General features: G+C 63.4%; 53 protein-coding genes (2 of these 53 running past the window's edge). 30 read left to right on the forward strand and 23 right to left on the reverse strand.

Annotation, left to right across the window (positions count from 1 at the left end; translation table 11 throughout):
• The 7 genes from JWJ88_RS11185 to JWJ88_RS11215 all read right to left on the reverse strand — a co-directional run.
• Positions 1–131, reverse strand: the 5' end (the start) of a protein-coding gene (locus tag JWJ88_RS11185; protein ID WP_205295429.1) for a DUF6484 domain-containing protein. The gene continues 286 nt to the left of window position 1, outside the view; the window shows 131 of its 417 coding nt (coding positions 1–131); it begins with the start codon at positions 129–131; its stop codon lies beyond the left edge, outside the window.
• 123 nt (positions 132–254) lie between these two features.
• Positions 255–629 carry a sel1 repeat family protein gene (locus tag JWJ88_RS11190; RefSeq protein ID WP_205295430.1) on the reverse strand — a complete coding sequence of 125 codons (375 nt, stop codon included), beginning with the start codon at positions 627–629 and terminating at the stop codon, positions 255–257.
• 64 nt (positions 630–693) lie between these two features.
• Positions 694–1,851, reverse strand: coding sequence for an NnrS family protein (locus JWJ88_RS11195; RefSeq protein WP_205295431.1), 1,158 nt, complete (start codon positions 1,849–1,851; stop codon positions 694–696).
• A 48-nt stretch (positions 1,852–1,899) separates the two neighbouring features.
• Positions 1,900–2,475: a biotin transporter BioY gene (locus JWJ88_RS11200; RefSeq protein ID WP_205295432.1), complete on the reverse strand. Its 576-nt coding sequence runs from the start codon at positions 2,473–2,475 to the stop codon at positions 1,900–1,902.
• Positions 2,476–2,477: 2 nt separating this feature from the next.
• Positions 2,478–3,095, reverse strand: a complete 618-nt coding sequence (locus JWJ88_RS11205) for an energy-coupling factor transporter transmembrane component T family protein (RefSeq protein WP_205295433.1) — start codon at positions 3,093–3,095, stop codon at positions 2,478–2,480.
• Positions 3,070–3,810, reverse strand: a complete 741-nt coding sequence (locus JWJ88_RS11210) for an energy-coupling factor ABC transporter ATP-binding protein (RefSeq protein ID WP_240200247.1) — start codon at positions 3,808–3,810, stop codon at positions 3,070–3,072. Before JWJ88_RS11210 ends, JWJ88_RS11205 begins: the two co-directional genes overlap by 26 nt.
• A 171-nt stretch (positions 3,811–3,981) precedes the next feature.
• The gene (locus JWJ88_RS11215; protein ID WP_240200248.1) at positions 3,982–5,694 is read right to left on the reverse strand and encodes an FAD-binding protein; all 1,713 of its coding nucleotides are present in this window, start codon (positions 5,692–5,694) and stop codon (positions 3,982–3,984) included.
• A 180-nt stretch (positions 5,695–5,874) separates the two neighbouring features.
• Here JWJ88_RS11215 and JWJ88_RS11220 point away from each other — a divergent pair, with 180 nt between their 5' ends.
• The 9 genes from JWJ88_RS11220 to JWJ88_RS11260 all read left to right on the forward strand — a co-directional run bounded on the left by JWJ88_RS11220 (position 5,875) and on the right by JWJ88_RS11260 (position 16,979).
• Positions 5,875–6,756: an NAD-dependent epimerase/dehydratase family protein gene (locus tag JWJ88_RS11220; protein ID WP_205295435.1), complete on the forward strand. Its 882-nt coding sequence runs from the start codon at positions 5,875–5,877 to the stop codon at positions 6,754–6,756.
• Positions 6,757–6,785: 29 nt separating this feature from the next.
• Entirely contained in the window at positions 6,786–7,985 is a 1,200-nt protein-coding gene (locus JWJ88_RS11225; protein WP_205295436.1) for an ABC transporter substrate-binding protein, read from the forward strand.
• Between the two features lie 75 nt (positions 7,986–8,060).
• The gene (locus JWJ88_RS11230; protein ID WP_205295437.1) at positions 8,061–8,915 is read left to right on the forward strand and encodes a branched-chain amino acid ABC transporter permease; all 855 of its coding nucleotides are present in this window, start codon (positions 8,061–8,063) and stop codon (positions 8,913–8,915) included.
• Between the two features lie 12 nt (positions 8,916–8,927).
• Positions 8,928–11,435: a branched-chain amino acid ABC transporter ATP-binding protein/permease gene (locus JWJ88_RS11235; protein WP_205295438.1), complete on the forward strand. Its 2,508-nt coding sequence runs from the start codon at positions 8,928–8,930 to the stop codon at positions 11,433–11,435.
• 29 nt (positions 11,436–11,464) lie between these two features.
• Entirely contained in the window at positions 11,465–12,274 is an 810-nt protein-coding gene (locus JWJ88_RS11240; RefSeq protein WP_205295439.1) for a shikimate dehydrogenase family protein, read from the forward strand.
• Entirely contained in the window at positions 12,271–13,095 is an 825-nt protein-coding gene (locus JWJ88_RS11245) for an SDR family NAD(P)-dependent oxidoreductase (RefSeq protein ID WP_205295440.1), read from the forward strand. The genes JWJ88_RS11240 and JWJ88_RS11245 overlap by 4 nt, the downstream gene beginning before the upstream one ends.
• A 335-nt stretch (positions 13,096–13,430) precedes the next feature.
• Complete coding sequence (locus tag JWJ88_RS11250; RefSeq protein ID WP_205295441.1) at positions 13,431–15,050, forward strand: glycosyltransferase; 1,620 nt, start codon at positions 13,431–13,433, stop codon at positions 15,048–15,050.
• 36 nt (positions 15,051–15,086) lie between these two features.
• Positions 15,087–15,959: a glycosyltransferase family 2 protein gene (locus tag JWJ88_RS11255; RefSeq protein WP_240200249.1), complete on the forward strand. Its 873-nt coding sequence runs from the start codon at positions 15,087–15,089 to the stop codon at positions 15,957–15,959.
• Positions 15,960–15,998: 39 nt separating this feature from the next.
• Positions 15,999–16,979 (forward strand): hypothetical protein, encoded by a 981-nt coding sequence (locus JWJ88_RS11260; protein WP_205295443.1) that lies wholly within the window; start codon positions 15,999–16,001, stop codon positions 16,977–16,979.
• 81 nt (positions 16,980–17,060) lie between these two features.
• On the opposite strand, the gene JWJ88_RS11265 is transcribed toward JWJ88_RS11260, so the two are convergent.
• The gene (locus JWJ88_RS11265; RefSeq protein ID WP_205295444.1) at positions 17,061–18,206 is read right to left on the reverse strand and encodes a UDP-galactopyranose/dTDP-fucopyranose mutase family protein; all 1,146 of its coding nucleotides are present in this window, start codon (positions 18,204–18,206) and stop codon (positions 17,061–17,063) included.
• Between the two features lie 524 nt (positions 18,207–18,730).
• Between JWJ88_RS11265 and JWJ88_RS11270 the strand changes: the two genes are divergently transcribed.
• From JWJ88_RS11270 to JWJ88_RS11290, 5 genes are read left to right on the forward strand one after another with little or no spacing between them, the layout of a single operon-like run.
• Positions 18,731–20,086, forward strand: a complete 1,356-nt coding sequence (locus JWJ88_RS11270) for a DUF6212 domain-containing protein (RefSeq protein ID WP_205295445.1) — start codon at positions 18,731–18,733, stop codon at positions 20,084–20,086.
• Between the two features lie 12 nt (positions 20,087–20,098).
• Complete coding sequence (locus tag JWJ88_RS11275; RefSeq protein ID WP_205295446.1) at positions 20,099–22,759, forward strand: glycosyltransferase; 2,661 nt, start codon at positions 20,099–20,101, stop codon at positions 22,757–22,759.
• Positions 22,756–23,493, forward strand: coding sequence for a sulfotransferase (locus JWJ88_RS11280; protein WP_205295447.1), 738 nt, complete (start codon positions 22,756–22,758; stop codon positions 23,491–23,493). The genes JWJ88_RS11275 and JWJ88_RS11280 overlap by 4 nt, the downstream gene beginning before the upstream one ends.
• A 4-nt stretch (positions 23,494–23,497) precedes the next feature.
• Positions 23,498–24,133 carry a hypothetical protein gene (locus JWJ88_RS11285; protein WP_205295448.1) on the forward strand — a complete coding sequence of 212 codons (636 nt, stop codon included), beginning with the start codon at positions 23,498–23,500 and terminating at the stop codon, positions 24,131–24,133.
• A 23-nt stretch (positions 24,134–24,156) separates the two neighbouring features.
• Positions 24,157–24,756, forward strand: coding sequence for a sulfotransferase family 2 domain-containing protein (locus JWJ88_RS11290; protein WP_205295449.1), 600 nt, complete (start codon positions 24,157–24,159; stop codon positions 24,754–24,756).
• 21 nt (positions 24,757–24,777) lie between these two features.
• On the opposite strand, the gene JWJ88_RS11295 is transcribed toward JWJ88_RS11290, so the two are convergent.
• The 5 genes from JWJ88_RS11295 to JWJ88_RS11315 form a co-directional block, all read right to left on the reverse strand.
• Positions 24,778–25,896, reverse strand: coding sequence for an ABC transporter permease (locus JWJ88_RS11295; RefSeq protein ID WP_205295450.1), 1,119 nt, complete (start codon positions 25,894–25,896; stop codon positions 24,778–24,780).
• Positions 25,893–26,801 (reverse strand): ABC transporter ATP-binding protein, encoded by a 909-nt coding sequence (locus JWJ88_RS11300; RefSeq protein WP_205295451.1) that lies wholly within the window; start codon positions 26,799–26,801, stop codon positions 25,893–25,895. Before JWJ88_RS11300 ends, JWJ88_RS11295 begins: the two co-directional genes overlap by 4 nt.
• Entirely contained in the window at positions 26,798–27,739 is a 942-nt protein-coding gene (locus JWJ88_RS11305) for an HlyD family secretion protein (RefSeq protein WP_205295452.1), read from the reverse strand. Before JWJ88_RS11305 ends, JWJ88_RS11300 begins: the two co-directional genes overlap by 4 nt.
• Positions 27,732–28,364 carry a CerR family C-terminal domain-containing protein gene (locus tag JWJ88_RS11310; protein WP_240200250.1) on the reverse strand — a complete coding sequence of 211 codons (633 nt, stop codon included), beginning with the start codon at positions 28,362–28,364 and terminating at the stop codon, positions 27,732–27,734. The genes JWJ88_RS11305 and JWJ88_RS11310 overlap by 8 nt, the downstream gene beginning before the upstream one ends.
• Before the next feature lie 88 nt (positions 28,365–28,452).
• On the reverse strand, positions 28,453–29,331 hold the full coding sequence (locus tag JWJ88_RS11315) for a LysR family transcriptional regulator (protein WP_205295454.1): 879 nt from the start codon (positions 29,329–29,331) through the stop codon (positions 28,453–28,455).
• A 198-nt stretch (positions 29,332–29,529) separates the two neighbouring features.
• Here JWJ88_RS11315 and metB point away from each other — a divergent pair, with 198 nt between their 5' ends.
• Entirely contained in the window at positions 29,530–30,687 is a 1,158-nt protein-coding gene (metB, locus tag JWJ88_RS11320) for a cystathionine gamma-synthase (protein ID WP_205295455.1), read from the forward strand.
• 15 nt (positions 30,688–30,702) lie between these two features.
• Here metB and JWJ88_RS11325 read toward each other — a convergent pair whose 3' ends face one another.
• Positions 30,703–31,818, reverse strand: a complete 1,116-nt coding sequence (locus JWJ88_RS11325) for a 3-hydroxyacyl-CoA dehydrogenase (protein WP_205295456.1) — start codon at positions 31,816–31,818, stop codon at positions 30,703–30,705.
• 138 nt (positions 31,819–31,956) lie between these two features.
• On the opposite strand from JWJ88_RS11325, the gene JWJ88_RS11330 reads away from it, so the two are divergent.
• The 14 genes from JWJ88_RS11330 (at position 31,957) to JWJ88_RS11395 (ending at position 45,403) form a co-directional block, all read left to right on the forward strand.
• On the forward strand, positions 31,957–34,242 hold the full coding sequence (locus tag JWJ88_RS11330; protein WP_205295457.1) for a bifunctional salicylyl-CoA 5-hydroxylase/oxidoreductase: 2,286 nt from the start codon (positions 31,957–31,959) through the stop codon (positions 34,240–34,242).
• A complete protein-coding gene (locus JWJ88_RS11335) occupies positions 34,239–34,979 on the forward strand; it encodes an SDR family NAD(P)-dependent oxidoreductase (protein ID WP_205295458.1) in 741 nt (246 codons plus the stop codon). The genes JWJ88_RS11330 and JWJ88_RS11335 overlap by 4 nt, the downstream gene beginning before the upstream one ends.
• Positions 34,976–35,413 carry a MarR family winged helix-turn-helix transcriptional regulator gene (locus tag JWJ88_RS11340; protein ID WP_205295459.1) on the forward strand — a complete coding sequence of 146 codons (438 nt, stop codon included), beginning with the start codon at positions 34,976–34,978 and terminating at the stop codon, positions 35,411–35,413. The genes JWJ88_RS11335 and JWJ88_RS11340 overlap by 4 nt, the downstream gene beginning before the upstream one ends.
• Positions 35,410–36,222: an enoyl-CoA hydratase family protein gene (locus JWJ88_RS11345; protein ID WP_205295460.1), complete on the forward strand. Its 813-nt coding sequence runs from the start codon at positions 35,410–35,412 to the stop codon at positions 36,220–36,222. The genes JWJ88_RS11340 and JWJ88_RS11345 overlap by 4 nt, the downstream gene beginning before the upstream one ends.
• A 54-nt stretch (positions 36,223–36,276) precedes the next feature.
• Positions 36,277–37,410 carry an acyl-CoA dehydrogenase family protein gene (locus JWJ88_RS11350; RefSeq protein WP_205295461.1) on the forward strand — a complete coding sequence of 378 codons (1,134 nt, stop codon included), beginning with the start codon at positions 36,277–36,279 and terminating at the stop codon, positions 37,408–37,410.
• The gene (locus JWJ88_RS11355; protein ID WP_205295462.1) at positions 37,407–37,826 is read left to right on the forward strand and encodes an acyl-CoA thioesterase; all 420 of its coding nucleotides are present in this window, start codon (positions 37,407–37,409) and stop codon (positions 37,824–37,826) included. Before JWJ88_RS11350 ends, JWJ88_RS11355 begins: the two co-directional genes overlap by 4 nt.
• On the forward strand, positions 37,819–38,214 hold the full coding sequence (locus JWJ88_RS11360; protein ID WP_205295585.1) for a RidA family protein: 396 nt from the start codon (positions 37,819–37,821) through the stop codon (positions 38,212–38,214). The genes JWJ88_RS11355 and JWJ88_RS11360 overlap by 8 nt, the downstream gene beginning before the upstream one ends.
• Positions 38,215–38,279: 65 nt before the next feature.
• On the forward strand, positions 38,280–39,920 hold the full coding sequence (locus JWJ88_RS11365; protein ID WP_205295463.1) for an AMP-binding protein: 1,641 nt from the start codon (positions 38,280–38,282) through the stop codon (positions 39,918–39,920).
• Between the two features lie 97 nt (positions 39,921–40,017).
• On the forward strand, positions 40,018–41,163 hold the full coding sequence (locus JWJ88_RS11370) for an ABC transporter substrate-binding protein (RefSeq protein WP_205295464.1): 1,146 nt from the start codon (positions 40,018–40,020) through the stop codon (positions 41,161–41,163).
• A 70-nt stretch (positions 41,164–41,233) separates the two neighbouring features.
• Complete coding sequence (locus JWJ88_RS11375) at positions 41,234–42,145, forward strand: branched-chain amino acid ABC transporter permease (RefSeq protein ID WP_205295586.1); 912 nt, start codon at positions 41,234–41,236, stop codon at positions 42,143–42,145.
• A gap of 2 nt (positions 42,146–42,147) precedes the next feature.
• Complete coding sequence (locus JWJ88_RS11380) at positions 42,148–43,140, forward strand: branched-chain amino acid ABC transporter permease (protein WP_205295465.1); 993 nt, start codon at positions 42,148–42,150, stop codon at positions 43,138–43,140.
• The gene (locus JWJ88_RS11385) at positions 43,133–43,897 is read left to right on the forward strand and encodes an ABC transporter ATP-binding protein (RefSeq protein WP_205295466.1); all 765 of its coding nucleotides are present in this window, start codon (positions 43,133–43,135) and stop codon (positions 43,895–43,897) included. The genes JWJ88_RS11380 and JWJ88_RS11385 overlap by 8 nt, the downstream gene beginning before the upstream one ends.
• A complete protein-coding gene (locus JWJ88_RS11390; RefSeq protein ID WP_205295467.1) occupies positions 43,894–44,583 on the forward strand; it encodes an ABC transporter ATP-binding protein in 690 nt (229 codons plus the stop codon). The genes JWJ88_RS11385 and JWJ88_RS11390 overlap by 4 nt, the downstream gene beginning before the upstream one ends.
• A gap of 10 nt (positions 44,584–44,593) precedes the next feature.
• Positions 44,594–45,403 carry an alpha/beta hydrolase gene (locus JWJ88_RS11395; protein ID WP_205295468.1) on the forward strand — a complete coding sequence of 270 codons (810 nt, stop codon included), beginning with the start codon at positions 44,594–44,596 and terminating at the stop codon, positions 45,401–45,403.
• A gap of 12 nt (positions 45,404–45,415) precedes the next feature.
• On the opposite strand, the gene JWJ88_RS11400 is transcribed toward JWJ88_RS11395, so the two are convergent.
• A complete protein-coding gene (locus JWJ88_RS11400) occupies positions 45,416–45,943 on the reverse strand; it encodes a MarR family winged helix-turn-helix transcriptional regulator (protein ID WP_240200251.1) in 528 nt (175 codons plus the stop codon).
• A gap of 112 nt (positions 45,944–46,055) precedes the next feature.
• Here JWJ88_RS11400 and JWJ88_RS11405 point away from each other — a divergent pair, with 112 nt between their 5' ends.
• Complete coding sequence (locus JWJ88_RS11405; protein ID WP_240200252.1) at positions 46,056–47,612, forward strand: MDR family MFS transporter; 1,557 nt, start codon at positions 46,056–46,058, stop codon at positions 47,610–47,612.
• A 26-nt stretch (positions 47,613–47,638) separates the two neighbouring features.
• Here JWJ88_RS11405 and JWJ88_RS11410 read toward each other — a convergent pair whose 3' ends face one another.
• From JWJ88_RS11410 to cyoA, 8 genes are all read right to left on the reverse strand, one after another.
• On the reverse strand, positions 47,639–47,926 hold the full coding sequence (locus JWJ88_RS11410) for a hypothetical protein (RefSeq protein WP_205295470.1): 288 nt from the start codon (positions 47,924–47,926) through the stop codon (positions 47,639–47,641).
• A gap of 81 nt (positions 47,927–48,007) precedes the next feature.
• Positions 48,008–50,710 carry an HAD-IC family P-type ATPase gene (locus JWJ88_RS11415; RefSeq protein ID WP_205295471.1) on the reverse strand — a complete coding sequence of 901 codons (2,703 nt, stop codon included), beginning with the start codon at positions 50,708–50,710 and terminating at the stop codon, positions 48,008–48,010.
• Positions 50,711–50,807: 97 nt separating this feature from the next.
• Positions 50,808–52,610, reverse strand: a complete 1,803-nt coding sequence (locus JWJ88_RS11420) for a PHA/PHB synthase family protein (protein WP_205295472.1) — start codon at positions 52,608–52,610, stop codon at positions 50,808–50,810.
• Positions 52,611–52,808: 198 nt separating this feature from the next.
• Positions 52,809–53,522: an SURF1 family protein gene (locus JWJ88_RS11425; RefSeq protein WP_205295473.1), complete on the reverse strand. Its 714-nt coding sequence runs from the start codon at positions 53,520–53,522 to the stop codon at positions 52,809–52,811.
• A complete protein-coding gene (cyoD, locus tag JWJ88_RS11430) occupies positions 53,519–53,899 on the reverse strand; it encodes a cytochrome o ubiquinol oxidase subunit IV (RefSeq protein ID WP_205295474.1) in 381 nt (126 codons plus the stop codon). Before cyoD ends, JWJ88_RS11425 begins: the two co-directional genes overlap by 4 nt.
• The gene (gene cyoC, locus JWJ88_RS11435) at positions 53,899–54,516 is read right to left on the reverse strand and encodes a cytochrome o ubiquinol oxidase subunit III (RefSeq protein ID WP_205295475.1); all 618 of its coding nucleotides are present in this window, start codon (positions 54,514–54,516) and stop codon (positions 53,899–53,901) included. Before cyoC ends, cyoD begins: the two co-directional genes overlap by 1 nt.
• A 3-nt stretch (positions 54,517–54,519) precedes the next feature.
• Positions 54,520–56,526, reverse strand: coding sequence for a cytochrome o ubiquinol oxidase subunit I (gene cyoB, locus JWJ88_RS11440; protein ID WP_205295476.1), 2,007 nt, complete (start codon positions 56,524–56,526; stop codon positions 54,520–54,522).
• A gap of 12 nt (positions 56,527–56,538) precedes the next feature.
• On the reverse strand, positions 56,539–57,039 hold the end of the coding sequence (gene cyoA / locus JWJ88_RS11445) for a ubiquinol oxidase subunit II (RefSeq protein ID WP_205295477.1). The gene runs 702 nt beyond the window's last position; the window shows 501 of its 1,203 coding nt (coding positions 703–1,203); its start codon lies off the right edge, out of view — the gene reads right to left on this strand; it ends in the stop codon at positions 56,539–56,541.

Below are 57,039 nucleotides of genomic sequence, written 5' to 3' on the forward strand. Positions count from 1 at the left end.
AACCGCACCAGACTGCGCGCCGCGATCGCCTGGGCCGAGGGATTGCCGGGAAAAACCACCAGCGGCCGCCCCTCATCAAGGCCCAGCAGCATGCCGATCACCACGCCGCCGCGAATATCCTCGCCGATCATAGCCAGCCCTCCGCCTCGGCTGGCGCGATGATAGCATGGCTATGGCCGGACTTCACCGGGTTTTGGCGAATGCGGGGATCGGTGGTCAAATGCCCGCCGCTTTAGGCGGAAATTGCGCCGACTTTATTGCGGCGGCATTGCGTCGGTCGAGACACGGCCTTTCAGCATGGTTTGCGAAAGCTCATCCGTGCCGATGCCGAAATTGCGCGCGTAAAGTTCCTGCGCCTCTTTCGAGCCAAGGCTGGCAGCCTTCAACAGATATATCTTGGCCTGCGTCCTGTTTTCCTTGACCCCCAACCCTTCGATGAGTTGCCGGGCGTAAAGGGTCGCGGCATCGGCATCACCCGCATCGGCCTGTTGTTTCAGCAAAATCGCGGATTGTTGGTAATCGCCGGTTTCGAATGCCTGCATCCCCTGAGACGTCGGTTCTGCGATTGCCGATCCCGTGGCGTGAAGCAGATATGTCGTGATCACCAATACGGCAGTGATTTTCGTCATTGGTTTCCCAGCGTCGTCATTGGGTATTCGGCTCCCTATCGCAAAGCCTGCGGGTGCAGACAACCTATGACCCGGCGCGACTGCTTGCGCTAAGAACCGGTCTTGGCACCGGACTTTTCAGGGACCAACCAAAATCCAGCAGGAAAACCGCCCAGCCCCCCATCCAGAGCAGCGCCGCAAGACGCAATATCGCGTCCAGGTTTTCCGCATCCGCCCAGCCCATCAGCATCCGGATCAATGCGGACAGGTAAACAAGGCAAAAAGCGACCGCGAGCCGGCGCGAAACCAGTAACCGGCCCGCGGCGCGGATCATTGCGGCCCGGCCCATGATCGCCAGCATCATCGTTCCCATCGCGCCCATCGTGATGGCATGCAGCGCCGTGGCCATGTCCAGCCCGAACGGCGGCAGCTGCGCCATGCCTGCCAGGATCAGGCCGATGGGCAGCCAAAGCCATGCCAGATGCAAAAGCAACAGCGCCGGATAGCGATGGCTGCGCCAACTGCGCCAAGCCAGCATGCGCGCCAACTGCATCATTCCGGCCATGATGAACAGCACCCCGGACAGGCCAGAAAAGCCACAAACCAACGCCACGACTGCCATAAGCAGCGCCATCAACCCGCCAACCGAAAGCCAGCGCGGGTCGGCGACTGGGAAGGGGGAGGGCGACCTTGCAGACCAGCGGTGGGTAAAGGCGGCAATGGCGCGGCCCCCGACAAGGCTGATCAGCAGCGCAAAGAAAAGCGGGGCCATGCGCTGCGCGTCGTGTTCGAAATCCCCGGCCGCGAATACCTCCAGACAGCCCAGCGAAAGGGGGGCCAGCGCAAGCGGCATTTTCCGCCACACCCTTGCCTTGGCGACATGCCATGAAAGCCAACCGCCGAGCGCAAGGAAATATGCGGCCCCGACAAGGGGACCCAGTGGCGGGGGTGGGCCAAGCGTAAAAGTCACCCGTCCGGCAAACCACAGCGCCACCATGATGCGCGTGATGGTCGGCGCGACAGGTCGTCCTGTCCATGCAGGAAGCGCGGTCAGAAGATAGCCGCCCACGGCTGCGCCGCCCATACCGAACAGCAGTTCATGCTGGTGCCAGCACAGCGGATCGGGGCCGAGCCCTGCCGGCAGCAACCAGACCGCCGGCATCAGAACCGCCCATAACCCCGCCAGCAAAAAGAACGGACGATAGGGCGCAAGCCACAGTGCATGGGCCAGATGCCGTGGCATTATGGGACCATGGGTGTGGGATGCGGCGCTTGGCATCAAGGAAATACCTTACAGGCGCAGATCGCCCGCGCCTGCCCTGCCGTGATGCCAGCCAAGCGTCTGCGGCCGCACCCGCGCCAGCGCCTGCACCAGCATGCCGGTGATCGCGGCCTTGAGCAGATCGCCGGGAATAAAGACCGCGACCAGGGTAAAGGCTTCGATCAGGCTTTTCTGCGCCACGATGGCAAGACCGCTTGCGCCAAGGATATACAGCACGAAAATCCCGCCAAAGACCGACCCCAGCCCTGCCGCCAATCCGGCCGAGCGCAGCTTGACATGTTCGACGAAAAGACCCGTTGCGAAGGCTGCGACGGGAAAGCCAAGCGCGAACCCTCCGGTGGGCGCGACAAAGGCGCCAAGCCCGCCACGGCCGCCCGCCAGCAGCGGCAGGCCAAGCGCCACCAGCAGCAGAAACAGCCCTGCCGCCGCCGCGCCGCGCCGCGCGCCAAGGACCGCGCCGGCCAGCATGACGCCCAGCGTTTGCGCCGTGATCGGCACGCCGAAGCCAAGGGTGATCTGCGGCACCAGCCCAAGTGCTGCGATCATCGCGGCGAAAAGGGCGATCTGGGCGATACTGCGTTCCATGGTTACTCCTGTTTATGCGGTCCAAGGGGGCCGCCCCGTGCGCGCAAAGCTTCGCCGACACGGTCGGCATCGTCCAGTGCTTGCAGGGTCAGCGGCAGGATCAGGCGCCAGCCGGGGCGGCGTCGAGAACGGGCGCGCCACGCCTCGGCCAGGGTTTCGGCGTGTGCGACCAGAACCGGGGTAAAGCGGATGACCAGCGGGATCGCGGTTTCCAGCAAATGCGTAGGCAGGCCAAGCCGGCGTAAAGGAAAGGTCAGGCGGTGGACCAGATCGACCAGATCCTCCAGCGCCGTGGTCATGGTCACCAGATTGGCCAGCGCGACCAGCGCGACCATGCGCAGGACGATCAGCAGGCCCATGGCCATATCGCCGGCGATTGCGTGCCAGACCAGCAGGATGACGACAAAGGGCAGCACCACCCGCAGGCTGCGCAGCCCGGCGCGCAGAAAGACCGGGCCGGGGGCTGCGTAAAGCGCCAGCACCGCGACCAGCGCCGCGCCGTGCACCGCGATGTCGCGGACCATGAACAGCCCGGTCGAGGCCAGGCACAGCGCCCCCAGCTTGACGCCGGCCGGCCAGTCATGGGCGCGGGTCCTAACCGGCGAGGTCAGCGATATCATCAAGATCCCCCTGCCGGATCATCTCGGCGGTGAAATCGGGCAGCAGCGCCGCTGGCGTGCCCTGGGCGACGATGCGGCCCCGATCCAGCCAGAACAGCTCATCGCAACCTTCAAGGTCCGAAGGCTCGTGCGAGATATGAAAAAGCCGCGTCTCGACCCGATGCAGATAGCGTGCAAGCTGGCGGCGGGTCGGGATGTCCAGCCCCGCATAGGGCTCATCCAGAATCAGCAGTTGCGGCCGCATCGCCAGCACCGCCATCATGCAGACCAGATGCTTCTGGCCCTGCGACAGGGCCGAGATCGGCGCGTCCTTCCAATGCGGTTTGTCAAACGATCGCAGCACCGCATCGGTTCGCGCGGCCGCCTGCGCCTTGTCCATGCCCTGCTGGCGCAGGCCAAAGGTGATTTCCTCGGCGACGCTGGGAAAGATGATCTGATGTTCGGGGTTCTGGAACAGGATGCCCACGGTGGCCAGCGCCGCGCGGCGGTCACTGAAAATGTCGTGGCCGCCGATGCGGATCTGGCCGCTTGTCGGTTCCAGCAGCCCGGCCAGCAGCCGCGCCAGCGTGCTTTTCCCCGAGCCGTTGCGGCCCACGACCCCGATGCGCTGCGCCGAGGAATGCAGCGTGACGCCGGACAGCACCGGCCGTCCGGCGACCTTATAGCCCAGATCGTCCACCCGGATGGTGAAATGAGCCGTGTCGCAGCGATGCAAGCGGGCCTCCGTTACTGGCCTTGTCCCATGACTGTCCCCCGGATGATGGAAAACACAGGTGGGTTGCAAGTCCTATCATTGGAAAATGGCCTGGTGCCGGCAGCCGGGCGGTTGCGGCGCAGCATTGGCCGCTTGCCGTGGCGAGCCGGCCCCCCGGTCGCAAACGGGGCCTCAGGTGTGCCCAGCGGCATGGTTGGCCACGCGCCAGCCAAAGACCATGGCCGGGCCGATGGTCGTGCCGGGTCCCGGATAGGTGCCGCGAAAGATCGTGGCGGCGTCGTTGCCGCAGGCATACAGCCCCTCGATCCGCTGGCCGGCCGCATCCAGCACGCCGCCATTTTCATCGCAGCGCAACCCGCCGGCCCCGGCCAGATCCACCGGCACCACCCGCAAGGCATAGAAAGGGGCTTGGGCGATGGGACCGATGCAGGGATTGGGCTGGTGACCCGGATCACCGTTGAAGCGGTTCATCGCCGAGGCGCCGCGCCCGAACGCCTCGTCCCTGCCGCTGGCGGCAAAGCGATTGTTCTGGGCCACGCTGGCCTCCAGCCCCTTGGCATCGATGCCGATGGCCGCGGCCAGTCCGACCAGGGTCTCGGCCTGTTGCAGATAGCCGGCGCGCAGCAATCGCCGCAGCCCTCGTCCGCCCGGCAGAACCAGCCCCAGCCCGTAGCGTTTGATAAAGCGCGAATCGACCACGAGCCACGCCTCGTGCAGACCGGCACGGATCATGCCCATGCAGAAATCGTGATAGCTGTCGGTTTCGTTGACAAAGCGCCGCCCGTCCGGGCCGACCGCGATCAGCCCCGGCTTGGCGCGATCCAGCAGGATATGCGGCCAGACCGACTGTGTCCCGTCAGGGTTTGTCAGGGTCGAGCACGGCATCCACAACCCGGCGCTGTCGCAGCCATTGTCGACGGCCGCACCGGCACTGGTTTCGGCGATAGCGATCCCGTCGCCGGTGTTGCCGGCGGGCGCTTGCGAAAAAGCGGCGATCTGGCGCGGGAACAGGCGTTCGCGCAGGGCCTTGTTCCAGCCGATGCCCCCCGTCGCCAGCACTACGCCGCGTCGCGCCCGGATGCGACGCAGGCCCTGCGGCGTATCGATGACCGCGCCAGTGACGTGCCCGTCCTGTCGGATCAGGTCGACCATGGGGCTGTCAAAGCGGATAGGCACCTTGCGCTGGCGCAGGCTAAGAAGCAACTGCCCCACCAGCGCATTGCCCATCAGCAGCCGCGTGCCGCGCCGATGGCCGAGCCGGTCGCGGAAATGACCCAGCACCAGCCGCAGCGTGGTGCGCAGATTGCCAAGGCTGGCCAAGGGGCTAAGCAGTGCGCCCAGCTCGGCGCGTCCCACCATCATTCCTCCCAACCCCATGAAGACATCGCGAGGCGGGCGCACCCGGTCGAAGTCGGTGCCCAGCCTGCGTCCGTCGAACTGGACGGGTGCAAGGGCGCGGCCGCCAAAGGCCGATCCCGGCCCGTCCAGATAGTCGGGATGCGCGGTGGCGGCGATGAAACGCACTTCGGAATTGGCCATGATCTCGGCGATGGCCTCGGCGCCCGAGGCAAGAAAGGCCGCGCGCTGCGCATCTCCGCCGCGATTGCCGACCACATGGCGCAGGAATTGCGCGGCCTCGTCCACGCTGTCGGGAACACCCGCCTGACGGCTTAATTCGGTGCCCGGGATCCATGCCGTCCCGCCCGAGGTCGCTGTAGTGCCGCCGACCATGCCGGTCTTTTCGCACAAGAGGACCGACATGCCGCGGAGCGCCCCGGTCAGGGCGGCCGTCATGCCGCCAGCCCCGGCGCCGATGACCAGCAGGTCGGTTTCCTCATCAAACCCACCCTGCGTTTGCGGGCCGGCCATGTCGTGCGTGGTCATTGCGAATTTTCCTCTGGAGCTCCCTCTCGGCCGGCAAATTGCCACGGCTGGAGATTTATTGGAAGGAATTTTTATTCTTGAATACTATTCCATATTATGCCAGAACTTGCCACCGAGGAGAGCGGGAGGACGAGAAATGCGGACATGGGGATTCGTCGGTTTGGCTCATGGGGTCCGGTCATGAGCCGGGCGCTGCTGATCGGTGGAACCGGCTTTATCGGCCAGCGCGTCGCCAAGGCGCTGCTTGCGCAAGGGGTGGTGCCGCGCATTCTGGACCTGCCCGCCGCCATCGACCGTGTCGCCATGCCCGAGGGTTGCGAGATGGTTCCCGGCGACGTGATCGACGCCGCCAGCCTTGCCGAGGCCGCGCGCGATTGTTCGGGCATCGTCCATCTGGCAGGCATCATGACCGTGGATTGCGCCCGCGACCCCGAGCGCGCGTTTCGCATCAACGTCATGGGCAGCCTCAACGTGTTCGAACTGGCGCGCGGGGCAGGGCTGCCGGTGGCCTATCTCAGCACGGCGGGGGTCTTTGGTCCGCAAAGCGCGACCCAGCCGTTGCCGATGACGCTTTACGGCGTGACCAAGCTGGCGGTCGAGGGGATCGCCCGCGTCTATGCGACGGACCACGGCGTGCCCAGTTTGGGGCTGCGGCCCTATATCGTTTACGGTCCCGGCATCAGCAGCGGTATCGCCGCAGGGCCGTCGATCGCGATTGCGGCCTCGGTGCGGCGCGAGCCGGCAGAGGTGCAGTTTTCCGGCCGCGTCGGCTTTGTCCATGTCGATGACGTGGCACGGCTGCTGGCCGCCGCCGTCACCCGCCCGATGCAGGGTGCGCATGTGCTGACCATGGCGGGCGATACCCGCGACATGGAGGATTTCATCGCCGAGCTTGCGCAGCAGACCGGATGGCGCGGCATCACCGTCGCGGGTCCTGCGCTGCGGATTCCGGCCGAACTGGCCTCGGACCCCGTGCCCGAATGGCTGGGCGCGCATCCCGTGACGCCGATAGGCGCGGGCATCGCCGCCGCAATTGCCGGGCTGCGACCGCCACAAGGCTGAACAGGCCCCAGGAAACAAGAGGAGGAAACATGTCCAGAACCATTCAGACTGCGGTCCAGGCACTGGCCCTGACCACGTTGTGCAGCTTTGCCACCAGCCTTGCCGCGCAAGAGGGGCCGATCCGCATCGGCTTTGTCATGGCCAAGCAGGGCGCGCTGGCAGAACATGGCAAGCACCACAATCAGGGCACGATGCTGGCGCTGGAGCAGGCCGGCAACAAGGTGCGCGACCTGCCGGTCGAGGTGATCTGGCTTGACGAGCCGACGCCGCAGGACGCCCAGCAGAACATGCAGCGCCTGATCGACGAACAGGGTGTCGTCGCCGTGCTGGGTGGCGGCAACAGTGCCACAGCCCTGGCGATGAGCGCCGTGGCCCAGCAGAACAAGGTGCCCTTCATCGCCACCAATGCGGCGGCGACCGACCTGACCGGATCGAAGTGCCATCGTTATACCTTCCGGGTGCAACTGCCGGTGAACCCGCAGGTGCGCGCCATCTCGACCGAGTTGGAGCAGCGCGGCACGAACTGGTATTACATGGCTGCGTCCTATGCCTTTGGGCAGGACATCGTGAACTCGTTCCAGGCTGAGCTGGACCGCATCGGCGGCACCTCGGTCGCGGTGGACGAAGCGCCGCTGAACACGCCCGACTATACCTCGTACATCCTCAAGATCCGCGCCGCGAAACCCGATGTCGTGGTGGGCGGTCTGGCGGGGGCCGATATCTCGACCTTCCTGAAACAGTGGAATGAGATGGGCATGAAGGATCGTATCCCTTTTGCCCAGATCGGCGTGGCCGATGCGGATATCTGGGGGATCGGCGCGCGGGCGGCGGCGGGGATCTATGCCAAGATCTGGTATTACGACAACCCGGAAAACCCCGAAGAAGACAAGGCTTTCGCCGAGACCTACAAAGAGCGTTACGGTCACGCCGCACCCGACCGGGCGTGGATGGGCTGGTATTCGATGCGCACCCTGCTGCAGGCGCTGGAACAGTCGCAATCGCTGGAACCCGCCGACGTGGTGCAGGCGCTTGAAGCGTGGAAGGACGAAAGCCGCGGCACCTCGTTCCGCGCGTGGGACCACCAGATGCTGCATCCCATCGTCATTGCCGAGGCCAAGAAAGAGGTCACCGACGACCACGCCTTTCTTGACGTTCTCAGCATCGTGCCGGCCAGCGACGAGCTTTACGGCACCCCCGAACAGATTGGCTGCAACATAGGCAATCTGTAACCCGACGCCCCCTGATCTTCATCTTCCAACCGTCCCTGCCGGCGTGGCGTCGGCAGGGCAGTGCCGGAGCATGTCATGCTGGAACTTGTCCTGTCTCAGATCGCCAACGGTCTTGTCCTGGGATTTCTCTACGTCCTGATTGCCATCGGCCTGTCGATCATCTTCGGCATGCTCGGCATCGTGAACTTTGCCCATGGCGCGATCTTCGCGCTTGGCGCCTATTTCGCCGTTACCATCGTGCCGGTGCTGGGCTGGTGGGGGCTGCTGCTGGTGCCGGTCGCCACCGCCGCGCTGGGGGTGGTCTTCGAGATCACGCTGATCCGCCGGCTTTACGGCAAAGAGCCGCTGTTCGGCCTGATCGTCACCTTTGGCCTTGCCCTGCTGATCGAGGCGCTGATCAAATTCATCTGGGGGCCCAGCGGCCGCCCGTTTTCCCCGCCGGAGTTCCTGCAGGGCTTTGTCGAGATCGGCCCGGTGCTGCTGACCAAGTACCGCATGGCGGTGATCGTCTGCACCATCGCGATCCTGCTGGCGCTTTGGTATCTGCTGGTGCGCACGCCCTTTGGCCGCATCATTCGCGCCGGCAGCGAGGACCGCGAGATGGTCGGCCTGCTGGGCATCAACGTGCCGCGCGTCTTTGTCGGCGTGGTGGCGCTAAGCTGCTGTCTGGCCGGCACCGCCGGCATGCTGGCCGCGCCGCTGTGGACCGTCGCCCCCTCGATGGCGGCAAGCGCGATCATGCCCGCCTTTGTCATCGTCACCATCGGCGGCCTTGGCTCTTATATGGGCGCGATCGTCGCCGGGCTGATGGTCGGGATCGTGACGGCGCTGACCATCCAGTTCTGGCCCGCCGCCGCGGGTGCCTCGATGTATGCGCTGATGGCGCTGGTCCTGCTGATCCGTCCCCGTGGCCTGTTCGGCGATCGCTAAGGATAAAGCCCGATGAACATCCGTTCCATTCTTTCCAGCCCGGTGCTTTTGGCCGCCGTGGTTTTCGTCGCGCTGACGATGCTCAGCTATCCGCTGGGCATCCCGATCAGCCGCATCACCCAGATCGTGATCTATACGCTTTACGGCATGGGGGTGGCACTGCTGGTCAGCTATACCGGGCTGGTGCCCTTTGGCGCCTCGGTGTTCTTTGGCTGCGCGGGCTATGCGGTGGCGCTTGCCGCAAAGCATCTGGGCGGCAACGAGATCACTTCGCTGCTGTTCGCGGGGGTGTTCTCGCTGATCCTTGGCTTTGGCATCGGCGCGCTGATCCTGCGGCGCAGCGGTATCTATTTCTCGCTGCTGACGCTGGCCTGTTCGCAGATAGCCTATGAAATCGCCTTCAACTGGACGGCGGTGACGGGGGGCGAGAACGGGTTGCAGGGCGTGCCGCGGCCGCTGTTCGGTTCGGCCATCGCGTTCCATGTCTTTGTCGTCGTGACGGTGCTGGCCGGCATCCTGTTCCTGTGGCGGCTGGTGCATTCGCCCTTTGGCCGCGCGTTGCAGGCGGTGCGCGACAACGAACAGCGCGTGGCCAGCCTTGGATATGACGTGCGTGGGCTGAAGCTGAAGGCCTTTACCATTTCAGCGGTGCTGGTGGGTTATGCCGGCGGGCTGCTGACGCTGATGATCCGGGGCGTTTATGCCAACAACCTGAACTGGCAGCACGCGGCGGATGCGCTGCTGATGACCATCCTTGGCGGCGTGCATCACTTCCTTGGCACGCTGTGGGGGGCCATCGCCTTTATCCTGTTGCAAGACCAGCTTTCCGCCACGACCGAGAACTGGTGGCTGATCTTTGCCCCCATCATCATCCTGATGGCGCTGCTGTCGCCCGAGGGGATCCAAGGGTTCGTGCGCAAGCTGCTGGGGAAATCCGACTGGACGCTGGTGCGCAACACCATACCGCCGCGCCCGGTCCGGATCGAGCCGTTTCACAGCAAGGCCGCGCAGGTGGACATGACCAAGCCCGTCATGTCGGTGCGCAAGATCTCGAAACGCTTCGGCTCGATCGTGACGGCGCGAGAGATCGACCTGGATGTCATGCCCTGCACGGTGCACAGCTTCATCGGGCCGAACGGCGCGGGCAAGACCACCTTCTTCAACATGCTGACCGGGCTGCTGCGGGCCGATCAGGGCGAGATCATGTTCGAGGGGCAGAACATCAACGGCCTGCCGATTCACAAGCGGGTCCGGCTTGGTATTGCGCGCTCGTTCCAGATCCTCAGCGTGTTCCGCCACCTGACGGTGTTCGAGAACGTCCGCTTTGCGGTTCAGGGCCAAAGCTCCAAGCGCAACGGCCTGTGGCGCGACGCGCATGATATCCAGGAAATCAACGCCCGCGCCTGGTCGCTGCTGCAAGTCGTGGGGCTGGTGGAACGTGCCAGCGAACAATGCTCGAACCTGTCGCATGGCGAGCAGCGGTTGCTGGAAATCGCCATCACTTTGGCGGCGGACGCCAAGATCCTGCTGCTGGACGAGCCGCTGGCCGGTCTGGCCGAGGCGGATCGTCAGGTGGTGGGCAAGCTGATCCACAGTCTGGGCAAGACCCATGCCGTGCTGCTGATCGAACACGACATCGACCGGGTGCTGGAAATCTCGGACAGGCTGACGGTGCTGCATCAGGGCCGGCTGATCGCCGACGGCAAGCCTCATGACGTGGCGCGCGATCATGCGGTGGTCGAGGCCTATATGGGCAATGCCCCCGAAGATACCACGACCATCCCGCTGGCCCCGCCCGATCCCTTGGCCCCCGCGAAAAAGACACTGATCAAGATCGAGAACCTGAAGGCGGGTTACGCCGGCAGCCAGATTCTGGACGGGCTGAACTTCGAAGTGCGCGCGGGCGAGGTGGTCGCGCTGCTGGGCCGCAACGGCGTGGGCAAAAGCACCACCCTGCGGGCGATGATGTCGGCGGTGGACATCACCTCGGGGCGGATCACGCTGGAGGGGCGCGATATCACCAACATGCCCTCTTACGAGATCAACCGGCTTGGCATCTCGATGGTGCCCGAGGGGCGGCGGCTGTTTCACAACCTGACCGTGGCCGAGAACCTGATCCTGGCCCAGCGACCCGGCGGCATCACCGTCGAAGAGGTCTGGGAGCTGTTCCCCAAGCTGAAGATCCTGTGGAAACAAAAAGCGCAGGGGCTTTCGGGCGGCGAAAGGCAGATGGTGGCGGTGGCGCGCGCCCTGATGGTGCCGGGCAAGGTGATCTTGCTGGACGAACCGTTCGAGGGCCTTGCCCCGGCCGTCGTGCAGGACATCATGGACGCGGTGGTCAAGCTGCGCGACCGTGCCAGTCTGGTCATCGTCGAGCATCACGCCGAAAGCGTCCTGCCGATCACCGACCGCGCCTATATCATGGTCAACGGCCAGATCGCCTATGAAGGCAGCGCCTATGACCTCGCCCATGATCCCGCCACCCAGGCGCGCCTGCTGGGCGTCGCGGGTGAGCACTGAGCACTGAGCACTGAGCAAGGAAAAACCCCATGGACCCATCCTTTTACATCGACGGCGCCACCCGGATCTATCCGATCATCGGCGATCCCATCGCGCAGGTGAAATCGCCCGCGGGCATGACGGCGGGTCTGGTGGCCCGGGGCCGGAATGCGGTGGTGGTCCCCGCCCTGACCTCGGTGGCGGATGTGGACGATTACATCCGCACCTGCGGACGCACAGGCAATATCGACGGCATCATCGTCACCATCCCGCACAAGTTCGTGGCGCTGGAACATTGCGCCACCGCGACCGAGCGGGCGCGGATCTGCGGTTCGATCAACGTATTGCGACGCAATGCCGACGGCTCGTGGCATGGCGAGAATTTCGACGGTCTGGGGATGCTGGGCGGCATCCGGTCGCAAGGCGGCGCACCCGAGGGCAAGCGCACCTTGCTGGTCGGTGCAGGCGGGGCCGGGATGGCGATTGCGCAGGCGCTGCTGGAGGCCGGGGTCAGCCATCTGGCAGTGCATGACGTGGACAGCGAACGCCGCGACCGTCTGCTGGGCCGGATGGGCGAATTCTATGGCGATCGCGTGGGCGTTGGCTCGGATGATCCGGCGGGGTTCGAACTGGTGGTCAACGCCACGCCGATGGGGATGCGGCCCCAGGACCCCATGCCGGTGCAGGTCGAACGCCTGTCGCCAGAGGCTTTCGTCGGCTGCGTGATCACCGCGCCTGCGGTTTCGCCTTGGGTGGCCGCGGCACGGGCCAAGGGCTGCCGTGGCAGCGTGGGCATCGACATGTACAAGGCCGAACAGCAGCTCATGCTTGATTTCTTCCTGACGGAGGAAGCGCAATGAGCGATATTGCAGCCTCGGCCCGCACGGTTCTGGTGACCGGGGCCGGCGGGGGCATCGGGCGCGGCATTTGCGAAGTGCTGGCCGAAGAGGCCCGCGCATCTGGCCGCCCGCTGCGGTTGGCGCTGCATGGCAGCCGGATCAGCCCGGCGCTGGAGTCGCTGGCCGCCGGGCTTTCCGGCCCCTTGGTCGAGGCCTGGGCCTTTGCCGCCGACCTGACCGACACGGATGCCGCCGCCGCGCTGGTCGGTGCGGTGACGGGCTGGGCCGGGCGGCTTGATTGTCTGATCTCCAACGCCGGGCAATCGCGTCCCGGCAAGCTGGACAGCCTGAGCGATGCCGAATGGCAGCAGACGCTGGACCTGAACCTGCGGGCCACCTGGGTTCTTGCCCGTGCCGCGCGTGCCGCGCTGGGGGAAAGCCGGGGCAATATCGTTGCCGTCGCCTCGATGTCGGGGCTAAGCCCGCATCCCGGATATGGCGCCTATTCCACCGCCAAGGCCGGGCTGGTGATGCTGTGCCGACAGTTGGCGCAGGAATGGGCAGGGCAGGGGATCCGCGTCAATGCCGTTTGTCCCGGCATGATTCGCACGCCCCTGACCGAATCCGTCTATCAGGATGGGGAAACCCTGCGCCAGCGCGAGGCACTGGTGCCGCTGGGACGGATCGGCACGCCGCGCGATATTGCCAATGCGGTGGCGTTTCTGGCTGGCGAAAACGCCGGCTATATTACCGGCGTTGCGCTGCGGGTGGATGGCGGGATCTCGGACGGGATGCTGAACCTGATTCCCGGTCGCCCGGACAAGCCTGCTGCTGCCACATAGGCTGGATAAGGCGGGACTATTTGCTTGAAAGCCCGGCGTCGTTGGTGACGATACTGTATCGGACGGGAAGATGAGCTTTTTCTTCGCGCCGTCGGATGCCAAGCTCTTTCCGGCAAGCAATCTGCCAAAGGAGCGCGCGGCTCATTAGGTCTGCCGTCTGCGGCGGTCAGCGGAAAAGCCAAGCGTTGGTGGAGTCGTTGTCCGTTGCATCAGTATGGCAACAATCTGCGCAGTCGGTGTAGATCAGCTGCTTTTCCCCGTTGTGGCTTTTCCTCGTCCCCGTTCTCAATTACACCGCAGGCCCAAGGGACCACGCAGATGAGATCCGGAGCAGCATGACCAACATGACCGCAATCATCCCCGCTGGCGAGGAAACGGCCGAGCACATCGAGCGCGAGGTTTCAGAGATCATCTCTGTCTATTCCCGTCTTTTTCCCACGCAGGCGCTGAATTTCGTCTTTTACGAAGGCAAGGACCCGGTATGGAGCGCGCCTTCGGTCGTAGAGGGGCCCTTTACCTTTCACCCCGACCATATAAATGCGCAGTTTCTGGGTCAGGTCGAACGTCCCGGCGCCCATCCCGGTGCGCCGACCGTGACCATCAGGGTGTCGATTCCCCGAAAACCCCTGCCCACCGAACTGAAACAGACCGAAGCGCCATGGGTTCCGGTCAGAAAGCTGCGTGCGGTGCACCGGCTTGCGCCCTTGCTTTACGAAAAAATCCGCTATCAGGCAGAGATGCTGCGAAAGCAGCGCTCCCCCAAGCGCCACCCGCGATTCTCGCTTCCGCGCGGTGACGGGTCGGCCTTGTTTCCCAGCCTGCGGCAGTCGAACAGTGACAAACGCCCGGCGATCTTGATCGGGATGCACTGGTTGGAGGTGGGCGGTGCCGAAAAGCTGGGCTTCGATACGATTCAATGGGCGCTGGAGGCCGGGCTGCGCGTCTTTGTGGCGGCGGGAGTGCCCTCGATCCAGCGACTGGCGGACAAGCTGCCCGACTGCCCGGATGTGACCTTCCTGCGTCTGGACCGCTATCTGCCGCACCATCTTTGGCCGCGCTATGTCGAAAACCTGATCCTCGCCGAGAATATCCAGCTGATCCATATCCATCACTGTCGGCCGCTTTATGAATCTCTGCCGCAGGTTCGGGCCAATCTGCCTTGGGTGAAGGTGATCGACAGCACCCATATCGTGGAATACGCCGATGGCGGCTTTCCGCGCATATCCGGGGTCTGGTCCAACTTTATCAATATTCACCATGTGATCAGCAAGGAGTTGGTCGATTACTACCGCGACAATTTCCACGTCATCGGCAAAGTAAGGCTGGGGCGCATGCTTGACCGGACCGATCATCAGGCCGGTTTGCCCGAACTCAACATGCAGCCCGGCAAGAAGCATTTGCAGGTGGCCTTTGTCGGGCGGCTCTATTACCAGAAACGCCCCGTGATCGTGGCCGAGGCGTTTCGTGCTCTGTCCATCTGGGCGAAACGCAACGATGTCGAACTGGCTGGAAAGATCGTGGGCGAGGGGCCCTTCCTCGATACCGTCAGGGGGCTGCTGCGGCGCTATGGCCTTGCTGACCGGGTCGAGCTTTTGCCCGCCAACTCTCCGGTGCCCGACATCTTGCGGCAATCCGATATCCTACTGCTGCCTTCGAATAACGAAGGACTGGCGCTCGTCTGCTATGAGGCAGTGGAACAGGGCTGCATTCCGATCTCGACCGATGTTGGCTCGCAAGCCGAGATCGTTCCCCCCGACCTGTTGGTGCCGTTGGCGCCCCACGCCTGCGTCAAAGGGATCGTCGGGGCGGTGGATCGCCTCTGGCGCGACGCCGATTTCCTGTCCCGCCAACGCGAGGCGTTGGTCAGCTCGTGGTCCGCGATAATGAGTGAACCTACCGCAAGGGAAATACTGATGCCCGTTTACCAAGAGGCTGCGGCGGGCGTGCTGGAGTAGTTTTTCAAAATGAATGTTTTAAGCAAGACGGCCGCGGTGATCGTAACGTTCAATCGCTCGGCCAAACTGGTGAAAGTGCTGGATGCGCTTGACGCCCAGACGCGGCGGCCCGAGGTCATTCTGGTGGTGGACAATGCATCGACCGATGACACGCAAGAGGTGATTGAAGCCCGGGCGCGCACCGATCTGAGCATCCGCTATCTGCGGCTGCCCAAAAACGTGGGCGGTGCCGGTGGCTTTCATGAGGGCATCAAGGCGGCGTATGCGCTGGGGGCGCATTACTTCTGGGTTTCCGACGATGACGCCTATCCCGAACCCGACGCCATCGAGCGGCTGATCCATGCCATCAACGCGTTTCAGGCGCGCAATGAATGGCGCCCCAGCTTTGCCTGTTCGCGGGTGGAATGGATTGACGGCACCATGTGCGAGATGAACACGCCGCGCCCTGTCTGGGATTGGCCGCGTTTCCTACAACCCGACGCGGGCTGGGCATTGGTCGATTCCGCCTCGTTCGTGTCGATCCTAATCCCGCGTTGGGCGGTCGGGGAACACGGCCTGCCGATCGCGGATTACTTCATCTGGTTCGACGATGCGGAATATACTCGGCGGCTGTCGCGGTCCTATCCGGGGATCTATTGTCCCGAAAGCCGGGTGATCCACGATACGCCCGACAACCGGGGGGTGAATTTCGGGCTGGTGGATGAAAAAAGCCTGTGGAAGTTCAAATACGGCGCCCGCAACGAAACCTCCTGGCGTCGACGCGAGGCCGGCATCATGGGAGTGCTGGCCTATACTTATGGCGTGCATCGGCAAATGAAGGGCGGTAATGTGCCTTGGAGGCTGCGGCGACAGATTTTCCGTGCGATTGGCGGGGGGATGATGTTTGCACCCAAGATTGTAAAAGTTTAGATCTAGGCAATTCAGAAACAAGCAGTACGCGACAAAGACATGCAAAAGCTCTACCTGCACATCGGCACCCATAAGACTGCAACCACTTGGCTTCAGCATTATCTTGGGAAAAACAGCGATAAATTGAACGATCTCGGGTTCTATTATCCTTTGACTGGCCGAGTTACTCAGGCGCAGCATCGCTTGGGGCAGGCGATCTTTATGCGGACGAACCCCAAGGCGGTTCTCGATCAGATCCCTATTTGGGAACGGTTTAAACGAGAGATCGAGCGGACCCGGTATGATAATATAGTGATCAGCTCGGAAGAATTCGAATGGGTTATGCATCCGAAACTGATTCGGGAGTTTCTTCCGAATGTCTCTATTCATACGATTATTTATTTGCGTCGCCAGGACGACTATTTGGAATCCCTTTATGGTCAGCAGATCCGAGATTATCACCCGCGTCTGACCAAGACAGTAAATCAATATATCGCTGAGAATAATCTTAGTTTCCTGAATTATCAAAACCTCTTGCGAAGATGGGAGGAGGCCAGTGATGATGTCACGGTGCGCGTTTTCGATAAACGGACTATGGAAGGCGGCGATATAGGTGAGGATTTCTTGAAGTGCTTAGGAATTGAATCCATAGAGGGCTTTGAGCCGCCTCAAGCTGCAGTGATAAATCATAAAGCCAGCTTAGATATGGAAGCGCTCGAATTCATACGTCAATGCAATAGACTTAAACTGACCGCCGTCCAGCATGATCAGCTGGTCGCAAGAATGATACGTTTTAATAAGGTGATTGAAGCGGTGAGTGAAAAGAGCAACCGGCGCCTGCTGGATTTCGAATCCAGGAAGCTTCTCATGGAGAAGTATAAAAGCGAAAATTCAGCTATTGCGAAGAAATATCCCAATGCTTCACAGTGGGGTGAGCTTTTTGCGCCAATCGGGCCTGATGTGCAGGTTTTTAAGCAATCCGAGGCTTTCAATCAGCTTGATATTATTATGAAGGCCAGCAGCCTCATAAAGCTTGATTAAGCTGCACTTAGTTTATAACGTGTCCTGCAAATTTGATCGCGTCCTGCAAAGTCAAGTTTGAAAGGTGTTAAATTTTGCCCCCTATTGTGGGGAATTCACAAAGGCTGGGACTGCTGTCCCGGCCTTTTCCGCCCCCAGAAACACCCCCGCCGTATCCAGCGCCTCGCGAATGGTCACATCCATGTCGAGATAGCGATAGGTTCCCAGCCGTCCAACGAAGGTCACCTTCTCTTGCGACCGGGCCAGGTCGATATATTGCGTCAGCAGGGATTTTTCCTCGACCAGACGAATTGGGTAATAGGGAATATCCTTGGGGCCTGCCTCGCGTGAATATTCGCGATAGCAGGGGCTGCCTTCGTGGCTTTCCCAGGGTGAGAAATGCTTGTGCTCGGTGATGCGTGTCCAAGGCACGTCACGGTCGCCGTAATTCATTACTGCGCAGCCCTGATAATCGCCCTGATAGGTGAAGCGCTCGAAATCCAGGGTGCGATAGCCCAGCCGGCCCAGGCTATAGCCGAAGAACCCGTCCAGGGGACCCGACCAGAACACATGGTCCGCATCGTCGGCCATCGCCGGGTCATAGCTGGTTTCCAGTTCGACGGTGATGCGCGGGTGATCGAGGATGTCCTCGATCATCGCAGTGTAACCATCGCGCGGCATGCCTTGGAAACGGTGGAAGAAATAGTTGTCATCATAGTTGAAGCGCACGGGCAGGCGCTTGAGGATGCTGGCCGGCAGTTCGCGAGGCGAACAACCCCATTGCTTTTCGGTATAGCCCTTGAAGAACGCCTCGTAGAGTTCTGGGCCGACGAAGCGCAGCGCCTGTTCCTCGAACGTTTCCGGGTCGGCGATCGAGTTGTCGGCCTTGCTTTCGATAAAGGCACGAGCCTCGTCCGGGCGCAGGGTGGTGCCGAAGAACTGATTGATCGTGTGCAGGTTCACCGGCAGCGAATATACCGCGCCTTGCGAGGTGGTCTTGACCCGGTTCTGGAACGGGACGAAGTCGGCGTGGCGGTTGACATAGGCCCAGACCCCCTCGTCGTCGGTATGAAAGATATGCGGCCCGTAAAGATGCAGCATGACGCCGGTTTCGGGATCGCGCTGGGTGTGGCAGTTGCCGCCGATATGGGGTCGGCTGTCGATGATACGGCAATCATGGCCAGCCTCAGCCAATTGTCGCCCGATCACCGCGCCAGACAGTCCCGCGCCCACAAGCAGTATGTTCATCGTCCCCGTTCCGATTCCTCGCCTGCCGGGGCAGGGCGATCAGTCTTTCCCTTGGCGATGCGGCGAAACAGCATCGCGATTCTTCCGTCAGGCTCATGTCAGCAACATAGGCTGAGGTCCAGACCGTGTGTCGTAAAATTGGGCGAAACCGGCGGCGGGTGGCGTAAACATGCTTATTGACGGGCAATCGGGCTGGTTTGATCATCAAGGCGGCATTCGAACCGGTGCAATTGGCTTTATGAGCGGTTCTTTGCAAGCCGGGCCTGTGCAAGGGGACGCGTGGCGCGGGAATCTTCGCAAAACTGTAATAAATTCTCTGTAATACAATAAGATAGGGTTACGTCAGTCAAGCTGACCCTAGCTGGTTGCCATTTGGAATCGAATGAAGCTAAAACTGATCAGTTTAGTTTAAAAGTCGGTTTTTTTCGCCATCATCCCCCATCTCATCATGATCGCATATTCTCATGTCCAAACAATTTGCCTCTATCCTCGTTGCGTCTGAAGACTACGCTGAGGTCAGTGCCTTGGCGCTGCCCGTTCCGCTGATCGTCGCATCGGGCGAGCCGGGAAATGTGGAGTTCAGTGACGACCAAGGAAAGCCTCTGCCGCTGGATCAAGTGGCGTTGCGCGTTATCGGGCGCCTGCCCTTGTCGCGCGGCGGCAAGAACCATCTGGCACAACTGGTCGATCTATGGCGCAGCAAGCTGGATACCGACGCACCGGCCGAGATCCCTCACGAGATGGTAGGCATGCCGGATAGTCGCGCTAAAGTGCTGGAATGGCTGGTGTTGCAGTTGACCAAGGCCCAGCAGCAGGGTGCGCAGCGGTCAACCCGCTTCATGCGTGAGCTGGGCCTGCTGCGTCAGCAGCATGAAGAGATCCAGGCCAGTTTCCAGAACCTGGAGCAATTCGTCTATCGTCACGGGCCGCAGCAGCGCAAACTGGAAACCACGCTGTCGCCGGTGTCGGGCCAGTTGCCGATCACCCTGCGCAATGGTTCACGGCTGGTGCAGCGCTTGCCGGGTTCAAGCGTCGGACTAAGCGATATCGCGATCCAGATCAGCAATGAGACACCACCTGCCCAAGGGGTGCTCAGCGTCAGCCTGCTGAGCCCCGATACCAACGAAACCCTGGCGATCTGGGAGGTCCAGGCCGCCCGCTTGACCCAGGGCTGGCTGCGTTTTTCGCTGGATCGCGCCTTGGGACCGGACACGATCAGCTTGATGCTGAATGTCGCCTATCAGGGCAGGGATACCGTCAGGCTGGCTAGCGCTGTCCAGCACCCCGAGCCGCGATTCCATCCCGATGTCGACGGCCAATCCATCGAAACCCTGCCCGCGCTGCAGATCTGGCGCTGGATTGCCGGAGCGAGAGCGCCGATTTCCGCGAATGCCTTTCTTCAAGTGGGCGGCAAGAACCGTTTGCGCCGCGTTGAGCGGGACATGCTGGCAACCGCGATCAACCTGGACACGCTGAACGATACTGTGCCTCTGTTCCAGTCCGGGGATGCGCTGCTGGTTCATGTGGCGCCAGCCCATACCGCCTGTGGAATTCTGGCCGGCCTTGCCCTGCCTGGAGTGCAGCAGGTCTTTGCCACGCTCCAGACCCGTCACGCCGAAGCGCCCAGAGTCGAATATCAGCTTGCCCTGCTGCCCCAGAAACAACGCCCGCACCACCCTGGCCGCTTGCCCGCGTTCGACCCGGCCCTGAGTTCGGGCTGGATCAGCCTGCAACCCGAGGAAGAGGGTCAGGCGCATGTCCTGCTGCCCAGGCCGCTGGACAGCTTGCATGACATCTATCTGATGACACGCCTGCCGCGGGGGATGTCCAGCAACCATTACGGCTGGTCTACCTTCTCGAACATCTGCCTGCAGTTCTAAGGAGGGAAAAGGATGCAACACGCCCTTCTGCGACCTGAGGATATGCAATCCACTCCCGTCCAGACGCCTCGGCTGGCGGTGGTGGTTCCCATTTACCGCCATTCGGTGCTGCTGGCCGAGGCGATCGAAAGCGTTCTGGCGCAGCGCGCCGGCTTTCCCATCCAGTTGGTTCTGGTCAACGACGGCTGCCCGCACCGCGAAACCGATCTGGTCTGCCGGGAATATGCGCTCAGCTATCCCGAGCGCATAACATATCTGCGCAAGCCCAATGGCGGGCTTAGCGATGCCCGCAACCATGGCATCCGCCATGCGCTGGCAACCTGGCCGTCGGTCGAGGCGATCTATATGCTGGATGCCGACAACCGCCTGCGCCCAGATGCCATGGCCAATGCGATGGCGGCGTTGGAGCAATATCCCGATGCTGGCTGGATCTATCCCAATATCGACATGTTCGGCCTTAGCTGGGCTGGCGATTACGGTGGCGACTATTCGCTGCTGATTCATACGGTGATGAATGTCTGCGAGGCTGGCAGTCTGATCCGGCGCGATGTCTTCGACGCAGGCGTCTATTTCGATACCTCGTTCAAATCCGGGTTCGAGGACTGGGATTTCTTCCTGACCGCTGCCGAGGCTGGATTCCGTGGCCGCAACATCGACAACTTCGGCTTTCTCTATCGCAAGCGGGCCGAAAGCATGCTTGCCGATTCCGAACGCGACGCAGAAGCGATCCGCAGCGAGATGCGCAAGAAGCACAAGAACCTCTTCAGCCCGCGCGGCCTGCTGGAACTGGAGCAGAACGAGGCACCGCGCTATGCCATTTTCCTGACGGATCGCAACGAAGTCCTGTTGACCGTCGATCCTGACGCCTCTGACGTGCGCTGCCTGTCGGCTGCTGAATTCGAGCAGCTTTGGTGGCGGACGCAGACCGACAACAGCCAGCATCAGATGCCCCCGATTCTGGTGATGACGCATTCCGCGGTGCTGGAACAACTGCGCCGTGCGCGCATGCTGCACGGGGTGTTGTGGACGATGGAACGACGCCTGACCCGGCATTGTTTCACGGCGCTGGAGATCGAACCGCGCGAAGCCGAGCGTATCCGTTGGAGCGAACAAGAGGCTCAGGGCTCGGCCGAATTCCATCCGGCCATGCTGATGGTCCGACCCGGAACGCTTGCGGCCATTGTCCGCGACAGTTCGATTTCCTGGGCCACGGGAATCGCCGCGCGTCCCTGTTCTGTGCCCGCCACGCTGATCCAGTTGCAATTGCCCGAGGCGCTTTTTTCCGCCGGGGAAGAGTTTTACGCTTCGGCCGCACATGATTTTGTCGCGCTTGCCGCGCGCTATCACGCGTCACCCAACCGCGGTGCGCTGGCTTATAACTGGGACTGGCGCAACCCGGATATTCCGTGGCGCGCCCGCACGCATGAAATCAGCCGCGTGCCGACCAAGGCGGATGCCGCCTATCCGCGTGTTGCCAGGGACGGGCGCGATGTTGGCTTTGTCCTACCCCTTGTTGAGTTCGGCGGCGTCGAGCGTGTCGCGCTGAACACCGCGCTGGCGATGAAACAGGCGGGTTGGCGGCCGCACCTGTTCGTGCTTGAGGCGCGGAATTGCCAGTTCAGCGCTGAATGGCGCGACACGTTCGACAGCGTCACCTTTCTGGCCGACCCGCATTTCGCAACCTGGGGTCCGGCGAATTCCAACTATCTGGGAACGGATGTTCCTGACTGGTCGCGCTTTGGCGACCAGCGGCAGGCTACAGCAATGCTGTCTTGGCTGGATGCCGTCATCAACTTTCACGGCGGGGCGATCTCGGGCGTGATGGGACGGCTGAAGCGTTTCGGCGTCAAGACCGCATTGTCGCTGCATCTCAGCGACCAAAGCCCGTTCAAACGGTTGGTGGGCAACACCTATCTGGGGCTGGCCTTCGAGCACGCCTATGACGTGATTCTGCCCTGTTCCGAGCAATTGGGCGACTGGTGTCATGGCATGGGTATTCCTGCCGACAAGATCGTGCCGCTGTTGAACGCGCCCAGCTTTGACCTGCCGGAAGGGGCCGAGGCCCGGATCGACGCCCGCCGCGCGACGCGGTCGCCTCAGGACCCGCTGCGGGTCATGTATCTGGGACGGCTCGACCACCAGAAAGGGGTCGAGCGTCTGATTTCGATCGTCGAGACGGCACAGGCGACACGTCTGCCCATCGAGTGGCGCCTGATCGGCAAGGCCGTACTTGGCGATAGCGCATTGGAGCTCCCGCCTCATATCAGCGGCCTTCTGGAACCGCCGCTGACCACGCCAGAGGATCTGGCTGAAGCCTTTGAATGGGCCGACGTCTTCATCCTTCCATCCTATTACGAAGGGTTGCCGCTGACCATTCTTGAGGCGATGCGGTCGGGCGTTATCCCGATTGCGACGGATGCAGGGGCCGTGATCGAGGTCGTGCGTCAATGGGAAAACGGTGTCGTTCTGTCCCAGGCCGAGACCGTTGCCGAGGCGCTGTCAGCGCTGTCGCGGCTGGTTGGCGATTCTGAACTGGTCCAGCGTCTGTCAGCCCGTGCGCGCACCGACATGCAGGGACGCGACTGGAACAGCGCCGTGGCACCGCTAATCCTGCGTCTGGATGCCATGCATGCCGCTGACAAAAACGAAAAACTAAAAAAGGAAAAGCAATGAATTCCGGCCTGTATCCCGCCCTCTACGCGCCCACGGATGGCTATGTTTTCGTGGTTACTTATGGCCGTTCCGGTTCAACGCTGACCCAAAGCCTGCTGAACTCTATCCCCGGGTATTGTATCCGTGGTGAAAATGGGAACATACCGTATTTCCTTGCGCGTGCGGCGTCGATTACTAATTCATGGGATAATTATGTTTGGCGCAGGGCCGATAAGATAAAACCAGCATCAGAACAGAAGCCCTTTCTGAAAGGCATCATAGGCACGCCTTCCGATCCGTGGTATGGGGCGGAAAATACTGATCCAACGCATTTCTGCAAATCTCTCATGGATGTGTTTGCAAGAGATATTCTTCGTATTCCCGAGGGCACTAAGGTGGCGGGATTTAAAGAAATTAGATTTCATGAGGACGCAAAATTTTTCCATAGTTATATGCAGACACTAAGAGATCATTTCCCTAATGCTAGATTTATATTCCAGACGAGAAATGCAGAACATGTAGCTAACTCAAGCTGGTGGGGTAGTAGGCCAAGAGAAACTGTTCTGGAGATGGTCAATATGGCAGATTCCCTTTTCCGAGAGTTCTCATTAAATAACGAAGGCATATGCTATACTGTTCAGTATGAGAAATATGCCGAGGGGTACGGATATGTTCTAGATTTATGCGATTTCTTAAAGGAAGCCCCTAATAAGGAGGCTATTGAATCGGTACTTTGCAAAAGATTAAGGCATTAATACCATGGAAAAAATTGAGGAACTTTTTGAAAGCATCGGTGACAATTGTGAATTTGGCTTTGTACAACGCCGTGCCGGCGTTGAATCTGGGGGGTTGCTAAGATGGGCTATTAGTCCACCTGGGCCTCTTGCGCATGCGATTTCCACAAGATTTTCTGAAATATACAAGTTTGAAAATCTTATTCCCTCTTCTCCAAGGATGGTTCGAGACCTTGGTTCAGGGTTGGCATTCCATACGAAAATGTATTCCCAAGAGGGGAGATTTGTCGCTGTTGAGGCCGAGAGAAGGGGTATATGGGAGGAAGAATTTGAAAAGATTAAGTACCTATCTGTGAAGCTTTGCGATATTTTAAAGGATGGGTCAAAAATAATAACTTATAAAAGGAACGGCGGAATTTCGGAGAAAGAGGTTAACTCCCTTGCCGCAGCAATTGCAGATTGTGGTCCTTGTAAATTCCTCTGTGTGGAGGAGGGTTCGCCAAATATAGTAGGGACTGTGACTCACGTCCGTAATAATCTCTACTCTGGGAAGATAGATCGCTTTGCCTCTTATAGCGAGGCAGGTAAGTGCTCATATGATGTTTGGAGTATAATTTTGATTAATATGCTAGCTTTAGCTGAAGAAGAAAATAAAAATTAATATAATGGTAGAGAATCTCTTTCATGCCCTTCATCCAGCATAACGGTAAACGCGTCCTCTTTATCCATATCCCGAAGGCGGGCGGAACCTCTGTCGAAAGCTGGATGAGGGGGATTGCCCCCTTACGGCTGTTTTCGATGGGCGTTCCCCTCGCAAGTCGCTGCACGCCGCAGCATTATCGCGCGCAGGATATTCAGGCGCTACTGGGCGAAGGTTTTTTTGATTACGCCTTTACCATCGTACGAAACCCCTATGACCGTATCGAAAGCGAATACCGGATGCGGGCGCAATTGGCCAAGGAAAGCTTCTGGAAGGGGTTGCCGGCATTCGCGCCCTGGATCGAGGAAAACCTGACCCGGCAAAAGCGCGAGAAATTCCATCTCGACAACCATCTGCGACCGCAGTGGGAATTCTTGGGCAAGGATGTCGAGGTCTTCAAGCTTGAGGACGGCCTGTCCGCACCTCTGACCGCGGTTGCCGAGCGGCTGGGCATCATGCCGCCCGTCCAGAATCCGCATGAGCTGCGCTCGGACCCGCTGCAGATCGAATGGGATCCGACCGACCGGATTCGCGTGCGCGACCATTACGTCCTCGATTTCGAAACCTTTGGCTATCAGCCCTAAAGACCGGGTGCGGCCAGCCGGTCAATCCAGCGTCCGGCGAAACCGCAGCAGGGCAAGCGCGCCCAGCACGATTACCATGACCGACAGCGCCCCGAATTGCGCAAGCACATCGGAAAACTGTGCGCCCTTCAGCATCACGCCCCGCACCAGCCGCAACAGATGCGTGACCGGCAGCACCTCGCCGATGGCCTGCGCCCAACCCGGCATGCCAAGGAAGGGGAACATGAAACCCGACAACAGGACCGAGGGCAGGAAGATGAAGATGGCGATCTGCATGGCCTGCATCTGCGTCCGCGCCACCGTCGAAATCAGATAGCCCAGCAGCACCAGCGCCAGCACAAAGACCATGACTCCGGCCAAGAGCAGCCCCAGCGAACCAACGAAGGGCACGTCGAAAACCGCCCAGGCCGCGCCCAGGATGACAAGCACCTGCACCGCCCCTACGCCCAGAAAAGGGGTGATTTTGCCGATCATGATCTCGGCCGGGGTGGCGGGCATGGCCAGCAGGTTTTCCATGGTGCCGCGCTCGATCTCGCGGGTCAGGGCCATTGCGGTCATCATCACCATGGTCATTTGCAAGATCACCCCCAGCAGGCCGGGGACGATGTTGTACTGCGTGATCCCCTCGGGGTTATAGCGGCGATGGACGACGATTTCGGGCATGGCGCGTGCGGGATCGGCCTGCGGCAGGTCGCGACGAAATGCGGTTTCCGCGATACGGGTGAGCGATGAGATGGCGCCGCTGGTCGCCGAGGGGTCGGAGCCGTCCGCCTCGACCAGAATTTGCGGCCTTTCGCCGCGCTGCATGCGTAGGCCGAAATCGGCGGGCACGGTCACGACAAAGGAAACTTCGCCGCGGGTCATCAGCCGGTCGGCCTCGGCCTGGCTGGTGACGGGATGGGTGAAACGGTAATAGCCGCTGTGCTCAAGTGCTGTGGAAAGGCTGCGGGTAAAGCGGTCCTGCACCGGGGCGATCAGGGCGGCGGGCATCTGTCTGGGATCGCTGTTGATCGCATAGCCGAACAGCAAAAGCTGCATGATCGGCACGCCCAGCATCATGGCAAAAGTCAGGCGGTCGCGGCGCATCTGGATGAATTCCTTGCGCAACAGTGCCCACAGCCGTGTCGGGGAAAAGCTCATCGCATATTGTCCCTGGACTGATCCATCAACCGGATGAACACATCCTCAAGGCTGGTTTCCGCGGGCTCGCCGCGCGCCCCTTCGGCGGCAAGCGCGGCCTTTAACTGCTGCTGATCGGTTCCCGTAACATGCAGCGATGTGCCAAAGGGCTCGACCTGCTCGACCCCGGGCGCCTTGCGCAGACGCTGGGCCAACTCGCCCGGTCGTGCCGAATGCACGGTCAGCGTGACCAGCCGCGTATCCGCGATCACCTGAGCCACCGTGCCCGAGACGATCAGCCGGCCATAGGCGATATAGTTGATGCGGTGGCAACGCTCGGCCTCGTCCATGTAATGGGTCGAGACAAGCACGGTTATGCCCGCCAGCGTCCGGGCGTGGATTTCGTCCCAGAACTGGCGGCGCGCCTTGGGATCGACGCCGGCCGTCGGTTCGTCCAGCAGCAACAGCCGCGGGTGGTGCATGATGCAGGCCGCAAGCGCCAGCCGTTGTTTCCACCCGCCCGACAGGCTGCCGGCAAGCTGCGTCTTGCGTGAACTCAGACCCAGATCCTCCAGCGTGTCGCGGACCGCCTGTCTGGGCAGATCGTATAGTCCCGCGACGAAGGCCAGGTTTTCCTCGATGGACAGGTCCTCGTAGAACGAGAACTTCTGCGTCATATAGCCGACCTGTCGCCGGATCTGGCGTTGCTGGCGGCGCACGTCGAGGCCAAGGACGGTCCCGCTGCCGGCATCCGGCGTCAGAAGGCCGCAAATCATGCGGATGCAGGTGGTCTTGCCCGATCCGTTCGGGCCAAGAAAACCGGCAATTTCGCCAGTCGCCACTTGCAGCGCGACATCATCGACGACTTTCCTGCCGCCAAAGGATTTTGTCAGCCCGCTGACGTCTATGACGGTCGGTCCGGTCATGGTGCTTTCCATACATCCACGATCTGGCCGGGTTTCAGCGTGGTTCCGGGGTCCGGGCGGGCCTCGATCAGGTAGACCAGCTTTTGCCGCGCGTCGCGGGCATAGATGACGGGTGGGGTGAACTCGGCCTCATTGGCGATAAAAGAGACGGTGGCGTTGATCGGTGCGCAGCCGTCGCAACCCACGGTCAGCCTTGTGCCCAATGCGACCGAGGCCAGATCGGCCTGCGCGATGTAAAAGCGCAGCTTGACCGCGCCATCCGGCAGCAGGGTCAGGACGGGCGCCGAGGGGCCGGCCAACTCGCCTTCGCGCCGCAGGATGTCGGTGACGATGCCGGGAACCGGGGCGGCCAATTCTCGCTGCTGCATCTGCCACTCCATCGCCTGCCGGTTGGCTTCGGCCTGTGCAAGGGCTGCGCGGGCTGCCTCGATGGCATCGGGGCGAGCGGGCAGGCGGGCGACGGCAAGCCGGGCCTCGGCCTCATGAACCGCTGCCTCGGCCATGTCGGCGGCTGCGCGGGCGGTGTCCAGTTGTGCCTGCGCGCTGGCGCGTTGCGCAAGCAGCCGTTCCTGCCGCTCAGCCTCGCGCGCGGTGCGTTGGGCATTGACGCGGGCCGAAGCGAGGCTGGCCTCCAAAGCGGCGATTTCAGGCGCGCGGCCGCCTGTTTCCAGATTGGCCAGATCGCTGGCCGCGCTGTCGCGGGCGGCCTTGGCCGCAGCCAACGACAGCTCGGCATCGCGTGTCTCAAGCGTCGCCAGGGGTTGTCCCGCCGTGACGCGTTCCCCGCGCCGCACTGCCAATGTCTTGACCTGCGCGGTCGTCAGGGGGGTGATCTGGACATATTCGCCCTCGGCGTAGCCGGTTCCAAGCGGCGGGGGTGGGCCGCATTGCGTAAATAGCGCCGCGACAAAGGCAAATGAGCACAGGAAATCAGCCATCGGCCCCCCCGATCATCCGGTCCAGATTGGCCAGCATCCGCCGCGTGATCGCCCGTGCTTCGGGGCGCGAATAACGCTGCCAGCCCATCCGGCGCTGGACGATGGGCGCCGCGACGCGGAAATAAATCACCTGCCCGACCAGTGAGAACACGGCCAGCTTCACATCCTCGGATTCCGCGGGCTGGCCGGTTGCGGCGGACCATAACGCGCAAAGCGCGCGGTGCCGCGGCTCGACCAGCGTGGGATAAAGCCGGTCCAGAACCGGGCTGTCCGGCTGGGCCAGTTCGCGCAGGACAAAGGCCACGGCATCACTGGCCTCGGGGCTGATGATCAGGAAGGTGACGATCCGGCGCATCAACCGCCGCAAAGCCAGCCGCGCAGATCGGGGGTCGAGGTCGCCTTGCAGGACGGGCAGGGGCCGGGCGACTTGCGCGATCCGTCCGGCAACCGCATCGGCGCAGGCAAGGCGCAATCCGTCCTTGCCGCCGAAATGATAGGCGATCGACGAAATATTCGTTCCGGCCCGCGCGGCAATGGTCCGGGTCGAGGCGGCCTCGAATCCGCTGCGCCCGAATTGCTGCATGGCGGCGTGGACCAGCGAAATGCGTGTTGGATGTGCGTCCATGATGACCATATCCAGTGTCAATCAATCGATTGATACAGGAAATTCGACATCAAGTCGAGACATCCGGGCCGGGCCGCTGGCATGTCGCTTATCGCGCGGATATCTCAGTGGTTTGTTGCAGGTTGACCGTCGCGGCCGCCACGCTTTTCAGCCCGATCCGCACCCGGTCCAGCACGGTATCCTCGATACGCTCGGCATAGACCATATGCGTGGAATGCGAAAACTCCGGCGCTCCGGGCACCAGTGCCAGCCGGCCATCAGTCAGGAATGGTCGGACAATGCCCATACGGAAATAGCCGCAACCGCCCACGCTCAGCAGATAGGTCAGCGCCAGCGGCCCCAGCGAGATCGATACCGGCGGGCTGCCCAGTTCAGGAAACGAGGCCGCGAAACTGGCAGCGAAATAGGGCCCCCAATCGACAAAGACGAATTCCTCGGGGTGAAATCGCCGGTCGGGGGTGCTGGTCACCAGCACCAGCTTTTCCTCGGCCAAAAGTTCGTTGACCAGATTGGGCGCATGCGGTGGATTGTACAGCACCGCCACGTCCATCGAGCCATCTTGCACGCGCGCCATCAGATTGGCGGGGTTGTCCACCTCGGCCTGCAGGGCAATATCGGGACATTCGCGACGCATCCAGATCAGCCAGTCGGCCAGCAGCGGATGCCACAGGCTGAGTTCGCCGCCCAGATGCACGCCGCCGCTGCGACCGGGGGGCAGGGCAACCTGTTGGCGCGCGCGTTCCCACAATTGCAGCATTGCGGCGGCGTGGCGCACCAGACGCTCGCCCGCCGGTGTCAGCCGCGCGCCGGCCTTGTTGCGGATGAACAGGCGGCGGCCCAGACTTTCCTCCAGCGTGCGAATGCGGGCGCTGACCGCGGTCTGGGTGATGTTCAGCCGGTCGGCGGCAGCGATGAAGCTGCCGGAATGCACGACCTCCAGAAAGGTGCGGGCCTGATTGATGTCCATGGAATAGGTGCAAAATAATTGCTGATAAATGCAATATAATGAATTTGCTTGCCGGATGCCAGAATGCCATTTTGCGCCTGAACAGGACCGGTTCCCGCCGTTCCGTGGACGGTGCGGCGGGGCCGATGGAAGCGCAGCCGATAGCCGGTTATATTTCCCAATGGCTAAACGGAAATGACCGGAAAAATGGAGGCCGCGATGGCAGAGGATCAACCCGGCGACCGCACCATCGCGGCCGCCCATGGCGTCGGCGGCCGTGACCGTTTCGGGGCCGTTGTGCCGCCGATCTATCTTAGCACCAGCTATGCCTTTGCCGGCTTCGACCAGACGCGTGGCTATGACTATACCCGCGCTGGCAACCCCAGCCGCGACCTGCTGGCCGAGACGCTGGCAGGGCTGGAACATGGCGCCGGCGCGGTCGTCACCTCGTCGGGCATGGCGGCGCTGGACCTGTTGCTGGCGCAGGTGCCGCCCGGCGCTTTGATCGTCGCCCCGCATGACTGCTATGGCGGCACCCAGCGGCTGCTGATGGCGCGGCGCGACCGGGGTGCGTTCCGGCTGGCGCTGGTCGATCCCGGCGATCCGGCCGCCATGGCCGCGGCTTTGGCCGAGCGTCCGGCCCTGTTGCTGATCGAGACGCCCAGTAACCCGCTGATGCGGGTGACGGATATCGCTGCCCTTGCAGAGCAGGCGCATCAGGCAGGGACATTGGTGGCGGTCGACAATACGTTTCTGTCGCCGGCCTTGCAGCAACCGCTGTTGCTTGGGGCGGATTTCGTGGTCCATTCCACCACCAAATATCTCAACGGTCATTCCGATGTGCTGGGCGGCGCGGTCGTGGCCGCCCGGTCCGAGGACGCCGCGGCGCTGGCCGAATGGGCCAATATCACCGGCAGCGTCGGCTCGCCCTTCGATGCCTTTCTGACCCTGCGCGGCATTCGCACGCTGTTCGCCCGCATCGCCCAGCAGCAGGCCAGCGCGATGGCTGTGGCCCAGTTCCTTGCCGACCGGCCCGAGGTGGCGGCGGTGCATTATCCCGGCCTGCCGGATCATCCCGGCCATGCCCTTGCCACGCGGCAGCAACGCGGCTTTGGCGCCATGCTCAGCTTTGATCTGCAAGGCGGCCTTGCCGCCGTGCGCCGCTTTGTCGAGGCGGTCAGGGTCTTTACCCTTGCCGATTCGCTGGGCGGGGTGGAAAGCCTGATCGCCCATCCGGCGACCATGACGCATGTCAGCATGGGGGCCGAGGCGCGGCACAGCGCCGGTATCGGCGACGGCCTGCTGCGCCTGTCGGTGGGGCTTGAGGACCCGCGCGACCTGCTTGCTGGGCTAAGCGCAGGTCTGGCCGCGATCTAAGGGGTTCCCGCCGGATCAACCCGCCAATACAGGCGCGGGCTGATAGCGCCCGTGCAGATGGGCCGGCGCGGCGGCGGCAAGCTGCGCCAACTGGTCCAGCACCCGTTCATGCCCATGCGCTGCGAGAATTTCAAAAGGGCCACGGGGGAAGTTCAACCCCAGCTTCAGCGCCGTGTCGATGCCTTGCTGCGTCGTGCCGCCCTCGGCCAGCAGCCAGCCGGCCTCGTTGACCAGCGTTGCCTCGATCCGCAACACGATGTCCTCGGCATCCTTTGGTGCGGGGCCGGGCTGGTCAGGGTAAAGAAAACCCTTGCCGGTCTTGCGCCCCAGATCGCCGCGGTCGACCTGTCGCCGCAGCGCGTCGAAGACGTGATAGCGCGGGTGGTGATCCATGGCTGCGGCCAGACTTTCCGTCGCGGCCAGATTGATGTCGGCCCCGACCAGATCGATCAGCCCCAAGGGACCCAGCCGATAGCCTGCCGCCAGCATCGCCGCGTCGATTTGCGACGCGCTGCGGCCTTCCTCCAGCAGTGCCAGCGCCTCGCCATAGAACGGCCGGGCGCAGCGATTGACGATAAAGCCGGGCCGGTCGGGGCATGGGATTACGGTCTTGCCTGCGGCTTCGGTCAGGTGGCGAGCCTTGTCCAGCGCCTCGGTGCCGGTATGAGGATGCGCCACAAGCTCGACCAGCTTCATCACCGGCGCCGGATTAAAGAAATGCAGGCCCAGCAGGCGCTGTGGGCGGGACAGCCCCTGCGCCATGGCGGCCACCGACAGTGACGAGGTATTGGTTGCCAGCACCGCATCGGGCGAAACAACCCTTTCCAAAGCGGCAAACAGATCACGCTTGACCTCGATCCGCTCGACCACCGCTTCGATGGCCAGATCGGCACGGCCCATCGCCTCGGGTCCCGCCACGACGGTGATGCGGGCCAGCAGGGCGTCCAGATCGTCTTGCGCCATCTTTCCGGCCTGAACCCGCGGGGCAAGGCCGGCGCGCAGCCGGTCCAGCGCGGTTTCGCGCGCCCCGGCCACCGCATCGGTCGCCAGCACCGCAAAGCCCGCTGCGGCATAAGTCTGGACGATGCCCAGACCCATCGTGCCCAGCCCGATCACGGCAATGGTGGTCATGTCCCGATACCTCGCCTTGCTTCCCCGACATATCATGCCGCATGCCGAATTTATTTCAAGCTTGAAACTTTAAACTTGAAACGAATCCGATTCGCTGGCAATTTTTTCCAACAGGCCGAAAGGCAGCGGAGGTAAGCGATGAAGATCTTGTGCTTGGGCGGCGGACCGGCGGGACTGTATTTCGCCATTTCGATGAAGCTGCGCGACCCGTCGCACCAGATCACTGTTCTGGAACGCAACAAGGCCAACGACACCTTTGGCTGGGGCGTGGTGCTGTCGGACGACGCGCTGGGGCGGATGCAGCAGAACGATCCCGTCAGCACCCAGGCGATCCGGTCGCATTTCGCCTATTGGGACGATATCGCGGTGGTCCATGACGGCGCACGCACCGTCTCGGGCGGGCATGGCTTTGCCGGAATCGGCCGCAAGCAGATGCTGATCCTGTTGCAGCAACGTGCCCGCGAACTTGGCGTCGATCTGCGCTTTGAGACCGTGTTCAAATCGGCCGAGGAATACCGGCAGGATTACGATCTGGTCGTTGCCTGCGACGGCATCAACTCGGTCGTGCGCGCGGAATACGCCGATGTCTTCAAGCCCGATATCGACACGCGGCTGTGCAAGTTCATCTGGCTGGGCACGCATCAGAAATTCGACGATGCCTTTACCTTCATCTTTGAGCGGACCGAGCATGGCTGGGTCTGGGCGCATGTCTATCAGTTCGACGACAACACCGCGACCTTCATCGTCGAGACCCTGCCCGAAACCTGGGAAAAGCTGGGTTTCCCCGACATGTCGAAAGAGGATTCGGTCGAGACTTGCCGCAAGATCTTTGAACGCCATCTGGGCGGTCATGAGCTGATGTCGAATGCCACGCATCTGCGCGGTTCGGCGGTCTGGATCCAGTTCCCCCGCGTGATCTGCGAACGCTGGTATCACGAAAACGTCGTGCTGATGGGCGATGCGGCGGCGACGGGGCATTTCTCGATCGGCTCGGGCTCGCGGCTGGCTTTCGACAGCGCCATCGCGCTGGCCGAATACCTGCACTCCGAACCGACGATGGAAGGTGCGTTCGAACGCTATCAAGAGGAACGCCGGGTCGAGGTGCTGCGCCTGCAATCCGCCGCCCGCAACAGTCTGGAGTGGTTCGAGCAGGTCGAGCGTTATCTGGACATGGAGCCGGTGCAGTTCGCCTATTCTCTGCTGACCCGCAGCCAGCGCATCAGCCACGAAAACCTGCGCCTGCGCGATCCCGAATGGCTGGCGCAGGCCGAGGACTGGTTCCAGAGCCGTGCCGGCGGGCAAAAGGGCCGGCGCCCGATGTTCGCCCCCTTCAAGCTGCGCGACATGGTGCTGGAAAACCGCGTCGTCGTCTCGCCCATGGCGCAATACAAGGCCGTGGACGGCTGCCCGACGGACTGGCACCTTGTCCATTACGCCGAACGCGCCAAGGGTGGCGCCGGGCTGGTTTATACCGAGATGACCTGTGTATCGCCCGAAGGCCGGATCAGCCCCGGCTGCCCCGGCCTTTACGCGCCCGGGCATGAGGCGGCATGGAAGCGGATCGTCGATTTCACCCATGCCGAGACTCGGGCGAAAATCTGCATGCAGATCGGCCATTCAGGGCGCAAAGGCTCGACCCAACTGGGGTGGGAGGACGCCGACCGGCCGCTGGCGCAGGACAACTGGCCGCTGCTTTCCGCCAGCGCGATTGCATGGCAGGACGGCAATGCCGTGCCCAGGGCGATGGACCGTGACGACATGGACAGGGTGCGCGACCAGTTCGTCGCCGCGACCGAAATGGCGGCGCGCGCGGGGTTCGACATGGTCGAACTGCACGCGGCGCATGGTTACCTGATCTCCAGCTTCATCTCGCCGCTGTCGAACCGGCGCGGCGACGAATACGGCGGCAGTCTGGAAAACCGCATGCGCTATCCGCTGGAGGTCTTCGGCGCGATGCGTGCCGTCTGGCCGGCTGAAAAGCCGATGTCGGTGCGCATCTCGGCCAACGATTGGGTGGGGAATGATGGCGTGACCCCCGAAGAAGCCGTCCAGATCGCCAGGTTGTTCGCCGCTGCGGGGGCCGATATCATCGACGTCTCGGCCGGCCAGACCAGCACTGGCGCGCGCCCGGTCTATGGGCGGATGTTCCAGACCCCGTTCAGTGATCGCATCCGCAACGAAGCCGGGCTGGCCACCATGGCCGTGGGTAATATCACCGAGGCGGATCAGGTGAACGGCATTCTGCTGGCCGGCCGGGCGGATCTGGTCTGCCTTGCCCGTCCGCATCTGGCCGATCCCTATTGGACGCTGCACGCCGGCATCGAGGCCGGGGACAGGGCGGCGGCATGGCCCTTGCCCTATCTGGCCGGGCGCGATCAGGCGGCGCGGCTGCAAAGCCGGGCGCAAGAGGCGATCCGGGCATGACGGTCGCGGGCAAGCGCGTATTGATTACCGGCGGCGGCAGCGGTGTCGGGGCCGATCTGGCGCAGGCATTTGCCTCGGCCGGCGCAGCGGTGGTTGTTGCGGGTCGCCGGCTGGACCTTCTGCGGGCGGTGGCCGAAAGCCTGCCGGGGGCCCGCGCCGTGCAGGCGGATGTGACCGACGAGGCCAGCGTCACGGCGATGTTTGCCGAAGCCGGCCCCTGCGACATCGTCATCGCCAATGCCGGGGCGGCCGACAGCGCGCCCCTTGGCCGGGTCAGTCTGCAGGACTGGAATGCCATGCTGGCAGTCAACCTGACCGGCACCTTCCTGACCTTCCGCGAAGGGTTGGCGCAGTTTTCGGGCTGGGGCCGGCTGATCGCGGTGGCCTCGACCGCCGGGTTGAAGGGCTATGCCTATGTCGCGCCCTATGCGGCGGCCAAGCATGGCGTTGTCGGGCTGGTGCGGTCGCTGGCGCAGGAGGTGGCAAGGGGGCCGGTGACGGTCAATGCCCTGTGCCCCGGATTTCTGGATACCGAAATGACCGAACGCTCCATCGCCACCATCATGGAAAAGACCGGCAAAAGCCGGGATCAGGCGCTGGCCGCCCTGACCGCGACCAATCCGCAAGGCCGGCTGATCCAGCCGCGCGAGGTCAGCGCGGCGGCGCTGTGGCTTAGCGCGCCGGGGGCCGAAGGGATCAACGGCCAAGCCATCGCCATCGCGGGGGGCGAGACATGACCGATCCCCTATCCAAGCGCCGGCTCAAGCTGTGGATACGCCTGCTGGGCGTGACCCGCGCTGCCGAGGGTGAATTGCGCGAATTCCTGCGGGTCCGGCATGACACCACGCTGCCGCGTTTCGATGTGATGGCCGCGCTTTATCGCCGGCGCGAGGGCATCACCATGACCGAGCTGTCGCGGATGCTGCTGGTGTCGAACGGCAATGCGACCGCCGTGGTGGACCGGCTGGAAAAGGACGGGCTGGCGCGGCGCACGCCCTCGGAAACCGACAGGCGCACGGTGCTGGTCGCGCTGACGCCCGAGGGGCTGGCCGTGTTCGAAGGATTGGCCGTCGATCATGAGGCCGAGGTGAACCGTATCTTCGCCGGTCTGGGCGAAGAGGACATCGACCTGTTGACCGAGATATTGAAACGCATGGGGGTCGCAAAATGACCAAGCTGGCCGGCATGAAGCCGCAACATTTCATCTGGGAGATGCAGGACCGCATCGCCGTGATCCGCCTGAACCGCCCTGATCGGAAAAATCCGCTGACCTTCGACAGCTATGCAGAGCTGCGCGACACCTTTCGCGCACTGGTCTATGCCAGCGACGTGGATGTCGTGGTGCTGGCCTCGAACGGGGGGAATTTCTGCTCGGGCGGGGATGTGCATGACATCATCGGCCCACTGGTCGGGCTGGATATGAAAGGGCTTCTTGCCTTTACCCGCATGACCGGGGATCTGGTCAAGGCGATGATCGGCTGCGGCAAGCCGGTGATCGCGGCGGTCGATGGGATCTGCGTCGGTGCGGGTGCGATTCTGGCCATGGCCTCGGACCTGCGGCTGGCGACGCCAGAGGCGAAATGCGCCTTTCTGTTCACCCGCGTCGGGCTGGCGGGCTGCGACATGGGCGCCTGCGCCATGCTGCCGCGCATCATCGGGCAGGGTCGGGCGGCGGAACTGCTTTACACCGGCCGGGTGATGAATGCCGGCGAAGGGCATGCCTGGGGTTTCTGGAACGGGTTGCATGAGGCAGAGGTGCTGGAGGCCGAGGCCCTGACCTTGGCGCGGCGGCTGGCGGCGGGACCGGTCTTTGCCCATGGCATCACCAAGACGCAATTGAACCAGGAATGGAACATGGGGCTGGAGCAGGCCATCGAGGCCGAGGCGCAGGCGCAGGCGATCTGCATGCAGACCCGCGATTTCGAGCGCGCCTATCGTGCCTTCGTGGCCAAGGAAAAGCCCGTGTTCAAGGGCGACTGAAACGCACCGGGGGCTGTCTGCCCCCGGACCCCCGAGGATATTTGGACACGGAAGATGGACAAGAGCTTTCTGGACTGGCCGTTTTTGGAGACCCGCCACCGCGAGTTGGCGGTTGCGCTGGAGGATTGGTGCGCAGCGAACCTGCCCGCCGATCACGGCGATGTCGATGCCGCCTGCAAGGGTCTGGTTGCGGCGCTGGGTCGGGCGGGGTTCCTGCGCCATACTGGGGCTGGTGCTGACGAAGTGCTGGATGTGCGCAGCCTGTGCCTGATCCGCGAGACGCTGGCGCGTCACGATGTGCTGGCCGATTTTGCCTTTGCCATGCAGGGTCTGGGCATGGGCGCGGTGTCGCTGTTCGGCACGCCGACGCAGCGGCAATGGCTGGACCGGACCCGCACGGGTCAGGCCATCGCGGCTTTCGCGCTGACCGAACCGGGCGCGGGCTCGGATGTGGCCAGCACGGCGACACTGGCTGAACGGGTCGAGGGCGGCTGGCGGCTGAGCGGTGAAAAGACCTATATCTCGAACGGTGGCATTGCCGATCTTTATGTCGTTTTTGCCCGCACGGGCGAGGCGCCGGGTGCGCGCGGCCTGTCCGCCTTTCTGATGCCGGCCGATAGCGCGGGGCTTTCCGTGGCCGAGCGGATCGAGGTCATTGCCCCGCATCCTCTGGCGCGGCTGACGCTGGATGGGGTGGTGCTGCCGGATGCGGCGCTGATCGGCCGGCCCGGCGAGGGGTTCAAGATCGCCATGTCCGTGCTGGACGTGTTCCGCGCCACCGTGGGGGCTGCGGCGCTTGGCATGGCGCGCCGCGCGCTGGATGAGGCGCTGGCGCGGGCGCAGCGGACGCGTGCGGGCGGCGGGATGCTGGCCGATTACCAGATGGTGCAGGGGCATCTGGCCGATATGGCGCTCAAGGTCGATGCGGCGGCGTTGCTGGTCTATCGCGCCGCCTGGACCAAGGACGGGGGTGCGGCGCGCATCACGCGCGAGGCGGCGATGGCCAAGCTTTACGCCACCGAGGCCGCGCAAGAGGTGATCGACGCCGCGCTGCAACTGCATGGCGGCGACGGCGTGCGCCACGGCTCCAAGGTCGAAGAGCTTTACCGCGACATCCGCGCCCTGCGCATCTATGAGGGCGCCAGCGACGTGCAGCGCGTGGTCATTGCGCGGAGTGTGCTGGCATGACCTATCGGCGCCGTATCCAGGTTGAGTTCAATCACTGCGATCCAGCGGGGATCGTCTTTTACCCCCGCTATTTCGAGATGCTGAACTCGGTGATCGAGAACTTCTTTGCCGATGTGCTGGCCTATCCTTTTACCCGCATCCACGTCGAAGAAAAATGCGCCGTCCCGACCGTGCAGATCGACGCCGGTTTTCAGGCCGTGTCGCGTCTGGGCGAGATGCTGGAATTCACGCTTGAGGTGCAGCATGTCGGCCGCTCCAGCGCCCGGCTGGCGCAGCGCGCCACTGCGGGCGGACAGGTCAAGCTGCAATGCACCTCGACCCTGGTGTGGGTCACGCCGGACGGTCGCGCTGCGCCCTGGCCCGAGGCGATCCGGCAAAAGATGATTGCGTTCATGGAGGCAAACGATGGTGCATGAGGTTCTGCATCCAAAAAGCTGGAAGGCGACGCCGGGCTATTCCAACGGGATCGCCGCGACCGGACGGATGGTGTTCACCGGCGGCATGATCGGCTGGAACGACCAGCAGGAGTTTGAAACCGACGATTTCGCCGAACAGGTCCGCACGGCGCTGAAATCCATCGTCGCCTTGCTGGCCGAGGCCGGCGCGCGCCCCGAACATCTGGTGCGCCTGACGTGGTATGTAACTGACAAGGCTGAATATCTTGGCGCGCTCAAGGGGATCGGCCAAGCCTACAAGGACACCATCGGCCGACACTATCCGGCCATGGCGCTGGTGCAGGTCGTGGCACTGGTCGAGGACCGCGCCAAGGTCGAGATCGAGGCAACCGCCGTGATCCCCGCCTGACGGGGGCAAGGCGTCTGCGGGCAAGGCACGAAAAGATGCCTGTCCGCCCAACAGGGAGACTTAACATGACAGGCAATCTGCCGCTTGGACCCTCGGCGCATGTCGACAGCTTCGCGCGCGACAACCTGCCGCCGGCCGAGCTTTGGCCGCGGCTGAAGCTGGAGGGTTTCGACTATCCCGACTATCTGAACGCGGCGGTCGAACTGACCGACCGCATGGTGGAAAAGGGCTTTGGCGACCATATCGCGCTGATCGGCAACGGCCGCATCCGCAGCTATAAGGAACTGACCGACTGGACCAACCGCATCGCCCATGCGCTGGTGGAAAACTATGGTGTGCGGCCGGGCAACCGGATCCTGATCCGCTCGGCCAACAACCCGGCCATGGTGGCGTGTTGGCTGGCGGCGACCAAGGCGGGCGCGGTGGTTGTCAACACCATGCCGATGCTGCGCGCCGGCGAACTGTCCAAGATCATCGACAAGGCGCAGGTCAGCCACGCACTTTGCGACACAAGGCTGATGGACGAGCTGACGCTGGCCGCGAAAGACAGCCGCTATCTGAAAACCGTGGTGGGCTTTGACGGGACGGCGAACCACGATGCCGAACTGGACCGCGCCGCCCTGTCCCAGCCGGTGCGCTTCGACGCGGTGCGTACGGGCCGCGATGACGTGGCGTTGCTGGGCTTTACCTCGGGCACCACGGGCGAGCCCAAGGCGACCATGCATTTTCACCGCGACCTTCTAATCATTGCCGACGGCTATGCGCGCGAGGTGTTGCAGGTGCAGCCCGAGGACGTGTTCGTAGGCTCTCCGCCCCTGGCCTTTACCTTTGGGCTGGGCGGGTTGGCGGTGTTTCCGCTGCGGTTCGGCGCCTCGGCGGCGCTGCTGGAAAACGCCGCACCCCCGCATATGATCGAGATCATCCAGAAATACCGCGCCACCATCTGCTTTACCGCACCGACCGCCTATCGGGTGATGATGCGCGCCATGGACGAGGGCGCGGACCTGTCCAGCCTGCGCATCGCCGTTTCCGCGGGCGAGACGTTGCCAGGCCCGGTCTATGAGGAATGGATGGCCAAGACCGGCAAGCCGATGCTGGATGGCATCGGCTCGACCGAGATGCTGCATATCTTCCTGACCAACAGGCTGGGCGACAGTCGCCCGGCCTGCACAGGCCGTCCGGTGCAAGGGTATGAGGCAAAGATCATCGGCCCCGACGGGCATGAACTGCCCCCGGGCGAGACGGGGCGGCTGGCGGTTCGTGGCCCGGTCGGCTGCCGCTATCTGTCCGACCCGAAAAAGCAGCAGGCCTATGTGCAGGACGGCTGGAACCTGACCGGCGACAGCTTTTGGCGCGACGAGGGCGGGCATTTCCACTTTGCCGCCCGCACCGACGGCATCATCGTCTCGGCCGGCTACAACATCGCCGGTCCCGAGGTCGAGGCCGCGCTGCTGTCGCATCCCGACGTGCTGGAATGCGCGGTGGTCGGTGCGCCCTCGGACGATCGCGGCCAGATCGTCGAGGCGCATGTCGTGCTGCGCCCCGGCTCCGAGGCGGACGAGCTGATGGCGAAGAACCTGCAGGACCACGTCAAATCCGTCATCGCGCCGTTCAAATATCCGCGCAGCGTGGTGTTTACCGATGCCCTTCCCAAGACGGAAAGCGGTAAGATCCAGCGTTTCCGCCTGCTGGAAGGGCGGACGTGACCACGGCTTGCGGGCTGATGCGCGAAAGCCGTTGCAGCCCGTGACCACATCATAAAAAAATGCGACGAATAGTCGCGCATACAACAGGGAGTTTGTCATGAAACTGAAAAGGCTGCTGATCTGCGGCACGGCCGCTTTGGCCCTTGCCGGGGCCGCTCAGGCCGAGGGCGTCAAGGTCGGGATGATCACGACGCTGTCGGGCGGTGGTGCGGGGCTGGGCGTCGATACGCGCGACGGCTTTCTGCTGGCGCTGAAAAACGCGGGCGACGCCGGTAAGTCGGTCGAACTGGTGATCGAGGACGACCAGCAAAAACCCGATGTCGCCGTGCAGATCGCCGACAAGATGATCCAGTCCGAACAGGTGGACGTCCTGACCGGCATCGTCTGGTCGAACCTTGCCATGGCGGTGGTGCCGGCGGCGGTCGGGCAGGGCAAATTCTATCTTTCGACCAATGCCGCGCCCTCGCAACTGGCCGGGGCGGGCTGCAATCCGAAATATTTCTCGGTCTCGTATCAGAACGACAACCTGCACGAGGCGGCGGGTGCCTATGCCACGGATGCCGGTATCGGCAAGGTGTTCATCATGGCGCCGAACTATCCTGCCGGGCAGGATTCGCTGGCGGGCTTCAAGCGCTACTATAAGGGCGAGGTGGTCAACGAGATCTATACCCAGGTCGGCCAGACCGATTACGCCGGCGAGATCGCCCAGATCCGCAACAGCGACGCCGATGCGGTGTTCTTCTTCCTGCCGGGCGGCATGGGCATCGCCTTCATGAAGCAATATGCCGAATCCGGCGTGGGCAAGCAGGTGATCGGCCCCGCCTTCAGCTTCAGCCAGGACATCCTGCCCGCCGTGGGCGATGCCGCGCTTGGCGTCAAGAACACCGCGCAATGGTCCAAGGATCTGGACAACGCGGCCAACGCGGCCTTTGTCGAAACCTTCCAGGCCGAATATGGCCGTCTGCCGTCGCTTTACGCGGCACAGGCCTATGACACCGCGAACCTGCTGCTGTCGGCCATCGCCAAGGCGGATGTGCAGGACGCCGATGCCTTCCGCGCCGCATTGGCCGAGGCTGATTTTCCCAGCGTGCGCGGCAAGTTCAGCTTTGGCCCCAACCAGCATCCGATTCAGGACTATTACGTCCGCGAGGTGGTCAAAGAGGGTGACGTGCTGACCAACAAGATCATCGCTCCGGCCATGGCCGATCACGGCGACGCCTATGCCGAACAGTGCAAGATGTAGGCTGCGCTGAGAACCGGGCCGGCGATGTCCGGCCCACCCCCAGTCCGGCAATTCGGGAGAAAAAGCGGTGATGCTTCTGGCCGAGCAGGCGCTCAACGGCCTGCAATACGGGATGATGCTGTTTCTGATGGCCGCCGGGCTGACCCTGGTCTTTGGCGTCATGGGGCTGATCAACCTTGCCCATGGTTCGCTTTACATGTTCGGCGCCTTCGCCTGTGCGGCGGTGGCGGCAGCCACCGGCTCGTTCTGGCTGGGGCTGGCGGCCAGTCTGGTGGCCGCCGCCGCAGCGGGCGCGCTGGTTGAAATGGTGGTGATCCGGCGGCTGTATGCGCGCGACCATCTGGATCAGGTGCTGGCCACATTCGCGCTGATCCTGGTGTTTTCCGAGGGCACGCGCTGGCTTTTCGGCTCTTTCCCGCTGTATCTGACGCTGCCGCCCACGCTTTCGGGCGCGGTCGTGCTGCCGGGTGGGCTGCATTATCCGCTGTTCCGGCTGGTCATCATCGGCTTTGGCGCGGCGGTGGCGGTCGGGCTGTGGTGGCTTATCACCCGCACCCGGCTGGGCATCCGTATCCGCGCCGGAGAGGCGGACCGCGAGATGATCGGCGCGCTTGGCGTCGATATTGCCCGGCTTTACACTATCGTCTTCGCGCTTGGCGCGGCCTTGGCGGGCTTTGCCGGCGCCTTGGTCGGCTCCATGCAGTCGGTGCAGGTCGGCATGGGAGAGCCGGTGCTGATCCTGGCCTTTGTCGTGGTGGTGATCGGCGGCATCGGGTCGATCAAGGGGGCGCTTGTGGGCGCGTTGTTGGTCGGCATGACCGATACGCTGGGCAAGGCGCTGCTGCCGGGGCTGTTCGCCCGCGTTCTGGACACCTCCAGCGCCAATACCATCGGGGCCTCTCTGGCCTCGATGCTGATCTATATCCTGATGGCGGTGGTGCTGATCCTGCGGCCGCAGGGACTTTTCGGGGCAAGGGCGTGACCATGCGACAGACATTGAACCGCGACACGGCCATCAACCTGATTATCTTTGGCCTGCTGGTCGCCACCGCAGTCGGGGCGCAACTGATGGGCGACGGCTTTACCGTCACGCTGGCGACCAAGGCCGCGATCTTTGGTCTGGCCGGGGTCGGGCTGAACCTTGCGCTTGGTTACGGCGGGCTGATCTCTTTCGGGCATGCGGCGTTTTTCGGCATCGGCGGCTATGTGACCGGGATCTTTGCCAGCCATGCCAGCCTGGGCACCCCAGTCACCAGCCTGCCATTCACCGTCATGGGCAGTAACGAGATGCTGGGCATCTGGCCGATGGCGATGCTGGCGGCGGGTCTGGCGGCGCTGGTCATCGGGGCGCTGAGCCTGCGCACCTCGGGCGTCTATTTCATCATGGTGACGCTGGCCTTTGCGCAGATGCTTTACTATTTCGCCATAAGCTGGCCGCGATACGGCGGCGAAGACGGGCTGAGCTTTTACGTCCGCAATACCTTCCCCGGCCTGAACACCTTTGCGCCGCTGCAGTATTTCACCATTTGCGCGGCGCTGCTGGCCATTGCGCTGGTCTTTACCGCCGTGGTGACGCAGTCGCGCTTTGGCCTGACGTTGCAGGCGGCGCGGCAGAACAGCCAGCGGACCGTCGCGGTCGGCATCCGTCCCTATGCGATCCGGCTGACCGCCTTTGTGCTGTCGGGCATGATCGTCGGGCTGGCGGGGTCGCTTTACGCCGATCTCAACCGCTTCGTCAGCCCGTCCATGCTGTCGTGGCATATGTCGGGCGAGATCATGGTGTTTGTCATCCTTGGCGGGGTGGGGCGGCTGTGCGGGCCCGTCGCGGGGGCCGCGATCTTTATCCTGCTGGAGCAGGTGCTGGGCGGCATCAGCGATTACTGGCAGGCGCTTTTGGGATTGTTGCTGCTGGCCATCGTCCTGTTCGCGCCGGGCGGCTTGATCGGCATCGTCACGCGGAGGGGCCGCAATGCCTGAACCCAAGCTGAACGAACCGATTCTGGAAATCCGCTCGCTGCGCAAATCCTTTGGTGCGTTGGTGGCGACCGACGATGTCAGCCTTGACCTGCGGCCCGGCGAAATCCACGCGCTGATCGGTCCCAACGGTGCCGGAAAGTCCACGCTCATCAAGCAGATCGTGGGCGAGATCCGTCCCGACAGCGGCTCGATCCGCTTCGAGGGGCAGGTGATCGACGCACTGGACGCGGCGGCGCGGGCGCGGCTGGGGCTGGCGCGCAGCTTTCAGGTGTCGTCCGTGATCCCGGATTTTACCGTGCTGCAGAATGTCATGCTGGCCGTTGCGGGGGCCAGCGGCGCGGTGTTCCGCTTTCACCTGCCGGCGCTGGCCGACCGCAAGCTGACCGAACCCGCGATGTTCCATATCGAGCAGGCGGGGCTGGCCGGGCGGCATCTGGTCCCCGCCGCGAAACTGTCGCATGGCGAACGCCGCAAGCTGGAGATCGCGATGGCGCTGGCCATGCGCCCGCGCGCCTTTCTGCTGGACGAGCCGATGGCGGGCATGGGGCTGGAGGGCGGCCGGCAACTGACCGCCATCCTGTCCGAACTGCGCGCCGAGGCGCCCATTCTGCTGGTCGAACATGACATGGACGCGGTCTTTGCGCTGGCCGACCGCATCTCGGTTCTGGTCTATGGCCGGATCATCGCCACCGGCAGCGTGGCCGAAATCCGCGCCAACCCCGAGGTACGCCGGTCCTATCTGGGAGAGGACGCATGACCCGCCTGCTAGAGCTTGGCGACGTCACCGCCGCTTACGGCGCGGTGCAGGCGCTGTTCGGCATCTCGCTGGACATGGATGAAGGCGAGGTGGTGGCCCTGATGGGTCGCAATGGCATGGGCAAGACCACGACGATCCGCTGCATCAGCCGCCTGATGCCGCATTCCGGCGGCAACCTGCGCTTTGCCGGCCGGGATGTGGCGGGCTTGACGGCGCCCAAGGTGGCGCGGCTGGGCGTCGGTCTGGTCCCCGAGGGGCGGCGCTGCTTCGCCCCACTGACCGTGGCCGAAAACCTGACCGTTGCCGCCCGGCCCGGACCTTGGGACATGGCCCGTGTCTGCGCCCTGTTTCCCCGCCTGCAAGAGCGGATGGGTCAGGTGTCGCGCACGCTGTCGGGGGGGGAACAGCAGATGCTGGCCATCGGGCGGGCGCTGATGACCAACCCGCGCCTGCTTATTCTGGACGAGGCAACCGAGGGGCTTGCCCCCGTGGTGCGGCAAGAAATCTGGGAAGGCGTGCGCCGGCTCAAGGCCGAGGGGCTGTCGATCCTGCTGGTGGACAAATCGCTGCGCGAGATCGCATCGGTCGCCGACCGTGCGGTCATCCTCGAACGCGGCGCGACGGTCTGGCAGGGCGGGATGGCCGCGCTGACCCCTGAACTGACCGACCGCTATCTGGGTGTATAAGGAGGCTGGGGTGGCAACCATCTATCGCGGCATGAACCGGGCCGAACTGGACACGGCCTACAGCAATACCGGCCGGTTGGCAGATTTTCCGGGCTTGATGCGGGATTACCGCGCCCGCAGCGACGCGCTTTATGCCGCGCGGGACTGCCGGCGGGACCTGCACTATGGTCCGGGCCTGCGCCAGACCTATGACTGGATTTCATGCGGCCAGCCCGATGCGCCGGTTTTTGTCTTTCTCCACGGCGGCTATTGGCAACATTGCGTCAAGGAGGATTTCGCCTTTTGCGCTGTGGGTCCGCTGGCGCAGGGCCATGATGTCATCCTTGCGGAATACACGCTGGCGCCGCAGGCCGGCATGACGCAGATCGTGGCCGAGATCGGGCTTTTGCTGGACCATCTTGCGCCGCAGCTTGCCGGGCGGCCGCTGTGTCTGGCCGGACATTCCGCCGGCGGTCATCTGGCCGCCATGCATTGCGGCCACCCCGTGGTGGGCAAGGTGCTGGCGATCAGCGGGCTGTTCGATCTTGAACCCATCCGTCTGGGCGAGTTGAACGACAAGCTGCAACTGACCGAGGCCGAGGTCGCCGCCTGCAGCCCGCAACGCAATATCGCCGCAGGCCCGCCCATGCTGATCGCGGTCGGCGCGGATGAACTGCCCGAGCTGATCCGGCAATCGCGGGACTATGCCGAAACCTGCCGGCAAGCGGGTGAGCGCGCGACTTTGCTGCATGTCTCCGGCTGCGATCATTTTCAGGTGCTGGACGATCTGGCCGACCCGCAGGGGGTGCAGTTGACGGCGCTGGCCCGCTTGGGCGGGTAGACAGCGCGCGGGCTATGACGGGTCGCGCGCGCCGCCTTGGCATGCGTCGTTGTGGGTCCGCCACGCCTCCAGCGCCTGGGTGAAACTGTCGAAATCCCCGGCAAAGCGGGCAAGCCGTTCGTCGGGCCAGTCGCCGACGATTTCGCGGATCATTTCGAACTTTACCCGTTGGATCTCGGCAAAGATATGGTCGCCCGTATCGCTGCGCTGTAGCACGGCACGGCGCGCATCCTGCTGCGAGACGGCGCGAATCAGAAAACCCTGCCGCACCAACTCTGCCACCAGACGACTGGCGCGCGAAGGGTCGATCCGTAACTGACGCGCAATGTCGCCGACCGAGACTTCGGCCGCAGGGTGGTTGTCGCCGCTGACAGGTCGCTGAGGCACCAGGCCGAGCACGTCCAGGTCCGACACATCCAGCATCGGCGCGACATTCCGCAGCGCCAGCCGGCCGATCACCCGTCGTCCGATCAGCATGCGGAACCGCCCCATCGAGGACGATATCCGGTCGATCCCGGCCATCCTGCCGGCTTCTTGCATCAGCTCTTCCTCTCGCATATACGTGCGCTTGACACATATATGCTATCCGCACATATTGCGCAATGCAAACACAGCCCGCGACGGTGTTCGGGCCCAGTCAGGTTTTCGGCCCATGTCCCAGCAAATGCAACCCGGCCCCGTGGGTCTTGGTCTCAGCCATCGCCGTCGCAAGGTGATCTTCTGCTTCCTGATGCTTTCCATGTTCATGGCGTCGCTGGACAACCAGGTCGTCTCGACCGCGCTGCCGACCATCGTGGGCGAGTTCGGCGCGATCGAGCGGTTCGGCTGGGTCGGCTCGGCCTATCTTCTGGCGCAAAGCGCGATCATGCCGGTCTATGGCAAGCTGGGCGATCTGTTCGGGCGCAAATATGTGATGATGTTTGCGGTGGCGCTGTTCACGCTGGGCTCGGTCGTCTGCGGGCTTGCATGGTCGATGGAAAGCCTGATCGCGGCGCGTGCCTTTCAGGGGCTGGGCGCGGGCGGGATCATGGTGTCGATCTTTTCGATCAACGCCGATCTGTTCGAACCGCGAGAGCGGGCGCGTTATCAAAGCTTTTCCAGCCTTGTGCTGATGGCCTCGGGTTCGGTCGGGCCGACGCTGGGCGGCACGATGAGCCAGTATCTGGGCTGGCGTTCGATCTTTCTGGTCAACCTGCCGATCGGAGCGGTGGCGCTGGTGGGGCTGCTGTTGCTTTTGCCCTATCGGCGGCCCGAACGGCAGCCCCGGATCGACTATCTTGGCGCGCTGACGCTGGCGGTGGCGATCGCGGGCATCGTCTTGTGGGCCGACAGCCAGTCGCTGTTCGGTTCGCTGACCGCGGCCCCTGCGCTGGCGCTGCCGGTGATTTCGGTCGTGGCGCTGGCGCTGTGGCTGCGGATCGAACGCCGGGCGCCCGAGCCGATCATCCCGCTGCACCTGTTCGGGGATCGCAACTTTGCGCTGCTGCTGATTGTCGGGGCGACCAGCGGCGGCATCGCCATCGGCATGGTCAATTATCATGCGCTGTTCTTGCAGATGACCACCGGCCTTTCACCGGCTTCGGCCGGGCTGTTCTTCATCGCCGTGACCGGAGGCATTACCATGGGGTCGCTGACGGCGGGGCGGCTGATCTCGACCACCGGACGTTACAAGCCTTGGATGGTGCTGGGCCTGTGTCTGGCGATGTGCTGCCTGCTGGGCCTGTCCGTCCTGCCGCTGCATGCGCCCTTCTGGGTGGTGGCGGTGCTGCTGATGGGGCAGGGCATGGCCATTGGTCTGGGCCAGCAGGGGCCGGTGATCGGCGCGCAGATCTCGGCCCCGCGCGCGGATGTGGGCGCGGCAACCGGGGCGGTGACGCTGACACGGATGGGGGGCGCATCGCTGGCGATCTCGATCTACGGCGCGATTTTGTCGGATCGGCTGATGCACGCTACGGTTCAAGGTGCGGGCAAGCTGGCCGAGATGACGCCCGAGCGCATGGCGGCATTGGCTCCATCTGTGCGCGAGGCGGTTTCGGCGACCTTCCGCGATGCTTTTAGCTGGGTTTATCTGGCGGCCGTCGGCGTGGCGGCGGTGGGACTGCTGGCGGCGGCGGCGCTGCGCCCGGTGCTGTTGGCGCCGAACCAACCGGCGCAGCCTTCGGACAGCGTCCGCGCCGAACTGGGCACCTCCGTCGCGCGTGCGGGCTAGGTATTTGCAGACTGCCCGAAGCCCGCTCAGCGGTTGCTGTCGATCCAGCGCGACAGCAACTGCCGGTCGCGAAAGCATTCGTCGGGCACGGCGCGCCGTTTGAGCCGGGCGATACGCTCGGCAAAGGCGACCTGTTTTGATGTCGGCAGCCCCGTGGCCGGTCTTATCCGCGCCTGCGCCTCGATCCATGCGCTGAGCGTGCGGCGATCCTGCTGCACTTCCCAAGGCAGCAAGGTCTGGTTTCTCAGCGCCAGCGACCGGGCATAGGCGATCTGGCGCGGTGTGGCCGGCAGGGCAAAGGTGGTGGCATCCATCGCGGATCTCCCTTGCTGATCATGATTCCAATATAGAACATACAGGGAACAAAATCAATCCGGGGTCGAATACCGCCGCCTTTACAGATTCAGTCTGCGTGTCAGGATCTTTTCGATCTCCAGAATGGTCATGGTCGCCACGCCGACCAGCAGAATGACCAACCCGTCCACAAAAGCCACCGGGGCGCTGTCAAACAGATCGTGCATGAAGGGCGCATAGGTGAACAGCAATTGCGCCGCGACCACCACCGTGATGGCCCCCAGCACCGCCGGCGTGCCCATGGCGCCGATCAGGCTGAACGAGGTGCGGTGCAGGTAGCGCACGTTGAACAGATAAAAGATCTCCATCACGACCAGCGTGTTGACCACCATGGTCCGTGCGCCTTCGATGGCATAGCCGCGGCGTTGGGCATATTCGAAGATGCCAAAGGCCCCCAGCATGAACAGGAACGAGACGAAGCCGATGCGCCACAGCAGAAAGCGCGACAGGATCGGGGCGTCGCGCGGCCGGGGTGGGCGGCGCATCACGTCGGGCTCGGCCGGTTCAAAGGCCAGCACCAGCCCAAGGGTGACGGTCAGGATCATGTTGATCCACAGAATCTGCACCGCGGTCATCGGCAGGGTCAGGCCCAGGATGATGGCCAGGATGACGCACAAAACCTCGCCCCCGTTCGAGGGCAGCGTCCAGCCGATCACCTTGCGGATATTGTCATAGACGGTGCGTCCTTCATGGACCGCGGCGACGATCGAGGCGAAGTTGTCGTCCAGAAGCACCATCTGCGCCGCCTCCTTGGCGGCCTCGGTACCCTTGCGGCCCATAGCGACGCCGACATCGGCCTGCTTGACGGCCGGGGCGTCGTTCACGCCGTCGCCGGTCATGGCGACGATATGGCCGTTGGCCTGCAGGGCATCGACGATGCGCAGCTTGTGTTCGGGCGTGGCGCGGGCAAAGACGCTGATATTTTCGACCACGCGGCGCAGTTCCTCGTCCGGCATGCCGTCAAGGGCCGCACCCTCCATCACCCTGGGATCGTCGGCGATGGCAAGCTGGCGGGCGATGGCCGCTGCCGTGCCCTGGTGGTCGCCGGTGATCATCTTGATGGCGATCCCGGCCGAGCGGCACTCGGCCACGGCGGCGATGGCCTCGTCCCGGGGTGGGTCGATGAAGCCGGCAAGCCCAAGGAATGTCAGCCCGCCCTCGACCATCGCGAAATCCAGCCTTTCGGTGTCGGTGCCGACGGCCATGCTGGCAAAGCCCAGCACCCGCTCGCCCCCCGAGGCGCAGGCGTCGATACATTCCTGCCAATAGCCCGGATCAAGGGGCCGCGTGGTCCCACCCGCCGCCTGATCCGCGCACATGGCCAAAACCCGTTCCGGCGCGCCTTTGACAAAGATGCGCCGGCCGCCCTGCGGGTCGTCGTGCAGCGTCGCCATGAAACGGTGCTGCGCGTCAAAGGGGATTTCGTCCAGTCGGTTCCACAAGGCGCGCTGGGTTTCGGGATGCAGGCCGGTCTTGGCGGCGGCGGCGACCAGCGCGCCCTCCATCGGGTCGCCCAGCACCGCCCATTGATCGCCGCTTTGCACCAGCCGGGCGTCGTTGCACAAAAGCCCGGCATGGACCAGCATGTCACGGTCAACGTCCGGCACAGGTGCCGCGCCTTGCGGGTCCGCAAGCTCGCCCTCGGGTGCGTAGCCTGAACCGGAAACCGCGGTCACGCTGGCAGAGGTCACCAGATGGCGCACGGTCATTTCGTTGCGGGTCAGCGTGCCGGTCTTGTCCGAGCAGATCACCGACGTCGCGCCCAGCGTCTCGACCGCCGGCAACCGACGCACCACGGCATTGCGCGCGGCCATGCGGCGCACGCCAAGGGCAAGGGTGATGGTGATGACGGCGGGCAGCCCCTCGGGGACCACGCCGACCGCCAGCGCGACCACCACCATCAGCGCATCCAGCGGGGCATAATCCCGCGCCAGCGTGGCAAAGGCGAAAAGCAGCGCGGCGGTGGCGATGGCGAACCAGGTAAAGCGGGTGCCAAAGGCGTTGATCTGGCCAAGCAGCGGCGTGGTCAGGCTTTGCACCGCCCCGATCATGCCGGAGATGCGGCCGATCTCGGTCCGTGGGCCGGTGGCGATGGCGACGCCGGTGCCCTGGCCGGTGGTGATGAGGGTGCCGGAATGCAGGATCGGTGCGCGATCACCCAAGGCGGCGTCGGGGGGAACGGACCTTTCGGTCTTTTCGGCCGGGACGGATTCGCCGGTCAGGATCGCCTCATCCGCGCTTAGCCCGCGCGCCCGCAACAGGCGGATATCGGCGGGCACCTTGTCGCCCGCCTCGACAACCACGATGTCGCCCGGCACGATCAACCGGGTGTCGAGCGTGTGCCGCTCGCCCCCGCGCACGACGACGGCATGGGGGGCGATCATGTCGCGGATCGCGTCCAGCGCGCGTTCGGCCTTGCCCTCCTGGATAAAGCCGACCACGGCGTTGATCAGAACGACGACGACGATCACCGCCCCGTCGATGATATGCCCCAGCGCGATGGCGGCCACCGCCGCCGAAAGCAGGAAATAGATCAGGGCGTTGTTGAACTGGGCCAGAAACCGCAGCACCGGATGGGTGCGGGCGGCGGGCGGCAGCTCGTTGTGGCCAAAGCGGTCCAGCCGCCGCGTGGCTTCGTCCTGCCCCAACCCGTCAAGGCTTGTCGCCAGTGCCGCGCAGGTCTCGTCGCCGGTCAGGGCATGCCATGCGGCGGATTCGTCCGGGGCGAGATCGGCGGGCTTCATCGGGCTCTCCTTCGGCAGTCGCCTGCCTTTCGTCGTGTCTGGCGGCATGGGCTTGTCGGTTCATTGCGTGGGGCGGGGGTCTGGACCCGCGCCGGCATCAGCGTTGCATGACATAGGTGCCGGGCGCATCGGCCCGCGGCGCATAGCCGGCCTTGGCTGCACCCATCGCCGGCGGTGCGGCGCGGTCTGGGGCGGAATGGATGGCGAGCCATTCGGTCCAGCCTTCCCACCACGATCCGGGCCGCGCCTCGGCGGTCTGGGTCCAACTGTCGGGGCTGGGGCAGCGGCCGCCTGCGGGCCGCTGGGCGATGCGATAGCGCCGCCGCGGCCGTCCCGGTTCGCTGACGATGCCGGCATTATGGCCGCCGCTGGTCAGCACAAAGGTCAGTTCGGTATTGCTGAGGTAATGGATCTTGAAGACCGAGCGCCATGGCGCGACGTGGTCGCGTTCGGTTCCCACGACGAACATCGGCACGCGGATGTTCTGGATCGCGGCGGGGCGGCCGTTGACCATGAAGCGCCCGGCGGCCAGTTCGTTGTCCAGATAAAGCCGCTGCAGATATTCGGCATGCATGCGATAGGGCATGCGCGTCGAATCCGCATTCCACGCCATCAGGTCGATCATCGGCGTGCGCTCTCCCATCAGGTAGTCATGCACCATCCGCGACCAGATCAGGTCGTTCGAGCGTAAAAGCTGGAACGCCCCGGCCATCTGGTCGGCCGAGAGATAGCCCCGGTTCCACATCATGCTTTCCAGCAGGTGCAACTGGCTGTGGTCGATGAACAGCGCAAGCTCGCCCGGTTCGGTGAAATCGGTCTGTGCCGCCAGCAGGGTCAGGCTGGCCAGCCGGTCGTCGTCGCCATGCGCCATGTCGGCAGCGGCGATGGACAGCAGCGTGCCGCCCAGACAATAGCCCACGGCATGAACCTTGCGTTCCGGCAGGACGGCGTTCACCGCATCCAGCGCATCCATCACCCCCAGCCGGCGATAGTCGTCCAGCGTCAGGTCGCGATCCTCGGCCCCCGGGTTGCGCCACGAGATGCAAAAGACCGTATGACCCTGCGCCACCAGATGCCGGATCAGCGAATTCTGCGGCGACAGGTCCAGAATGTAATATTTCATGATCCACGCCGGCACGATCAGGATCGGCTCGGCCATGACCGTTTCGGTGGTGGGGGCGTATTGGATCAGTTCGATCAGGTGGTTGCGATAAACCACCTTGCCGGGCGTGACCGCCACATCCTTGCCGACCACGAAATTCTCGGCCCCGACCGGGGGGCGGCCCGCCGCCTGCCGGACCATGTCCTCGGTCCAGTTGCGCATGCCGTCCAGCAGATTCATGCCGCCGGTCTGTATGGTGCGGGCGATCACCTCGGGATTGGTAAAGGGCAGGTTCGAGGGCGAGAATACGTCGAGCATCTGCCGCGCCGCGAAGGATACGATTTCCTCGTGATGCGGGTTCATCCCCGGCACCTCATGCGTGGCATTGTGCCACCATTGCTGCTGCAACAGGAACGCCTGCGCCCAGATGCTGAAGGGCGGTTTCTTCCAGCCCTCGGCGGCAAAGCGGTAATCGCCGGGCAGCGGTTCTATGCAATCCGGGGTCTCGCGGTCAAGGGTCCGCGCAACGATATGGCACAGCAGGCGCGCGGCCTTGCGGTTGGCCTTGTCGATCAGCTCCAGCCGCTTGCCGGGTGCTGCGGCCAGATGCATGCTCCAGTCCTGCAGGGCCAGCGTCAACGCCGCCGGAGACAGGCCGTTGGTCAACTGCCCCGCCATCGCCTCGCGCATGCGGTCGAGGGTGCGGAACACCTCGCGTCCCAAAGGCTCGGGGCAAGGCACCGGAGGCAGATCGGCAGAGGCGGCGGGCGGTGTCGATGCGCTGGTCGGCGTCTTCATGGGCGTCTCCTCGGCGGTTGATCGGGGCGGGAAGCCGGGCTGTTGGCGCAGGCGATCCGCCCGAAACTCCCGTCATGGTGGCGCGAACGCCTTATGCGCCACCCTTGCGGATATCGCGCCCGACCGACGTTGATTCAAGTCAAGATGCCCGGAGTTTCCCGGTCTTGTCCAGCGCTTGCCCGGAAACGCCGCACCTGTTCAGCCGTGCGGGACCCGGCGCCGGGCCCAGATGATCCAGCCTGCCCAAAGCGCCGCCAGCGAAAACCACGTCAGCGCATAGCCCAGATGGCTGTTGCGAAACCGGATCACGGTCAGGCCGCCGACCGGTTGCGCGTCAGTGCCTCCGGCGTCGGCGTCGATGAAATAGGGCGCAACCGGACCGATCCCCTGTGTCGCGGCGATGGCGGCGGTGTCGCGCGAATACCAGCGACCGGCCTCGGGGTCGTTTGCGCGCAAGAAGGCACCGCCCGGCTGGCTGATACGCATGAGGCCCGTGACCGTTACCTTGCCGTCCGGCAGGGGGCGGTCGTCGCGGGCCGTGTCGGCGACGAAGCCGCGATTGACCAGCACCAGCCAGCCCTGCGGGGTCTGCATCGGCGTCATCACCCAGAAACCCGGCCCGCGTTCCGTCACCGCCTTGACCAGCGTGTCGTTGTTTGTGCGAAAGCTGCCCGTCACCTCGACCCGGCGATATTCGGCATCGCGCGGGTCGAGCCCCGCCCATTCGGCGGGACCGGGGGCGGGGATCGGCGGGGCGGCCAGCCGCGTCTCGACCCGCGCGATGAGGTCGGTTTTCCACGCAAGGCGCTGCACCTGCCAGACCCCCAGCGCGCAAAGCGTTGCGAAAACCGCCAGCGCGCCGGCAATGACGGCCCACCTGCGCAGGGGGCCTGCACCCCCCGCCCGGGTCACGAGCCCAGACCCTGCATCAGCTCGTGGTTCATCTGCGGCATCATGTTATTGTTCATGTGATACATGACCCAAAGCGAGCCGGCCAGCAGGATGACCACCACCACGATGGTGAAGATGGTCGAAAGCAGGGTCCAGCCCTCTTCCTGGGTGCCGTTCATGTGCAGGAAATAGACCATGTGGACCAGGATCTGCACCACGGCAAAGCCGATCACCGTAACGGCGGTCAGGGCGCGGCTGTCGAAACCGCCCGCCATGACAAGGCCAAAGGGGATCGCGGTCAGGATCACCGACAGCACGAAACCCTTGATATAGCCGGCATAGCTGCCGTGGGCATGGCCGTGATCGTGATCGTCGTGATGTGCGTGTGTGTCGGACATCAGATCATCCCCAGCAGATAGACAAAGGTGAAGACGCCGATCCAGATGACGTCCAGAAAGTGCCAGAACATCGACAGGCAGACCATGCGGCGTCGGTTGGCGGTGATCAGCCCCTTGCGCCTTAGCTGCACCATCAGCGTCACCAGCCAGATCGAGCCAAAGGTGACATGCAGCCCATGCGTGCCCACCAGCACGAAAAAGGCCGAAAGGAACCCGGACCGCTGCGGGCCGGCGCCGATGTGGATCAGGTGGTGGAACTCGTAAAGCTCGATGGCCAGAAAGCACAGGCCGAAGAACAGCGTCACGAGCAGCCAGCGCAGCGTGCCCGCTTTATCGCCCTTGCCCATCGCCAGCATGGCGAAGCCGAAGGTGATCGAGGACAGCAGCAGCATGGCGGTGTTGACCGCCACCAGTTCCAGATCGAACAGGTCCTTGGGTCCGGGTCCGGCCGCGAAACTGTTGGCCAACACACCATAGACCGCGAACAGGACCGCGAACATCAGGCAGTCGCTCATCAGGTAGACCCAGAAGCCCAGGCTGGTCGAGGACCCCTCGGGGTGGTGATGGGGTTCAAGCTGCCAATAGCGGGCGATGGGATTGGTGGATGCGGTGCTCATGTCTCAAACCCCCTGCGCAAGCTGACGCGTGCGGGCATCCTCGGTCGCCTGAACCTGCGAGACGGGGATGTGATAGTCGCGATCATAGTTGAAGGTATGGGCGATGCTCGCGGCGATGATGCCAAGAAAGCTCAGGGCCGCCAGCCACCAGATATACCAGACCAGCGCCAGGCCGCAGACCGTCGCCAGCGCGGCGATGACGACGCCCGTGCCGGTGTTCTTCGGCATGTGGATCGGCATGAAGCCGGCAGTGGGACGGATTGCGCCCTCTCGCTTCATCTCCCACCAGCTATCCAGCCCGTGCGAGATCGGATTGAAGGCGAAGTTATAGGCCGGAGGCGGCGACGAGGTCGCCCATTCCAGCGTCCGCCCATCCCATGGGTCGCCCGACACATCGCGATATTCCGGGCGGTCGCGACGCATGATCGACACGCCGAACTGCACGAACATGGCCGCGATCCCGCAGGCGATCAGCACCGCGCCAAAGGCGGCGATGGCGAACCAGATCTGCAGGTCGGGGTCCTCGAACACCCGCAGCCGCCGGGTCACGCCCATCAGGCCCAGGATGTAAAGCGGCATGAAGGCGACCCAGAAGCCCACGACCCAGAACCAGAACGAAACCTTGCCCCAGAACACGTCCAGCTTGAAGCCAAAGGCCTTGGGCCACCAGAAGTTGATGGCCGCGAACAGGCCGAACACCACGCCGCCGATGATGACGTTGTGGAAATGCGCGATCAGGAACAGCGAATTGTGCAGCACGAAATCGGCGGGCGGCACGGCCAGCAGCACGCCCGTCATGCCGCCGATCACGAAGGTCAGCATGAAGGCCACGGTCCACATCATCGGCAGCTCATAGCGGATGCGCCCCTGATACATGGTAAAGAGCCAGTTGAAGAGCTTGGCCCCGGTCGGGATCGAGATGATCATCGTGGTGATCCCGAAGAACGAGTTGACCGAGGCGCCCGACCCCATGGTGAAAAAGTGGTGCAGCCAGACCAGATAGGACAGCACCGTGATGCAGACGGTGGCGTAGACCATCGAGGAATAGCCGAACAGCCGCTTGCCCGAGAAGGTCGAGGTGACTTCGGAATATACGCCGAATAGCGGCAGGATCAGGATATAGACCTCGGGGTGGCCCCAGATCCAGATGAGGTTGATATACATCATCGGATTGCCGCCAAGATCGTTGGTAAAGAAATTGGTCCCGACATAACGGTCCAGCGTCAGCAGGATCAGGGTCATCGTCAGCACCGGGAACGAGGCGACGATCAGGATGTTGGCGCAAAAAGAGGTCCAGGTGAAGATGGGCATCCGCATCATCGTCATGCCCGGCGCCCGCATCTTCAGGATCGTCACCAGCAGGTTGATGCCCGACAGCGTCGTGCCCACGCCCGCGACCTGAAGCCCCCAGATGTAATAATCGACCCCGACCCATGGGCTGTAGCCGATGCCCGACAGCGGCGGAAAGGCCAGCCAGCCGGTCTGCGCGAACTCACCCACGAACAACGAGGCCATGGTGATGATCGCGCCGCCCACCGTCATCCAGAACGAAAAGTTGTTCAGGAAGGGAAAGGACACGTCGCGCGCCCCGATCTGCAGCGGCACGATATAGTTCATCAGCCCGGTAATGAACGGCATCGCCACGAAAAAGATCATGATGACGCCATGGGCGGTAAAGATCTGGTCGTAGTGATGCGCGTTCAGATACCCTTCGGAGCCGCCAAAGGCCCAGACCTGCTGCAACCGCATCATGATGGCGTCGGCAAAGCCGCGCACGAACATGATCAGCGCCAGCACGATATACATGATGCCGATCTTCTTGTGGTCGACCGAGGTGAACCACTCGTGCCACAGCCAGCCCCACAGCCGGTATTTCGTCAGCGCCGCCAGTACCGCAAGGCCGCCAAGGGCCACGACGGCAAAGGTCGCCCAGACGATCGGCTCTTTCGGGATCGCGTCCCAGTTCAGCCGGCCAAGAAGAAAGGTGGTTTCGTTTGAAAACGTAGCCATGCTTGCGTCCGATCAGAAGTTCCGCGCCTGACCCGAGGCCGGGTCCAGCAGCGTGACTGAATTGTCATTCGACGGGGAAAACGGCCCTTTCGGCGGCACCAGCGCATGGCCGCGCATGGGCGTCATGTCCACGGGCGCGCGGGCGAGTTCGGGCGATTTGCCAAACATCAGCGCCGAATCCTCGGGCGTGCAGAACGAGGCGACCTGAAAGGGCTTCCATCCCAGCACGGGTGCGCGGGTGCCGCGGCGCTCATGCTTGTCGTAGGTCAGTTGGGTGACGTTCATCGTGCCCGCCAGCCCGGTGCCGCCCTGCGCATCCAGCGCCATCATCTCGGCCATGCAGATCTTGCCCGGTTCGACGCACATGTTGACGATGCGCGCGAAAAGCTGCGGATCGACCTGCGCAAAGGGCATGGGCGGCACGTTTTCGCTAGGTGCCTCCAGCTCCAGATAGCGTGGGCGGTCAAGCGTTTCGCCCGTGGCGCGCACCTGTTCCACCCAGGCGTCAAAGCC

This window comes from Paracoccus methylovorus, from assembly GCF_016919705.1.
GTDB classification, from domain to species: domain Bacteria; phylum Pseudomonadota; class Alphaproteobacteria; order Rhodobacterales; family Rhodobacteraceae; genus Paracoccus; species Paracoccus methylovorus.

Bases quoted from the DNA above. Each gene is read 5' to 3' on its own strand.
- JWJ88_RS11190 (WP_205295430.1), bottom strand. From the start codon at position 629: ATGACGAAAATCACTGCCGTATTGGTGATCACGACATATCTGCTTCAC.
- JWJ88_RS11195 (WP_205295431.1), bottom strand. From the start codon at position 1,851: ATGCCACGGCATCTGGCCCATGCACTGTGGCTTGCGCCCTATCGTCCG.
- JWJ88_RS11200 (WP_205295432.1), bottom strand. From the start codon at position 2,475: ATGGAACGCAGTATCGCCCAGATCGCCCTTTTCGCCGCGATGATCGCA.
- JWJ88_RS11205 (WP_205295433.1), bottom strand. From the start codon at position 3,095: ATGATATCGCTGACCTCGCCGGTTAGGACCCGCGCCCATGACTGGCCG.
- JWJ88_RS11215 (WP_240200248.1), bottom strand. From the start codon at position 5,694: ATGACCACGCACGACATGGCCGGCCCGCAAACGCAGGGTGGGTTTGAT.
- JWJ88_RS11220 (WP_205295435.1), top strand. From the start codon at position 5,875: ATGAGCCGGGCGCTGCTGATCGGTGGAACCGGCTTTATCGGCCAGCGC.
- JWJ88_RS11225 (WP_205295436.1), top strand. From the start codon at position 6,786: ATGTCCAGAACCATTCAGACTGCGGTCCAGGCACTGGCCCTGACCACG.
- JWJ88_RS11230 (WP_205295437.1), top strand. From the start codon at position 8,061: ATGCTGGAACTTGTCCTGTCTCAGATCGCCAACGGTCTTGTCCTGGGA.
- JWJ88_RS11235 (WP_205295438.1), top strand. From the start codon at position 8,928: ATGAACATCCGTTCCATTCTTTCCAGCCCGGTGCTTTTGGCCGCCGTG.
- JWJ88_RS11240 (WP_205295439.1), top strand. From the start codon at position 11,465: ATGGACCCATCCTTTTACATCGACGGCGCCACCCGGATCTATCCGATC.
- JWJ88_RS11245 (WP_205295440.1), top strand. From the start codon at position 12,271: ATGAGCGATATTGCAGCCTCGGCCCGCACGGTTCTGGTGACCGGGGCC.
- JWJ88_RS11250 (WP_205295441.1), top strand. From the start codon at position 13,431: ATGACCAACATGACCGCAATCATCCCCGCTGGCGAGGAAACGGCCGAG.
- JWJ88_RS11260 (WP_205295443.1), top strand. From the start codon at position 15,999: ATGCAAAAGCTCTACCTGCACATCGGCACCCATAAGACTGCAACCACT.
- JWJ88_RS11265 (WP_205295444.1), bottom strand. From the start codon at position 18,206: ATGAACATACTGCTTGTGGGCGCGGGACTGTCTGGCGCGGTGATCGGG.
- JWJ88_RS11275 (WP_205295446.1), top strand. From the start codon at position 20,099: ATGCAACACGCCCTTCTGCGACCTGAGGATATGCAATCCACTCCCGTC.
- JWJ88_RS11280 (WP_205295447.1), top strand. From the start codon at position 22,756: ATGAATTCCGGCCTGTATCCCGCCCTCTACGCGCCCACGGATGGCTAT.
- JWJ88_RS11285 (WP_205295448.1), top strand. From the start codon at position 23,498: ATGGAAAAAATTGAGGAACTTTTTGAAAGCATCGGTGACAATTGTGAA.
- JWJ88_RS11290 (WP_205295449.1), top strand. From the start codon at position 24,157: ATGCCCTTCATCCAGCATAACGGTAAACGCGTCCTCTTTATCCATATC.
- JWJ88_RS11295 (WP_205295450.1), bottom strand. From the start codon at position 25,896: ATGAGCTTTTCCCCGACACGGCTGTGGGCACTGTTGCGCAAGGAATTC.
- JWJ88_RS11300 (WP_205295451.1), bottom strand. From the start codon at position 26,801: ATGACCGGACCGACCGTCATAGACGTCAGCGGGCTGACAAAATCCTTT.
- JWJ88_RS11305 (WP_205295452.1), bottom strand. From the start codon at position 27,739: ATGGCTGATTTCCTGTGCTCATTTGCCTTTGTCGCGGCGCTATTTACG.
- JWJ88_RS11310 (WP_240200250.1), bottom strand. From the start codon at position 28,364: ATGGACGCACATCCAACACGCATTTCGCTGGTCCACGCCGCCATGCAG.
- JWJ88_RS11315 (WP_205295454.1), bottom strand. From the start codon at position 29,331: ATGGACATCAATCAGGCCCGCACCTTTCTGGAGGTCGTGCATTCCGGC.
- metB (WP_205295455.1), top strand. From the start codon at position 29,530: ATGGCAGAGGATCAACCCGGCGACCGCACCATCGCGGCCGCCCATGGC.
- JWJ88_RS11325 (WP_205295456.1), bottom strand. From the start codon at position 31,818: ATGACCACCATTGCCGTGATCGGGCTGGGCACGATGGGTCTGGGCATC.
- JWJ88_RS11330 (WP_205295457.1), top strand. From the start codon at position 31,957: ATGAAGATCTTGTGCTTGGGCGGCGGACCGGCGGGACTGTATTTCGCC.
- JWJ88_RS11335 (WP_205295458.1), top strand. From the start codon at position 34,239: ATGACGGTCGCGGGCAAGCGCGTATTGATTACCGGCGGCGGCAGCGGT.
- JWJ88_RS11340 (WP_205295459.1), top strand. From the start codon at position 34,976: ATGACCGATCCCCTATCCAAGCGCCGGCTCAAGCTGTGGATACGCCTG.
- JWJ88_RS11345 (WP_205295460.1), top strand. From the start codon at position 35,410: ATGACCAAGCTGGCCGGCATGAAGCCGCAACATTTCATCTGGGAGATG.
- JWJ88_RS11350 (WP_205295461.1), top strand. From the start codon at position 36,277: ATGGACAAGAGCTTTCTGGACTGGCCGTTTTTGGAGACCCGCCACCGC.
- JWJ88_RS11355 (WP_205295462.1), top strand. From the start codon at position 37,407: ATGACCTATCGGCGCCGTATCCAGGTTGAGTTCAATCACTGCGATCCA.
- JWJ88_RS11365 (WP_205295463.1), top strand. From the start codon at position 38,280: ATGACAGGCAATCTGCCGCTTGGACCCTCGGCGCATGTCGACAGCTTC.
- JWJ88_RS11370 (WP_205295464.1), top strand. From the start codon at position 40,018: ATGAAACTGAAAAGGCTGCTGATCTGCGGCACGGCCGCTTTGGCCCTT.
- JWJ88_RS11375 (WP_205295586.1), top strand. From the start codon at position 41,234: ATGCTTCTGGCCGAGCAGGCGCTCAACGGCCTGCAATACGGGATGATG.
- JWJ88_RS11380 (WP_205295465.1), top strand. From the start codon at position 42,148: ATGCGACAGACATTGAACCGCGACACGGCCATCAACCTGATTATCTTT.
- JWJ88_RS11385 (WP_205295466.1), top strand. From the start codon at position 43,133: ATGCCTGAACCCAAGCTGAACGAACCGATTCTGGAAATCCGCTCGCTG.
- JWJ88_RS11390 (WP_205295467.1), top strand. From the start codon at position 43,894: ATGACCCGCCTGCTAGAGCTTGGCGACGTCACCGCCGCTTACGGCGCG.
- JWJ88_RS11400 (WP_240200251.1), bottom strand. From the start codon at position 45,943: ATGCAAGAAGCCGGCAGGATGGCCGGGATCGACCGGATATCGTCCTCG.
- JWJ88_RS11405 (WP_240200252.1), top strand. From the start codon at position 46,056: ATGTCCCAGCAAATGCAACCCGGCCCCGTGGGTCTTGGTCTCAGCCAT.
- JWJ88_RS11410 (WP_205295470.1), bottom strand. From the start codon at position 47,926: ATGGATGCCACCACCTTTGCCCTGCCGGCCACACCGCGCCAGATCGCC.
- JWJ88_RS11415 (WP_205295471.1), bottom strand. From the start codon at position 50,710: ATGAAGCCCGCCGATCTCGCCCCGGACGAATCCGCCGCATGGCATGCC.
- JWJ88_RS11420 (WP_205295472.1), bottom strand. From the start codon at position 52,610: ATGAAGACGCCGACCAGCGCATCGACACCGCCCGCCGCCTCTGCCGAT.
- cyoD (WP_205295474.1), bottom strand. From the start codon at position 53,899: ATGTCCGACACACACGCACATCACGACGATCACGATCACGGCCATGCC.
- cyoC (WP_205295475.1), bottom strand. From the start codon at position 54,516: ATGAGCACCGCATCCACCAATCCCATCGCCCGCTATTGGCAGCTTGAA.
- cyoB (WP_205295476.1), bottom strand. From the start codon at position 56,526: ATGGCTACGTTTTCAAACGAAACCACCTTTCTTCTTGGCCGGCTGAAC.